The 57671-nt window shown below is 51.9% G+C and carries 49 protein-coding genes, 5 pseudogenes and 1 other annotated feature (2 of these 55 cut by a window edge); of the genes and pseudogenes, 14 read left to right on the forward strand and 40 right to left on the reverse strand.

What is annotated here, in order from left to right:
* Together ileS and ribF are read right to left on the reverse strand one after the other, a co-directional pair.
* On the reverse strand, positions 1 to 174 hold the 5' end (the start) of the coding sequence (gene ileS, locus EB241_RS04270; RefSeq protein WP_124231965.1) for an isoleucine--tRNA ligase. The gene continues 2643 nt to the left of window position 1, outside the view; 174 of the gene's 2817 nt are visible here — the first part of the coding sequence; its start codon is at positions 172 to 174; the stop codon falls past the left edge of the window.
* Positions 175 to 204: 30 nt separating this feature from the next.
* The gene (ribF, locus tag EB241_RS04275) at positions 205 to 1143 is read right to left on the reverse strand and encodes a bifunctional riboflavin kinase/FAD synthetase (protein WP_124231966.1); all 939 of its coding nucleotides are present in this window, start codon (positions 1141 to 1143) and stop codon (positions 205 to 207) included.
* A 311-nt stretch (positions 1144 to 1454) separates the two neighbouring features.
* Between ribF and rpsT the strand changes: the two genes are divergently transcribed.
* Entirely contained in the window at positions 1455 to 1718 is a 264-nt protein-coding gene (gene rpsT / locus EB241_RS04285) for a 30S ribosomal protein S20 (RefSeq protein WP_124231967.1), read from the forward strand.
* Between the two features lie 275 nt (positions 1719 to 1993).
* Here the strand turns inward: rpsT and nhaA are convergent, their stop codons facing one another.
* The 3 genes from nhaA to dnaK all read right to left on the reverse strand — a co-directional run bounded on the left by nhaA (position 1994) and on the right by dnaK (position 6520).
* Positions 1994 to 3154 carry a Na+/H+ antiporter NhaA gene (gene nhaA, locus EB241_RS04290; protein WP_124231968.1) on the reverse strand — a complete coding sequence of 387 codons (1161 nt, stop codon included), beginning with the start codon at positions 3152 to 3154 and terminating at the stop codon, positions 1994 to 1996.
* Between the two features lie 205 nt (positions 3155 to 3359).
* Positions 3360 to 4499: a molecular chaperone DnaJ gene (dnaJ, locus tag EB241_RS04295; protein WP_124231969.1), complete on the reverse strand. Its 1140-nt coding sequence runs from the start codon at positions 4497 to 4499 to the stop codon at positions 3360 to 3362.
* 104 nt (positions 4500 to 4603) lie between these two features.
* Complete coding sequence (dnaK, locus tag EB241_RS04300) at positions 4604 to 6520, reverse strand: molecular chaperone DnaK (RefSeq protein ID WP_124231970.1); 1917 nt, start codon at positions 6518 to 6520, stop codon at positions 4604 to 4606.
* 307 nt (positions 6521 to 6827) lie between these two features.
* Here dnaK and satP point away from each other — a divergent pair, with 307 nt between their 5' ends.
* Entirely contained in the window at positions 6828 to 7397 is a 570-nt protein-coding gene (gene satP / locus EB241_RS04305) for an acetate uptake transporter (RefSeq protein WP_124231971.1), read from the forward strand.
* Between the two features lie 269 nt (positions 7398 to 7666).
* Here satP and EB241_RS04310 read toward each other — a convergent pair whose 3' ends face one another.
* From EB241_RS04310 to tal, 3 genes are all read right to left on the reverse strand, one after another.
* Positions 7667 to 8962 carry an MFS transporter gene (locus EB241_RS04310; RefSeq protein ID WP_124231972.1) on the reverse strand — a complete coding sequence of 432 codons (1296 nt, stop codon included), beginning with the start codon at positions 8960 to 8962 and terminating at the stop codon, positions 7667 to 7669.
* A gap of 223 nt (positions 8963 to 9185) precedes the next feature.
* Entirely contained in the window at positions 9186 to 9773 is a 588-nt protein-coding gene (mog, locus tag EB241_RS04315) for a molybdopterin adenylyltransferase (RefSeq protein ID WP_124231973.1), read from the reverse strand.
* Positions 9774 to 9911: 138 nt separating this feature from the next.
* Entirely contained in the window at positions 9912 to 10865 is a 954-nt protein-coding gene (gene tal / locus EB241_RS04320; protein WP_124231974.1) for a transaldolase, read from the reverse strand.
* 253 nt (positions 10866 to 11118) lie between these two features.
* On the opposite strand from tal, the gene yaaA reads away from it, so the two are divergent.
* A complete protein-coding gene (gene yaaA / locus EB241_RS04325; RefSeq protein WP_124231975.1) occupies positions 11119 to 11895 on the forward strand; it encodes a peroxide stress protein YaaA in 777 nt (258 codons plus the stop codon).
* A gap of 27 nt (positions 11896 to 11922) precedes the next feature.
* Here yaaA and thrC read toward each other — a convergent pair whose 3' ends face one another.
* From thrC to thrL, 4 genes are all read right to left on the reverse strand, one after another.
* Entirely contained in the window at positions 11923 to 13209 is a 1287-nt protein-coding gene (gene thrC / locus EB241_RS04330; RefSeq protein WP_124231976.1) for a threonine synthase, read from the reverse strand.
* Positions 13210 to 13212: 3 nt separating this feature from the next.
* Entirely contained in the window at positions 13213 to 14142 is a 930-nt protein-coding gene (gene thrB / locus EB241_RS04335; protein WP_124231977.1) for a homoserine kinase, read from the reverse strand.
* A 2-nt stretch (positions 14143 to 14144) separates the two neighbouring features.
* Positions 14145 to 16607: a bifunctional aspartate kinase/homoserine dehydrogenase I gene (gene thrA, locus EB241_RS04340; protein ID WP_124231978.1), complete on the reverse strand. Its 2463-nt coding sequence runs from the start codon at positions 16605 to 16607 to the stop codon at positions 14145 to 14147.
* A gap of 25 nt (positions 16608 to 16632) precedes the next feature.
* Positions 16633 to 16747: a sequence feature (Thr leader region), on the reverse strand.
* A complete protein-coding gene (thrL, locus tag EB241_RS04345) occupies positions 16687 to 16758 on the reverse strand; it encodes a thr operon leader peptide (protein ID WP_124232041.1) in 72 nt (23 codons plus the stop codon). It overlaps the preceding feature by 61 nt.
* 1102 nt (positions 16759 to 17860) lie before the next feature.
* Here thrL and arcA point away from each other — a divergent pair.
* Positions 17861 to 18577, forward strand: a complete 717-nt coding sequence (gene arcA, locus EB241_RS04350) for a two-component system response regulator ArcA (RefSeq protein WP_124231979.1) — start codon at positions 17861 to 17863, stop codon at positions 18575 to 18577.
* Between the two features lie 42 nt (positions 18578 to 18619).
* Here the strand turns inward: arcA and creA are convergent, their stop codons facing one another.
* Positions 18620 to 19093, reverse strand: coding sequence for a protein CreA (creA, locus tag EB241_RS04355; RefSeq protein WP_124231980.1), 474 nt, complete (start codon positions 19091 to 19093; stop codon positions 18620 to 18622).
* A gap of 192 nt (positions 19094 to 19285) precedes the next feature.
* On the opposite strand from creA, the gene robA reads away from it, so the two are divergent.
* Entirely contained in the window at positions 19286 to 20176 is an 891-nt protein-coding gene (robA, locus tag EB241_RS04360; protein WP_124231981.1) for an MDR efflux pump AcrAB transcriptional activator RobA, read from the forward strand.
* A gap of 58 nt (positions 20177 to 20234) precedes the next feature.
* Here the strand turns inward: robA and gpmB are convergent, their stop codons facing one another.
* Positions 20235 to 20882: a 2,3-diphosphoglycerate-dependent phosphoglycerate mutase GpmB gene (gpmB, locus tag EB241_RS04365; RefSeq protein WP_124231982.1), complete on the reverse strand. Its 648-nt coding sequence runs from the start codon at positions 20880 to 20882 to the stop codon at positions 20235 to 20237.
* Between the two features lie 51 nt (positions 20883 to 20933).
* Here gpmB and yjjX point away from each other — a divergent pair, with 51 nt between their 5' ends.
* Positions 20934 to 21473, forward strand: a complete 540-nt coding sequence (yjjX, locus tag EB241_RS04370; protein WP_124231983.1) for an inosine/xanthosine triphosphatase — start codon at positions 20934 to 20936, stop codon at positions 21471 to 21473.
* Here yjjX and trpR read toward each other — a convergent pair.
* Together trpR and sltY are read right to left on the reverse strand one after the other, a co-directional pair.
* Positions 21466 to 21789 (reverse strand): trp operon repressor, encoded by a 324-nt coding sequence (gene trpR, locus EB241_RS04375; protein WP_124231984.1) that lies wholly within the window; start codon positions 21787 to 21789, stop codon positions 21466 to 21468. The genes yjjX and trpR overlap by 8 nt on opposite strands.
* A gap of 53 nt (positions 21790 to 21842) precedes the next feature.
* The gene (sltY, locus tag EB241_RS04380) at positions 21843 to 23765 is read right to left on the reverse strand and encodes a murein transglycosylase (RefSeq protein ID WP_124231985.1); all 1923 of its coding nucleotides are present in this window, start codon (positions 23763 to 23765) and stop codon (positions 21843 to 21845) included.
* A 260-nt stretch (positions 23766 to 24025) separates the two neighbouring features.
* Here sltY and EB241_RS04385 point away from each other — a divergent pair, with 260 nt between their 5' ends.
* Complete coding sequence (locus EB241_RS04385) at positions 24026 to 26725, forward strand: cation-transporting P-type ATPase (RefSeq protein WP_124231986.1); 2700 nt, start codon at positions 24026 to 24028, stop codon at positions 26723 to 26725.
* 348 nt (positions 26726 to 27073) lie between these two features.
* Here the strand turns inward: EB241_RS04385 and uxuA are convergent, their stop codons facing one another.
* Complete coding sequence (gene uxuA / locus EB241_RS04390; RefSeq protein ID WP_124231987.1) at positions 27074 to 28150, reverse strand: mannonate dehydratase; 1077 nt, start codon at positions 28148 to 28150, stop codon at positions 27074 to 27076.
* Positions 28151 to 28414: 264 nt separating this feature from the next.
* Between uxuA and deoR the strand changes: the two genes are divergently transcribed.
* Together deoR and ettA are read left to right on the forward strand one after the other, a co-directional pair.
* Positions 28415 to 29179 (forward strand): DNA-binding transcriptional repressor DeoR, encoded by a 765-nt coding sequence (gene deoR, locus EB241_RS04395; protein ID WP_124231988.1) that lies wholly within the window; start codon positions 28415 to 28417, stop codon positions 29177 to 29179.
* Positions 29180 to 29436: 257 nt separating this feature from the next.
* Positions 29437 to 31104, forward strand: coding sequence for an energy-dependent translational throttle protein EttA (gene ettA / locus EB241_RS04400; RefSeq protein ID WP_124231989.1), 1668 nt, complete (start codon positions 29437 to 29439; stop codon positions 31102 to 31104).
* A 55-nt stretch (positions 31105 to 31159) separates the two neighbouring features.
* On the opposite strand, the gene EB241_RS04405 is transcribed toward ettA, so the two are convergent.
* Together EB241_RS04405 and EB241_RS04410 are read right to left on the reverse strand one after the other, a co-directional pair.
* Complete coding sequence (locus EB241_RS04405; protein WP_124231990.1) at positions 31160 to 31555, reverse strand: type II restriction endonuclease; 396 nt, start codon at positions 31553 to 31555, stop codon at positions 31160 to 31162.
* Positions 31556 to 31855: 300 nt separating this feature from the next.
* The gene (locus tag EB241_RS04410) at positions 31856 to 32752 is read right to left on the reverse strand and encodes a LysR family transcriptional regulator (RefSeq protein ID WP_124231991.1); all 897 of its coding nucleotides are present in this window, start codon (positions 32750 to 32752) and stop codon (positions 31856 to 31858) included.
* Positions 32753 to 32849: 97 nt separating this feature from the next.
* Here EB241_RS04410 and EB241_RS04415 point away from each other — a divergent pair.
* Positions 32850 to 33827 (forward strand): annotated as a pseudogene (locus EB241_RS04415) (zinc-binding alcohol dehydrogenase family protein).
* Between the two features lie 22 nt (positions 33828 to 33849).
* On the opposite strand, the gene nadR reads toward EB241_RS04415, so the two are convergent.
* The 3 genes from nadR to serB form a co-directional block, all read right to left on the reverse strand.
* Positions 33850 to 35076 (reverse strand): multifunctional transcriptional regulator/nicotinamide-nucleotide adenylyltransferase/ribosylnicotinamide kinase NadR, encoded by a 1227-nt coding sequence (nadR, locus tag EB241_RS04420; RefSeq protein WP_124231992.1) that lies wholly within the window; start codon positions 35074 to 35076, stop codon positions 33850 to 33852.
* Between the two features lie 107 nt (positions 35077 to 35183).
* Entirely contained in the window at positions 35184 to 36566 is a 1383-nt protein-coding gene (gene radA, locus EB241_RS04425; protein ID WP_124231993.1) for a DNA repair protein RadA, read from the reverse strand.
* Positions 36567 to 36575: 9 nt separating this feature from the next.
* Positions 36576 to 37553 carry a phosphoserine phosphatase gene (gene serB / locus EB241_RS04430; protein WP_124231994.1) on the reverse strand — a complete coding sequence of 326 codons (978 nt, stop codon included), beginning with the start codon at positions 37551 to 37553 and terminating at the stop codon, positions 36576 to 36578.
* 116 nt (positions 37554 to 37669) lie between these two features.
* On the opposite strand from serB, the gene EB241_RS04435 reads away from it, so the two are divergent.
* On the forward strand, positions 37670 to 38326 hold the full coding sequence (locus EB241_RS04435) for a YtjB family periplasmic protein (RefSeq protein ID WP_124231995.1): 657 nt from the start codon (positions 37670 to 37672) through the stop codon (positions 38324 to 38326).
* A gap of 1 nt (position 38327) precedes the next feature.
* Here the strand turns inward: EB241_RS04435 and yjjJ are convergent, their stop codons facing one another.
* The 10 genes from yjjJ to EB241_RS04485 all read right to left on the reverse strand — a co-directional run bounded on the left by yjjJ (position 38328) and on the right by EB241_RS04485 (position 49204).
* Positions 38328 to 39659, reverse strand: a complete 1332-nt coding sequence (yjjJ, locus tag EB241_RS04440; protein WP_124232042.1) for a type II toxin-antitoxin system HipA family toxin YjjJ — start codon at positions 39657 to 39659, stop codon at positions 38328 to 38330.
* Positions 39660 to 39837: 178 nt separating this feature from the next.
* The gene (deoD, locus tag EB241_RS04445) at positions 39838 to 40557 is read right to left on the reverse strand and encodes a purine-nucleoside phosphorylase (protein ID WP_124231996.1); all 720 of its coding nucleotides are present in this window, start codon (positions 40555 to 40557) and stop codon (positions 39838 to 39840) included.
* A gap of 40 nt (positions 40558 to 40597) precedes the next feature.
* Positions 40598 to 41821: a phosphopentomutase gene (gene deoB / locus EB241_RS04450; RefSeq protein WP_124231997.1), complete on the reverse strand. Its 1224-nt coding sequence runs from the start codon at positions 41819 to 41821 to the stop codon at positions 40598 to 40600.
* A 62-nt stretch (positions 41822 to 41883) separates the two neighbouring features.
* Positions 41884 to 43206, reverse strand: a complete 1323-nt coding sequence (gene deoA, locus EB241_RS04455; RefSeq protein WP_124231998.1) for a thymidine phosphorylase — start codon at positions 43204 to 43206, stop codon at positions 41884 to 41886.
* 15 nt (positions 43207 to 43221) lie between these two features.
* Positions 43222 to 44001, reverse strand: coding sequence for a deoxyribose-phosphate aldolase (gene deoC / locus EB241_RS04460; RefSeq protein ID WP_124231999.1), 780 nt, complete (start codon positions 43999 to 44001; stop codon positions 43222 to 43224).
* Between the two features lie 286 nt (positions 44002 to 44287).
* Positions 44288 to 45064, reverse strand: coding sequence for a TatD family hydrolase (locus tag EB241_RS04465; RefSeq protein WP_124232000.1), 777 nt, complete (start codon positions 45062 to 45064; stop codon positions 44288 to 44290).
* 480 nt (positions 45065 to 45544) lie between these two features.
* A complete protein-coding gene (locus tag EB241_RS04470; RefSeq protein WP_071995045.1) occupies positions 45545 to 45706 on the reverse strand; it encodes a DUF1328 domain-containing protein in 162 nt (53 codons plus the stop codon).
* Positions 45707 to 45835: 129 nt separating this feature from the next.
* Positions 45836 to 46450 (reverse strand): molecular chaperone OsmY, encoded by a 615-nt coding sequence (gene osmY / locus EB241_RS04475; RefSeq protein WP_124232001.1) that lies wholly within the window; start codon positions 46448 to 46450, stop codon positions 45836 to 45838.
* A 279-nt stretch (positions 46451 to 46729) separates the two neighbouring features.
* Positions 46730 to 48319: a peptide chain release factor 3 gene (gene prfC / locus EB241_RS04480; RefSeq protein ID WP_124232002.1), complete on the reverse strand. Its 1590-nt coding sequence runs from the start codon at positions 48317 to 48319 to the stop codon at positions 46730 to 46732.
* Positions 48320 to 48571: 252 nt separating this feature from the next.
* Complete coding sequence (locus tag EB241_RS04485) at positions 48572 to 49204, reverse strand: DNA-3-methyladenine glycosylase I (RefSeq protein ID WP_124232003.1); 633 nt, start codon at positions 49202 to 49204, stop codon at positions 48572 to 48574.
* Between the two features lie 176 nt (positions 49205 to 49380).
* Here EB241_RS04485 and yghU point away from each other — a divergent pair.
* A pseudogene (yghU, locus tag EB241_RS04490) lies at positions 49381 to 50160 on the forward strand (glutathione-dependent disulfide-bond oxidoreductase); the annotation flags it as partial.
* A gap of 177 nt (positions 50161 to 50337) precedes the next feature.
* Here yghU and EB241_RS04495 read toward each other — a convergent pair.
* From EB241_RS04495 to EB241_RS21295, 5 genes are all read right to left on the reverse strand, one after another.
* Entirely contained in the window at positions 50338 to 51528 is a 1191-nt protein-coding gene (locus EB241_RS04495) for a phenylacetate--CoA ligase family protein (RefSeq protein WP_324129058.1), read from the reverse strand.
* Positions 51529 to 52404: 876 nt separating this feature from the next.
* The gene (locus EB241_RS04500; RefSeq protein WP_233592532.1) at positions 52405 to 53052 is read right to left on the reverse strand and encodes a PAS domain-containing protein; all 648 of its coding nucleotides are present in this window, start codon (positions 53050 to 53052) and stop codon (positions 52405 to 52407) included.
* A 2-nt stretch (positions 53053 to 53054) separates the two neighbouring features.
* A complete protein-coding gene (locus tag EB241_RS04505) occupies positions 53055 to 53738 on the reverse strand; it encodes a helix-turn-helix transcriptional regulator (RefSeq protein ID WP_124232005.1) in 684 nt (227 codons plus the stop codon).
* A gap of 218 nt (positions 53739 to 53956) precedes the next feature.
* Entirely contained in the window at positions 53957 to 54238 is a 282-nt protein-coding gene (locus EB241_RS04510) for a hypothetical protein (protein WP_124232006.1), read from the reverse strand.
* Positions 54235 to 54525, reverse strand: a complete 291-nt coding sequence (locus EB241_RS21295) for an RHS repeat-associated core domain-containing protein (protein ID WP_325050347.1) — start codon at positions 54523 to 54525, stop codon at positions 54235 to 54237. Before EB241_RS21295 ends, EB241_RS04510 begins: the two co-directional genes overlap by 4 nt.
* A 390-nt stretch (positions 54526 to 54915) precedes the next feature.
* Here EB241_RS21295 and EB241_RS21920 point away from each other — a divergent pair.
* A pseudogene (locus EB241_RS21920) lies at positions 54916 to 55107 on the forward strand (SymE family type I addiction module toxin); the annotation flags it as partial.
* Positions 55108 to 55267: 160 nt separating this feature from the next.
* On the opposite strand, the gene EB241_RS04520 reads toward EB241_RS21920, so the two are convergent.
* Entirely contained in the window at positions 55268 to 55714 is a 447-nt protein-coding gene (locus EB241_RS04520; protein ID WP_124232007.1) for a WapI family immunity protein, read from the reverse strand.
* 333 nt (positions 55715 to 56047) lie between these two features.
* Positions 56048 to 56338, reverse strand: a pseudogene (locus EB241_RS21925) (RHS repeat-associated core domain-containing protein); the annotation flags it as partial.
* 104 nt (positions 56339 to 56442) lie between these two features.
* On the opposite strand from EB241_RS21925, the pseudogene EB241_RS04530 reads away from it, so the two are divergent.
* Positions 56443 to 57272, forward strand: a pseudogene (locus tag EB241_RS04530) (IS5 family transposase).
* A gap of 222 nt (positions 57273 to 57494) precedes the next feature.
* Here the strand turns inward: EB241_RS04530 and EB241_RS04535 are convergent.
* Positions 57495 to 57671: the end of a hypothetical protein gene (locus tag EB241_RS04535; protein WP_124232009.1), read on the reverse strand. Its footprint extends 621 nt past the window's final position; 177 of the gene's 798 nt are visible here — the last part of the coding sequence; the start codon falls outside the window, past its right edge; the stop codon is at positions 57495 to 57497.

Raw genomic sequence — 57671 nt, forward strand, 5'->3', positions numbered from 1 at the left:
AGGAGGGCCATCGTGCAGGATAAAGGTTTTTTTCCCTTTTTTGGCTTCGCGGATGATGCCGTACAGATTGTCATCATACCAACGCTGCAACATCCCCGGTTCGCGTTTGGCCAGATCGCCACGCATCGGGAACCCCGTTTCCGGCAAATTCAGGGTAGATTTATAGTCACTCATCAGATTCTCGATTCCGTATTTCGCTTCTGTTTAAAGCGGTGTCTTCAGCCCAAAAAACGCTCTGGCAGTCACCACATCTTTCGCAATTTGCTCTTTCAGCGCATCCAGTGAGGAAAAACGCTGCTCGTTACGTATTTTTTTCCGCAGTACCACATCTATATGGCGACCGTACAGGTCCATTGCAACATCCAGCAGATGGACTTCAAGCTGTTGGCGCATGCCAGAAACCGTTGGGCGGCTACCAATATTGGCCACGCCAGGAATAGCGCGCTCGCCCAGACCGCGCACTTCAACGGCGTACACGCCTTTTACCGGCGAAACATAGCGCCTGAGCGGCAAATTAGCGGTAGGGAAACCAATGGTACGTCCCAGCGCATCGCCATGCACCACACGACCTGAAATGCTGAAAGGATGCCCCAGAAGTGTCGCCGCCAGCGGCAGATTATCTGCAGCCAGCGCCTGACGGACCGCCGTGCTGCTGATACGCTTGCCGTCATCACAGAAGGTTTGAGTGCTGATCACATCAAAGCCAAATGCTGCACCCGCTTCCTGTAATAACAGGAAATCACCCTCACGACCAGCGCCAAAACGGAAATCATCCCCCACCGCCAGAAATCTTACACCAAGCTTATCCACCAGCAGATCGGTGATGAAACTTTGCGCTGTCTGCGCGGCAAAATGCCGGTCAAAACCAACGCACAGTACCGCATCCACACCCGCTTCGCTAAGGTATCGCACTTTTTCACGCAGGCGCGTCAGCCGTGGCGGCGCTTTATCCGTTGCAAACAGCTCCAGCGGCTGTGGCTCAAACAGCATTACCACCACTGGCAGATTACGTTGACGCCCCTCGGCGCACAGTTGGGCAAGCAGTGCCTGATGGCCGCGATGTACACCATCAAAATTACCAATGGTCAGTACGCAGCCGCGATGCTGCTCCCTGAGATTATGTATGCCGCGGATAAACTTCATGGCTGGCTCAAATTTGTGGAAATCGGCGGATTATACCCTGTAGCGCGATGAAGGTTAACCCGCGAATGCGGCTTTAAGTTGCTCTGGATAGCTTTTTACAGTCTGAGCTCAATGAACTGACAATGGAGATTTTTATTGTGAATAAGCTGTATTCATCTGGATGAAGCTGGTAGAATCCTGCGCCATCAAACGTAACCAGGCGCCGCAGTCAAACGGCGCTTATTTGCACAAATCCATTGACAACCTCAGGCGAAAGAGGCATATTCCTCGGCCTTTGAATTGTCATCACAGAACTATTTGGGAGTTGGACCTTGGCTAATATCAAATCAGCTAAGAAACGCGCCGTAACGTCTGAGAAGCGTCGCAAACATAACGCTAGCCGTCGTTCAATGATGCGTACTTTTATCAAGAAAGTATACGCAGCTATCGCCATCGGCGACAAAGCAGCGGCACAGAATGCATTTAACGAAATGCAACCAATTGTGGACCGTCAGGCAGCTAAAGGCCTGATCCACAAAAACAAAGCGGCTCGCCATAAAGCGAACCTGACTGCTCAGATCAACAAACTGGCTTAACTGCCACGCTGTTAATCCCGCTTTGAGAAAGAAACCGCCTGTGGCGGTTTTTTTTTGCCCTGCGTTTATGGCCTTCTGCTCACTGAGCATTGAGAAGTAGCGGTTCAATTTCCCAGGCCAGCGCGGACAATGTACTCTGTGTATCATCTGTCAGCACTGTGCACTGGTGAAACCGTGCAGAGGGACCGGCGTACTGGATGCATCTGACTGAACGCGGTAGCCGCTATTGCTTTCGTCATCACATGGCCTGTCGCACCACGGCTACCGGACAGTCATTAACGCAGTTTTATCCTCAACAGCGTATAACCCACCACGGCAGAAACCACCGAACCGGTAAGAATACCCAGTTTAGCCAGCGTTATCGTCTCTGGATGCGCAGTGTCAAAAGCAAGCGAAGAGATAAATATCGACATGGTAAAGCCGATGCCGCACAGTACACCAATTGCTGCAATATCACGCATTTGTGTCCCTCGCGGCAGGACCGCAATATGCAGCTTCACCGCCAGCCAGCAAATTAACGTAATCCCCACCGGCTTGCCGATAAACAGGCCAAGAATGATGCCCAGCGGTACGGTGGAAAACACCCCGTCAAGCGAGACACCGCGTAAAGCAACACCTGCGTTGGCAAAGGCGAACAGTGGCAGGATAAGCCAACTGACCCACGGTGCCAGACTGTGAGACAGGTGGATTGCCGGAGAATGGCCATTCTGTTTCTCCAGCGGTACAAAGAAGCCAACAATCACCCCCGCCAGCGTGGCATGCACGCCCGATTTCAGTATAGCTATCCACAACACCATCCCCACCAGCATGTAGACAGCGATGTTACGTATGCCCAGCCTGTTCAGTAATGCCAGCATCACAACTGCCCCGGCAGCCACACCCAGTGAAACCGGTGAAAGTTGCTGGGTATAAAAGAAAGCAATAATCAGGATGGCACCAAGATCGTCAATGACCGCCAGCGCCATCAGAAATATCTTCAGGGCAGGCGGTACGCGGCTACCGAGCAGTGCCAGAATACCTAACGCAAAAGCGATATCCGTGGCCGTTGGGATCGCCCACCCGCGCACTGCCAGCGAGTCATGGTGATTGAGCAGCGCATAAATCACCCCCGGTGCCATCATTCCGCCAACTGCCGCGATCAGCGGGAATATCGCCCGCTCACGCGATGCAAGAGAGCCGGATACCAGCTCATGCTTTACCTCCAGCCCGATCATTAAGAAGAACAGCGCCATCAGCGCATCGTTGATCCATAACAGTAAATTTTTACTGATATCCAGCGGCCCAAAGCGGAATTCAACCGGCATGGCAAGAATGTCCTGATATGTCTGCTGGGTAGCAGCATTATTTGCCAGAAACATCGCTACCACCGCCGCGACAAGCAATACCACGCCGCCTGTGGCTTCGTTTTTCAGCAGCCGTTCAAGCGTTAATTTCATCAGAACCTTCCCTGCAAAGAGAAAAAATTAAGGTGAGCAAGCATACCCGCTTTCGCTGCCCTGAAAAATAGTTTATCGGCCGCTTTACTCCTGGCATGTTCGTCCCGTCAGGAGGGAAGGGAATAGCGAGAGCGTCCGGGCCCGCTGAGTGTAAAAAAACGGACAGCATCTCAGGCTGTCCGTTTTCACCATCAGAGCATCAGCTTTAACGGGTCAAATCATCAAAAAACTTCTTCACGCCGTCGAAGAAGCGCTTCGAGCGTGGGCTGTTTTTCTCGCCGCTGGGACCACCAAAGCTCTCTTCAAGCTCACGCAACAGCGCTTTTTGCTTGTCACTCAGGCTGACCGGCGTTTCCACTACCACGCGGCACAGCAAATCGCCCTGCACACCACCACGAACCGACTTAACGCCCTTGCCACGCATACGGAACAACTTGCCGGTCTGTGTCTCGGAAGGCACTTTCAGCTTCACGCGACCATCAAGAGTGGGGACTTCAATTTCACCACCCAGTGCGGCCATCGCAAAATTAATCGGCACTTCACAGTAAAGGTTACTCTCTTCACGTTCGAAGATAGGATGCTTGCGTACCGAAACCTGGACATAGAGATCGCCCGCAGGCGCACCGTGCTCACCGGCTTCGCCCTCGCCGCTCAGACGAATACGATCGCCGGTGTCAACACCCGCCGGAATTTTCACCGACAACGTTTTGGATTTCTCCACCCGGCCATGTCCATGACAGGACTGACAAGGATCTTTGATTATCGAGCCACGACCATGACAGGTTGGACAAGCCTGCTGTACGCTGAAGAAGCCCTGGCGCATCTGTACCTGGCCCTGACCGTGGCAGGTCGGACAACTCTGCGGCTGCGTACCGGGTTTCGATCCACTACCGTGACATTTATCACACTCTTCCAGCGCAGGAATACGGATCTCTTTGGACACGCCGCGCACGGCTTCTTCAAGCGTCAGTTCCATGTTATAGCGTAAATCGGCTCCGCGCGCGGCGCGCTGCTGACGGCGACCTCCGCCGAAAATGTCACCGAACACGTCGCCAAAGATATCGCTGAAATCAGCACCACCGCCGCCAAAACCGCCGCCGCCGCCGCCCATACCACCCTGTTCAAAAGCGGCATGACCGTACTGATCGTAAGCCGCACGCTTTTGCGCGTCGGTAAGGATCTCGTAGGCTTCTTTCACCTCTTTAAATTTAGCTTCGGATTCTTTATCGCCTGGATTGCGGTCAGGGTGAAATTTCATCGCCAGGCGTTTATAGGCCTTTTTGATTTCACGCTCTTCCGCTGACCTGGAAACGCCCAAAATCTCGTAATAGTCTTTCTTCGCCATTCTGGTGTCCTGCCCTTAACATACGTGCACGGGCGTGGAGAAACTCCTACGCCCGTGGGTTAAATCAGTGTTCTTTAGCGAACACCTTGCCCGATCAGGGGCGATTATTTTTTGTTGTCTTTTACTTCTTCAAATTCAGCGTCGACAACATCATCATCTTTTTTGGCAGAATCATCAGTCGCATCAGCCGTTGCACCGCCAGCAGCCTGCTGTTGAGCGAACTCCATCAGCTTGCCGGACACCTGCATCAACGCCTGCATTTTTGCTTCAATTTCCGCCTTATCTTCACCTTTCAGCGCCGTGTTCAGATCGGTCAGTGCAGCCTCAATGGGTGCTTTGTCATCGGCTGGCAGTTTGTCACCGGCTTCATCCAGTTGCTTGCGGGTGCTGTGCGACAAATGATCGGCCTGGTTACGGGTTTGCACCAGTTCTTCGAACTTACGGTCAGATTCGGCATTGGCTTCTGCTTCGCGGACCATTTTTTCGATTTCATCATCGTTCAGACCAGAAGATGCTTTGATGGTGATCTTCTGCTCTTTGCCGCTGTTCTTATCCTTCGCGGAAACATGCAAAATACCATCCGCATCAATATCAAAGGTCACTTCCACCTGTGGCATACCGCGAGGTGCCGGCTGGATACCGTCGAGGTTGAACTGGCCCAGGGATTTATTATCCGCCGCGCGTTTACGCTCACCCTGCACGACGTGAATGGTTACCGCAGACTGGTTATCTTCCGCAGTGGAGAACACCTGGCTGTGTTTGGTTGGGATAGTGGTGTTCTTGCTGATAAGCGAGGTCATCACGCCACCCATGGTTTCAATACCCAGGGAGAGTGGCGTCACATCCAGCAGCAGAACGTCTTTCACATCACCGGCCAGTACGCCACCCTGCACCGCAGCACCAACGGCAACCGCTTCATCCGGGTTAACGTCTTTACGTGGCTCTTTACCGAAGAACTCTGCCACTTTCGACTGCACCATTGGCATACGGGTCTGACCACCCACCAGGATCACATCATTGATGTCAGATACCGACAGGCCAGCATCCTGTAAAGCCACTTTCAACGGCTCAATAGAACGCGTCACCAGGTCTTCAACCAGAGATTCCAGTTTGGCACGGGTCACTTTAATATTCAGGTGTTTAGGACCTGTGGCATCTGCCGTAATATACGGCAGGTTAACATCGGTCTGCTGGGCAGAAGAAAGTTCGATTTTCGCCTTCTCAGCGGCTTCTTTCAGACGCTGCATCGCCAGCGGATCGTTGTGCAGATCGATGCCCTGATCCTTTTTGAATTCTGCCACCAGGTAGTTGATCATGCGGCTGTCAAAGTCTTCACCACCCAGGTGAGTATCACCGTTGGTCGCCAACACCTCGAAGGTTTTCTCGCCGTCAACTTCATCAATTTCGATAATAGAGATATCAAAAGTACCACCGCCCAGGTCATAAACCGCAATGGTGCGGTTACCCTGACCTTTGTCCATACCGTAAGCCAGTGCGGCCGCGGTAGGTTCGTTGATAATGCGCTTAACATCCAGACCGGCAATACGGCCAGCATCTTTGGTTGCCTGACGCTGTGCATCGTTGAAGTAGGCTGGCACAGTGATAACCGCTTCAGTTACCGTTTCACCCAGATAATCTTCCGCGGTTTTCTTCATTTTTTTCAGCACTTCGGCAGAAATCTGTGGCGGAGCCATTTTCTGGCCTTTCACATCCAGCCAGGCGTCACCATTGTCAGAACCGATAATCTGATAAGGCATGATTTTAATATCACGCTGGACTTCTTCATCCTGGAAGCGGCGACCAATCAGACGCTTGATTGCAAACAGGGTATTTTGCGGGTTAGTCACAGCCTGACGTTTAGCAGGCTGGCCGACCAGGGTTTCACCGTCCTGGGTGTAAGCAATGATGGACGGCGTGGTGCGGTCGCCCTCAGCATTCTCCAGAACACGAGCCTTGCCGCCATCCATAATAGCGACACAAGAGTTAGTTGTACCCAGGTCAATACCAATAATCTTACCCATCTAAACATCTCCCACTTAAATTCATTATAAATCAGGTTATGCACACTTAATGCGGTCTGTTTTCATCATTTCAACTCCAGACGCCGCGCTTTTTTCCGGGCACATATCCTCGGATGCCAATTAAGATGGGGCCATCCTCAACCGCATCAAGGGGCAGAATAAAAAAATTTTTCAATTTATCGTTATCCAGATCAACATCCTCTCTGCAGTAGCTTATTATCATCCCGCGCGCGCTGGCAAAGCAGGCCTGAGCCAGCGTGAAGTAATCTTAACTATTTCAACTTATCTGTGATTTCACGGGGCATTTATGCAGACCAATACGCTGGCAAATCCCGGTCCTTTAGGGCTGATGGGTTTTGGCATGACCACCATTTTACTGAATCTGCATAATGCAGGTTTTTTCCCGTTAACCTCGACCATCATCAGCATGGGGATTTTCGTTGGTGGTCTGGCACAGATTATTGCCGGGCTGCTGGAATATAAGAAGGGCAATACATTTGGCCTGACGGCATTTATCTCCTATGGTTTTTTCTGGCTGAGTCTGGTTGGCATCATCGTGCTGCCTAAGATGGCGCTGGCTGAACCAACTGACGCCACCATGCTGGGTGTTTACCTGGCGCTGTGGGGCATTTTTACCCTGTTTATGTTCTGCGGTACGTTGAAAGCGAATCGTGCATTACAGTTTGTCTTTGCCAGCCTGACCCTGCTCTTTTTCCTGCTGGCCTGGGGTAATATTGCAGGCAATCACGGCGTGTTGGTCTTCGCAGGTTATGTCGGCATCATCTGTGGAGCCAGCGCGGTTTATCTGGCGATGGCGGAAGTGATCAACGAGCAGCTGGGATGTCGCGTATTACCGATCGGTGAACGTGCCAGTTAAGGGTTTGCGAGAGTTTTGCGTCTTTAACTCCGCACCTCCCTCACGCACCGGGTGCAAGCTTTAAACCCGCCGGGATGCTTTTCAAACTAAAGCCACGCTGCCAGGCGTGGCTTTAGTTGTTTTGGTAGCGCGATCCAACGCCTACACACTGGCGACGGCCTTATTGCCAGAGGTTTCCCCACTTTTCCGGCAAAGTGGCTTTTTATCAACTGGACAAGCAGGCTTTCCTGAGATGGCTGAAAAGCGCTGAATGCGCGTCAGGCACCCGTTTACGTTGACGCACTGCTGTCACGATAGCTGAAATCACGCTTCAGATAAATCCCCAGCAGCAGGCCGAGCGCAGCAAGCGTGAGGACATAATAAGCCGGTGCCATCGGCGTTACAGTCATCATCAGCGTGACCAGAATCGGTGTTAAACCGCCAAAAATGGCATAAGCCACGTTGTAGGAGAACGAAATGCCGGTAAAGCGCACCTCTGCGGGGAAAGCCCGAACCATCACATAAGGCACCGCACCTACCACGCCAACGCTGAACCCCACCGCACCATAACAGGCCAGCAACCTCTCAGGATGCTCGCCAACCGTCTGGTAAAATATCCAGCTGCAGATCGCCAGCAGCAGACTGCCTGAAATAAACGTTTTACTGGCACCAAAACGATCGGCTGACAACCCGGCACAGAGGCACCCGGCAATCAAGGTGACGGTCGCCAGACTGTTGGCCTGCAAGGCTTGCGCCATGGCGATACCATATACTTTATGCAGCCAGGTTGGTGTCATCAGGATCACCACCACAATACCTGCGGAGAGTAGCCAGGTCAGTAACATGCCAACGGCAACAGCGCTTTTGTGGTTAACGATCACCGCCTTTAACGGCAGTTCCGTGGCCAGGGCTTTACGGGCCTCAAGTTCTGTAAATACCGGGGTTTCCCGTAACCAGCGCCGTAAATAGAGTGCCAACAGACCGAAGCCACCACCGATCAAAAAGGGAATACGCCATGCCCCCGCCGCGACTCCCGCCGCATCAAAGGTTTTATTAATCACCGTTGCCATCACCGAACCCAGCAAAATGCCCACGGTCAGTCCCGCCGTCAGCGTACCGCAAGCAAAGCCAACGCGCTTTTCTGGCACATGTTCGGCAACAAAGACCCAGGCCCCCGGCACCTCCCCTCCCACGGCGGCTCCCTGCAACATGCGCAGCAGCAATAATAAAATCGGTGCCGCCACACCCAGCGTGGCGTAACCGGGCAGTAATCCCATTGCCAGCGTAGGCAGCGCCATCAGCAGGATGCTGAGACTGAACATTTTCTTGCGCCCCTGACTGTCACCAAAATGCGCCATGACGATACCGCCCAGCGGACGAGCCAGATACCCGGCGGCAAAAATAGCGAAGGTTTGTAACTGACGCAGCCAGTCTGGAATATCCGCAGGGAAAAAGAGATCGCCAATCACCGCCGCGAAAAAGACAAAAATAATAAAATCGTAGAACTCCAGTGCGCCACCCAGCGCTGCCAGAGAGAGTGTTTTATAATCCTGCCGGGTTAAACGGCGCACAGGGTTTGAAAGCATAATGTTGCCAACCGATTCGTAAATGAAAGGTGAAAAATATCATAAGAAAATGTTAAGCGTTATCAGCAAACCCTGTATTTTCCAGCCGACAGGCGACTGTATCCCGGCTTATTTTTCGGTAATCAGGTGGACAACAGCATATCCAACCTGAATTATCAGAGAAGACAGTATTTAACCTGCCGCCGCAGCGAAGAAGACGGAGGTTATGTCTGAGGCAGGTATGTTAGCTGTCTGTCCTGTATCTGGCGCTTTTAGGACGAAATGCAGCAATAACCTCGTCGTGCGTTTCCACGTAAGGGCCGTCCAGTAGCTGAATACAGTAAGGCACGCTGGCAAAAATACCCGGCACCTTCACCTGCCCCGCGTCATCCTTTAACCCTTCCAGCGTCTCTTTAATTGACTTTGGTTGACCAGGCAGATTAATAATCAGCGATTGTTTGCGGATCACCCCGACCTGGCGGGAGAGGATCGCCGTAGGCACAAAGTTAAGGCCGATCTGGCGCATCTGCTCACCAAAACCCGGCATTTCACGGTCGGCAACAGCCAGCGTGGCATCCGGGGTGACGTCGCGTCGGGCTGGCCCGGTTCCTCCGGTGGTGAATACCAGATGACAAAACAGCTCATCCACCAGCTCACAAATCGCATCTTCAATCATCGGTTGTTCATCCGGCACCAGGCGTTTTTCAATCACCCACGGCGACGCCAGCGCCTGCGACAGCCAGGCTTCCAGTGCAGGCAGTCCTTCATCCTGGTAAATACCATTGGCAGCGCGATCGGAAACAGAAATTAATCCTATACGTAATATGCTCATCGTTTCATCACCGTAATAGCGGCCTTTGCAGGCGTGAGGGCGCGGGGATCCTGGCGGGATAAAAGAAGCATAAACAGAGAAAAGCGGGATGTACAGCGCAGGAAAAGACGTGGCCGGAAAAACCGGCCACCCCAGGGGTTACAGCAGATCGGCAATCATTTTGTCCAGTTTACCCTGGTCAATAGCGAAATTACGGATCCCCTGAGCCAGTTTGTCTACCGCCATTGGGTCCTGATTGTGCTGCCAAAAGAATTCAGACTCGGTCATTTTTGCCGGACGCGCTTTCACTTCGCCACTCCAGGAGAGTTTACGCTCCAGTGCGCCTTCGCTCTCTGCCAGCTCTTTCAGTAGTCCCGGAGAGATGGTCAGGCGGTCACAGCCAGCCAGCTCGATAATTTCACCCACGTTGCGGAAGCTGGCACCCATGACCACCGTCTCGTAACCGTGCTGCTTGTAGTATTTGTAGATTTCTGAGACAGAAACCACGCCCGGATCTTCCTGTGGTGCATACTCTTTCTTGTCCGTATTGGCTTTGTACCAGTCAAGAATACGGCCAACAAATGGAGAGATCAGGTAAACGCCCGCTTCGGCACAGGCGCGGGCCTGAGCGAAGGAAAACAGCAGGGTCAGATTACAGTTAATGCCTTCTTTTTCCAGCTGCTCCGCCGCACGGATCCCCTGCCAGGTGGAAGCCAGTTTAATCAGAATACGGTCATTGCTGATGCCAGCATCATTATAGAGTTTGATCAGCGCACGCGCTTTGTTAACACTGCCTTCGGTGTCGTAAGAAAGGCGAGCATCAACCTCAGTCGAAATGCGACCAGGCACCAGCTTGAGAATTTCCAGACCAATGTTCACCGCCAGTTTGTCTGCAGCATACTGGATCTGCTCCTCTTTCTTGCTGCTCTGATCGCGGGCCCAGGTTACCGCCTCATCAATCAGCTTACGGTATTCGGGGATCTGTGCCGCGCTGAGGATTAAAGAAGGGTTGGTGGTGGCATCCTGAGGCTGATACAGCTTCATCGCGGCAATGTCGCCGGTATCGGCAACAACGGTGGTGAGTTGACGCAGGGAAGTCAGTTTATCCGTCATGGTTGGCATTCTCATCAGCTAAAGTTATCGGGTTCTGAAAAATCACTGTCCTGGATAATATCACGCGACATCAGCCATGCAAGGTAAGCTTGCCCTGAGGCCACTGAGTGCTAAATTGCGCGACACCAGCTGCATTTATGGCAGGAATAAGTCCCGGCAATGGCAGCAATTACTCTTTTCCGCGTGCTTTTTTGCTACAGTATCCGCGCAGGCCATGTCAGCCTTGTCCGTCGTCGTTACTCAGGAGCCTTTCATGTTGATCGTTATCTCTCCAGCCAAAACCCTGGATTTCGAAAGTGAGCTGGCCACCAGCCGTTTTACCCAGCCGGCCCTGCTGGATGACGCCAGAAAACTTATCGACGTCGCAGCTAAACTGACGCCGGTGCAGATCGGCAAGCTGATGAGTATCAGCGACAAGCTGGCCGATTTAAATGCCGGACGTTTTCAGAACTGGCAAACACCGTTCACGCCAGACAATGCGCGCCAGGCGATCCTTGCGTTTAAGGGCGATGTTTATACCGGATTACAGGCTGAAACCTTTAAAGAGAAAGATTTTGACTTTGCCCAGCAGCACCTGAGGATGCTCTCCGGCCTTTATGGCCTGCTACGTCCACTGGATCTGATGCAACCCTACCGACTGGAGATGGGCATCAAACTGGAAAATCCAGCCGGGAAAGATCTTTACAGTTTCTGGGGGGAGAAGCTAACCGACGCGCTGAACGCAGCGCTGGCCGACCAGGGCGATGACATACTGATCAATCTGGCGTCTGATGAATATTTCAAAGCGGTGAAACCGAAGAAGCTGCATGGACGTATTATCAAACCGGTGTTTCTGGACGAGAAAAACGGCACATTCAAGGTTATCAGTTTCTACGCCAAAAAGGCGCGTGGATTGATGAGCCGTTACATTATTGAGCACCAACTGAGCAAACCCGCAGATCTGAAAAAGTTTGCGGTGGAAGGGTATTTCTTTGCCGCCGATGAAAGCAGCGAGGATGAACTGGTCTTTAAACGCCGGGAAATGCAATAAGCCCTGACCGACGTCAGGGCATGATATTTATTTCTGCAGCAGGAACGCCCGTAGTTCTGCAAAATCTGCCGCCATGTTATGCGACAACAGCGGCAGTTCAGCCCGCTCTGCCAATGCCTCTGGCAAAGGCAGTTTCCGTTGCAGAATCTCTTCCACGCTCTCTTTGAACTTCGCCGGATGTGCCGTGCCGAGGAACAAACCAAATTCCCCTTCCTGCAACTGATCGCGTAACAACCGGTAAGCAATCGCCGCGTGAGGCTCAGAGATATATCCCAGGTCTGCCAGCTCGCGCATGGTCGCCCGCGTGGTTTGATCATCAACGGCACCATAGCCAAGGTCGCTCAGACGCCAGGTTTTACGACGGAAGATCTCTTCCACCCGTGGCCAGTTGTTCGGCTGGCTGACATCCATCGCATTTGACAGCGTGGCAACCGTGGCAGACGGTTGCCATTGCCCTCCGGCCAGAAAGCGCGGAACCGTATCGTTAGCATTGGTTGCCGCGATAAAACGTTTCACTGGCAGACCCAGCGTTTTTGCCAGTAACCCTGCGGTCAGATCGCCAAAGTTACCGCTGGGCACAGAAATCACCAGCTGATTGCGTTTTTCCTGTGGCAGTTGCGCCACGGCTTCAAAGTAGTAACAAACCTGCGCTAACAGACGGCTGATATTTATGGAGTTGGCCGAGTTCAGGCCGATGGCCTTTTTCAGCACTTCATCATCAAAAGCCTGCTTAACCAGCGCCTGACAGGCATCAAAATCGCCATCAACCGCGATGGTCTGGATATTGCCGCCCAGCGTACAGAACAGCTTCTCCTGCAGAGGACTGATTTTGCCTTGCGGATAGAGGATCACCACCTGCACGTTATCCATGCCGTAGAACGCATGTGCAACGGCGGCGCCCGTATCACCGGAAGTGGCGGTCAGGATAGTGATTTTTTCATCGGCACCGCTGACATACGACAGCATCTGCGCCATAAAACGACCGCCGAAATCTTTAAAAGCCAGCGTTGGGCCATGAAAGAGCTCCAGCGAGGAGATATCATCGGTCACTTTCACCACTGGCGCCGGGAAAGTAAACGCCGTTTTCAGGCGCTCGTGCAGCTGATGTGGCGCGATTTCATCGCCGATAAAAGCCGAGAGGATTTTGCTGCTGCGACTGACGAAATCCATGTCGAGCATCTCATCAATATCGGTCAGTTCAAATTCCGGCAGTTCAAGCGGGAAAAACAACCCCTGTTGTTTGCCCAGGCCCTGCTTGACCGCCTGCGAGAAGCTGACCTGCTCGTTGTGATCCTTAAGATTATAGAGTTTCATGCGTTATCCCAGTTTACGTGCGCCTGCCGTATCAATGCGGCAGATATGAACGAAGCCTTCTTCGTTTTGCAGATAGTGCTGACGTAGCCAGTCAGCCATACGTTGAGCGGTATCCGTGTTATCACAAACGGCAAACAGCGTTGGACCAGAACCAGAGATACCGCAAGCCAGCGCACCGATGTCATGCGCGGCATGGCGGGCATCGGCAAAGCCGGGTAAAAGCTTAGTACGATATGGCTCCGCGATGACATCCCGCATCAGCTTGGCCGCCAGTTCAGGCTGCTGAGTGTGGCTGGCATGGATAAATCCACCCAGATAGCGGCCATGCTTAATAATGTCTTCTTTACGGTATTGTGCAGGCAGAATAGCCCTCGCTTGTGCCGTTGACACCTTGATACCCGGATAGGCCATTACCCACAGCCACTGTTCAAAAACCGGCACGGGCTGACAGATGATGCCAGATTCCTCCAGCATCAGTTGAATACCACCGAGGAAACACGGAGCCACGTTGTCGTAATGCACGCTGCCAGAAACCCGTCCTTCCAACTCGCCCATCAGCATTAACAGGCTGTCATTATCCAACGGCCTGCCGCAATGCTCATTCATCGCCATCAGCCCCGCGACCACTGAACAGGCGCTGGAACCCAGACCGGAGCCGATGGGCATATTTTTTTCCAGCGTCATTGCCACCGGGATACGCTTGCCGATAGCCTCGCAAAAGCGATCCCAGCACTGCCAGACAATGTTGTCCTGTGGGCTGGAAGGTAGCTTACTGACAAAACGCCCCTCGTTGTGCAGGCTGAACTCGCTGGCATTCTCAACGGTTACGCAGTCGCCCAGCAGTGTACCGTCAACCGGCGATACCGTTGCACCCAGTACATCAAAGCCCACGCTGACATTACCGATTGAGGCAGGGGCATAAATCTTGACCATCGTTAAACTCCCAACTTCCATGACAAAGTACGCAGCAGATCGGCAAACACTCCGGCGGCGGTGACATCATTGCCGGCACCGTAACCGCGTAACACCAGCGGAATGGGCTGATAATAGCGGCTGTAAAAGGCCAGCGCGTTTTCGCCGTTTTTTACTTTATACAACGGATCATTGCCGTCGACGGCAGTAATTTTAACCTGACAGTGCCCCCCCTCTGCAATCGCACCGACAAAACGCAGCACTTTGCCTTGCTCTTCGGCCTTAGCAACGCGGGCAGCAAACGCATCATCCAGTTCCGGCAGGCGCTGCATAAATACTTCCACATCATCAATTGCCGTAAAGGCTTCGGGAAGGAGCGCCTCTATCTCAATATCGCTCAGCTCCAGCTGATAACCCGCCTCACGCGCCAGAATTAACAGCTTACGCGCCACATCCATGCCGGAAAGATCGTCGCGTGGGTCCGGCTCAGTGAATCCCATTTCACGTGCCATCCTGGTTGCTTCTGACAGCGAAACGCCCTCATCCAGCTTGCCAAAAATAAACGAGAGTGAGCCGGACAGAATACCGGAAAAATGCAGCAGTTCATCACCGGCATTAAGCAGGTTTTGCAGGTTTTCGATAACCGGTAAGCCAGCGCCCACGTTGGTATCGTACAGAAACTTGCGACGCGATTTCACCGCCGCCGCTCGCATCTGCTGGTAGTAATTGTAAGACGAGGTGTTGGCCTTTTTGTTTGGCGTAACCACATGGAAACCGTCGGCCAGGAAATCAGCATACTGGTCGGCAAGCACCTGGCTGGACGTGCAATCCACAATCACCGGGTTGAGCAAGTGATACTCTTTAACCAGACGGTTCAGACGTTGCAAATTAAACGGCTCTTTAGCTTCTTTCAGCGCCTCTTTCCAGTTATCCAGCGCAATACCATGCACGTTGGTCAGCAACGCCTGCGAATTGGCAATGCCGCAGACCCGTAAATCAATATGCCGGTGCTTTAGCCAGGCCTGCTGGCGGTGCAGTTGATCGATAAGCGCAGCACCAACGCCACCCACACCAATCACAAACACTTCTATCACCTGATCGGTGGCAAACAGCATCTGGTGGACCACCCGAACGCCGGTGGTGGCATCTTCATTATTCACTACCACGGAGATGGAACGTTCCGATGAGCCCTGAGCAATTGCCACGATGTTAATATTGGCACGCGCCAGCGCCGAGAAAAATTTCGCGGAGATCCCTCGCAGGGTTCGCATTCCGTCCCCAACCACCGAGATCACCGCCAGGTCTTCCATCACGTCCAGCGGCTCCAGCAGGCCATCTTTCAGTTCGAGGTAGAATTCATCTTCCAGTACACGTCGCGCCCGCAGGAGGTCGCTTTGTGGGACGCAGAAGCTGATGCTGTATTCCGAAGAGGACTGGGTGATCAGCACCACAGAAATACCGCTACGCGACATCGCCGCAAACACGCGAGCCGCCATGCCTACCATGCCTTTCATCCCCGGCCCGGAAACATTAAACATCGCCATGTTATTAAGATTGGTGATGCCCTTAACCGGATTATCGTCATCGGAACTGTCGCCGCCAATCAGGGTGCCTGGAGCCTGAGGGTTGGCGGTATTTTTAATCAGACAGGGGATCTGAAACTGAGCAATTGGCGAGATAGTCCGCGGATGCAGCACCTTCGCGCCAAAGTAAGACAGCTCCATGGCTTCCTGGTAGGACATTGACTTGAGCAGCCTGGCGTCAGGCACCTGGCGTGGATCGCAGGTGTAAACCCCGTCGACATCAGTCCATATTTCACAGCAGTCGGCACGCAGACAGGCAGCTAAAACCGCAGCGGAATAGTCGGAACCATTACGTCCCAGCACGACCAGTTCGCCTTTGTCGTTACCGGCGGTGAAACCAGCCATCAGTATCATGTTCTCCGCCGGGATCTTGCTGGCAGCAATACGGCGAGTGGATTCCGCAATATCTACGGTAGATTCAAGATAATGGCCTACGGCCAGCAATTTCTCGACCGGGTTGATGACGCTGACGCCGTGACCACGCGCCTGTAGCAACCCTTCCATGATGGCAATAGAGAGCTTTTCACCCCGGCATATTATCGCGGCGTTTACGCTGTCCGGGCATTGGCCAAGCAGGCTGATGCCGTGCAAAACCTGCTTTAGCCCGGCAAACTCCCGGTCCACCACCGCCTTTAACCGATCGTGGTTAAAGCCTGGCTGAACATCCCGCAACCCTTGCAACAGAGAAGCAAAAATCTGCTCTGCATCGCTGATATTTGCTCCGGCATCCTGACCACTGATGGTCTTTTCAATCATCGCCACCAGATGGTTGGTTATTTTTGCTGGCGCGGACAAAACGGTAGCAACCTGTCCCTGCTTCGCATTATTTTCCAAAATATCAGCCACACGCAGAAACCGTTCTGCGTTGGCAACTGAGGTTCCACCGAATTTCAGCACTCGCATTTTCAAACTCTCCTGAATTTTTGCCGAAAAAAAAGCCCGCACTGTTCAGGTGCGGGCTTTTTTGTGTTCTCTGTATGCGTCAGCCCGCACCGTTACCTGTGGTAATGGTGGTGGTAATAATGATGGTTGTCATCAGGCTGTATGTGCGCATTTAAGATTCATCATCTGTCAGTCAATTATCCCAGGGTTCAGAAGTAAAGCAAACGTCAGGATAAGTCAATTTTTTTATCGTTGTGGAAACATTCACCTGCCCCATGCGATGAGGTCGTTTATGTCAAATACAGATCTTATCGATTGAAGGTTTGACCTGATATCAGTGTTCCCGTTCGAAAATGAGGAGTAAATCAGACTTTTTGTCTGTGATTTTTTCTTAACCCATCTTCTTGTGCGAAGAACGAAGATCGTTTAGGGATGTTGAGACGGGTAATACCCCGGACGTGTCACAGAAGGTGAAATGATCGGCTGGTCCTCATAGTGAAGGAACAACTTGCTTACGCTAACTTCCCCGCCTGCAGATTTATCAATATGAAATCGCCTTCAGTGATCCTGTCAATACATGACAATTTTTCGGATAGCAATTCCAGTTATTGCGAGCTAATTCACCACTATGTAAACGGTGGTTATACACTTATAAAATAATCTTTTGAAAGTAAATAACTATTATTGAATCATCAAACATATTCAGGATTATAGATGGCACTGTAAGTGTAAAAGAAAAGATAAAATGATTTAACACAAAAAAAACACATCAAAAATATTAATGCTAAAATATTAAAAAGATATGATCTTTTTCTATTAAGTCAGAAGTAAAAACATTTTTCTCTCTATAATTTGTTTCACTTCAACAAATTAACGAATGTTAAATTGAGATCTATTCCTTATAATTTCAGTACCAACCTTTAGGCGGCAGATAATCATCTTTGAGAGCTAACCACGGATTTTGATAAGGGTTTTTCATACCGATGTTAACGTGCTACAATTGATTTGATATAAGTCAATTAAGCTTTATTTATTGCCTGTTACACCAAGCTTGTGCTGTTATGTTGCTGTTAATAACGTTAGGATGGATGTCTTTTTTCATCCAGACGTGACGGGCGGGCTTTAATTGATTTATCGCGCCACCCGATCTTTGATAGCTCTGGAACATATTCTGTACAGCTGTAGCAAGACGTTGATGACATGCCTTTTTTGCATCAGGAAGTTAGCAGCTGTATGCCCCATATCGTTTTGTTAGAAATTTAGGTAGCGATCACATGCAGACCCCGCACATACTTATCGTTGAAGACGAATTAGTTACTCGTAATACTCTCAAAAGTATTTTTGAGGCCGAAGGCTACATGGTTTATGAAGCTACGGATGGCGCAGAAATGCACCAGGTCCTGACGGAGAACGACGTTAATCTGGTAATAATGGATATTAACCTGCCTGGAAAAAATGGCCTTCTACTGGCGCGTGAGTTGCGTGAACAGGCAAACGTAGCGCTGATGTTTCTGACCGGCCGTGATAATGAAGTCGATAAGATTCTGGGACTGGAGATTGGTGCTGACGATTACATCACTAAGCCTTTCAATCCACGCGAGCTAACGATTCGTGCCCGCAACCTGCTATCCCGAACAATGAATCTTCCCCCCCATAGTGAAGATCGCAAACTGGTTGAAAGCTACCGCTTCAATGGGTGGGAACTGGACATCAACAGCCGCTCCCTTGTCAGTCCGCAGGGGGAGCAATACAAACTGCCGCGCAGCGAGTTCCGTGCCATGCTGCACTTTTGTGAAAATCCGGGGAAAATTCAGACCCGTGCAGATCTGCTAAAAAAAATGACCGGACGTGAACTCAAACCCCACGATCGCACGGTGGATGTCACTATCCGCCGAATTCGGAAGCATTTTGAATCAATGCCAGACACGCCGGAAATCATCGCCACTATTCACGGTGAGGGTTACCGCTTCTGTGGCGACCTGCAGGAGTGAGTTTGGATCAAATCTAAGGGCTGGCAACAGCCCTTTTTTTGTTCATTTATTCCACGGCATAATGGGCACCGCGCTCAGCGCATTTTTAGGCGATCCATCCACAACTTTATCGGAATAACTGAGATAAATTAGCGCATTTCGTTTTTTATCGTAAAATCGTACTACCTGCAGCTTTTTAAAAACCAGTGAGGTCCGTTTACGAAATACCACTTCACCTTCTGCTTTGCCCCCGGCAATCTTATCGCTAAGCTCCACCGGGCCAATCTGCTGACAGGAGATCGCTGCGTCTGAAGTGTCTTCAGCCAGCCCCAGCCCACCTTTGATGCCACCGGTTTTAGCACGACTGATGTAACAGGTTACATTCTTTACCTCCGGGTCATCGAACGCTTCGACAACAATTTTATGATCAGGGCCAAATACCTTGAATACCGTATCTACCGAGCCGACTACCTCTGCACGGGCGCAAAGAGAAACAAAAATTACTGACGTGACTATTAACAATTTTTTCATTGTCATGGGATTACCATTGCTAAGAAAATAGATGACATTGTAAGTTATTGAACTTGCCTCTCCACTGAGTCGAAAACAGATACTTCAGATCTGAGACATAATTTTATAGCACGGTTCCCCGATAATATGGATTGCATGGTTCATGCTCAGTGTAGAATGGTTTCCCTGGCCCCAATTTAAGTAGGATGAGGACAATTTATGGATCAAGCCGGTATCATTCGCGACTTGCTGGCCTGGCTGGAAAGCCACCTTGACCAGCCACTTTCACTGGACAACGTGGCAACCAAGGCTGGCTATTCAAAATGGCACTTACAGAGGATGTTTAAGGAAGTCACCGGTCATGCCATTGGTGCATATATTCGCTCCCGTCGCCTGTCCAAAGCAGCCGTGGCGCTTCGGCTAACCAGCCGTCCGATTCTGGATATCGCTTTGCAGTATCGTTTTGACTCACAGCAGACATTCACCCGTGCGTTTAAAAAGCAGTTTAATCTGACCCCGGCTTACTACCGTCGCGCCTCAGACTGGAACGCTTTCGGACTGCGCCCACCGGTCCGGTTAGGCGATTTCACCATGCCCGAACCCACCTTTGTCACTCTGCCAGAAACCGTGCTGATCGGGCAAACACAGAGCTATACCTGCACTCTGGAACAAATTTCAAGTTTTCGTGATGAGATGCGCCTGCATTTCTGGCGTCAATTTCTCACTGAAACTGACACCATTCCTCCAGTGTTGTACGGCCTTCACCGGTCAAGTCCCAGCCAGGAAAAAGACGACGAGCAGGAGATCTTCTATACCACTGCGGTTCCTTCAGAGAATCTTTCCTACGCCATACCAGCGACGCAGACTGTGGTGCTTGAAGGCGGCGATTACGTGCAGTTCACCTACAAGGGGCTACGCACTGATTTGCAGGAGTTTATCCTGCTGATTTACGGGACATTTATGCCGACGTGGCAGCTGACGCGCCGCCACGGCCAGGATATCGAACGTTTTTATACCAACGGCGGTAAGAAACGCGCCGAACCACCGATGGAAATTCGCTGTGAATATCTGATCCCCATACGCCCTCCTGTTGCGCCGGAAAACACATAGTCAGGCCGACCGCCCTGCGGGTTAATCCCACAGCCTTTCGCTGACCTGCTTCGACAGGTCAGCGTTGCAATTCATCGAGCGCGGGTAAATCCAGATGTGATATATCGCCGGCCGTTTCCACCACCCAGCCAGAGGCAAGCCAGCCACTGTGCTGATGATCAACGCGGGATAGGGAACAGTTCCGCAACCGTAAACGACGTTCTGCATGGGCAGGCAGCCCCAGCAGTGTGCCGACCAGCACCCCCAGCGCCATACCGTGGCTGACCAGTAATGGGCGGCTACCTGCGGGCAGATTGAGACAATCGTTGAGCGCTTCATGCATACGCGCCGCCATTTCGGTCATCGACTCTCCCTCAGGAATACGACCATTTTCTGTGCCATCCACCAGGGTCTTGCGCCAGCTCTCTTCCTCTGGGGTCAGGGAATCCAGCGCTCGCTGTTCCAGCACACCCATATTCAGCTCACGCAGGCGCGGGTCCAGTCTGACGTCACAACCACAGGCATCTGCGATAATGCTGGCAGTACGCCTGGTGCGCCCCAAATCGCTGGAAATAATATGCGTGATACCGAGGTGTTTCATGCGCTCAGCCACCTGATGCGCCTGCTGCTCTCCTTTTTCCGTTAACGCGCTGTCTGACTGTCCCTGAAGACGATGTGCGACATTCCAGACCGTCTCTCCGTGGCGAACAAGATAAACCTGTAACATAAATTTTTTCCGTTATACTGCGAGAAATTTGCGTAGAGGGTTAAAACCATTATGTACCATGTTGTCGCTGCAACCATCAATCCTGCCAAAATTAAGGCAATATCTCAGGCATTCAGCGATATTTTCGGTGCAGAAAGCTGTCATATCGAAGGTGTCGTGGTTGACAGCGGTGTCGCCCTCCAACCCATGACTGACTCAGAAACCAGAACCGGCGCACGTCAACGGGTGATGAATGCCCGCAAGGTCCGCCCGGAAGCGGATTTCTGGGTTGCGGTTGAAGCCGGTATTGAAGACGACGTCGCTTTCGCCTGGATGGTGGTGGAAAATCACCAACAGCGTGGAGAGTCACGCTCTGCCAGCTTTACTTTACCTTCCAGGGTGATTAAAGGTATCCGTGCAGGGCGGGAGTTGGGTGAAGAAATGGCGCGTCTTACTGGTATTGAAAACCTTAAACATCAGGGCGGGGCCATTGGCGTGTTTACTGCCGGAACACTGACACGCACCAGCGTTTACCATCAGGCGCTCATTCTGGCACTCTGTCCGTTTCACAATCCAATCTATCGGAGCGATACCACGTCAGATGTTATTTGATCTCCCTTAACAGCTGCGCTTCAAGCCAGGCTTTCAGCACTGGCGGCGCGCTTTTCAGGCTGTTCGAGCCACGGGTGATGGTGGCGATGCCAACGCCCAGGTCATTTTTCAACTCACGCTGACTGAGTTCACCGCGCATCAACTCTTCGATGATCCGCAGTCGGGTGCCAAAGGCTTCACGTTCATCAGGCGTCATCATTAGCTGTAGCAGCGGCAGATGCAGCTCGCTTTGATAAGCGTGCTGTAGCAGCGTCACAAAACGCTGCCACTCTTCATTATGCGATTCCACGGTAACGGGGACAGAAGATTCAGTCATGGGCAACCCATACTCGTTAACCAGTACAGCAGCTTAACACAGTATCAGCCAAATCAGTAGCGGCGCTGCCACTCGCTGTCGGACAGGATTTTATCCGGCTTATTCAAAAAATGCCGATAGTAGGCGTCATAGGCCAGTACATTTTTAACATAGCCGCGCGTTTCCGAAAACGGAATGGTTTCAATAAAGGCCACCGAATCCAGCCGCCCTGCGCTGTTACCCAGCCAGGTTCTGACCCGCGATGGTCCGGCATTGTAAGCCGCCGATGAGAAAATACGGTTCTGGCCAAACTGCTGATAAACCGACTCCAGATACTGCGTACCAATCTGGATATTAGTTTCTGGATCAAGCAGTTGGCTACTGTTGCTGTATCCAGGCAGACGGTAAACTTTCACCGTATGTTGTGCAGTGGCAGGCATTACCTGCATCAGACCAGCAGCGCCTACCGGCGAGCGGGCTTTTGGATTCCATGCACTCTCCTGGCGCGCGATCGCCATCGCATAACTGACCGGGATCGCTTTCCCGGCAATATTGCGATTAAACTGCTCCTGCCATGCCAGCGGGAAACGCTCCTGCAAACTATTCCACAATTTGCCGGTAATAGTCGCCTGTACGCTCAGATCCCACCAATTTTGCTGACGGGCATAGCGCGCCAGCTGCTGCTGCTGACTGGTGCTTTTGCTGCCAACCAGATAGCTCCACTCCGTGCGGGCGAGATTATCCATGCCCCAATACATCAGCTCACGCACCCTGGCAATTTCTGTTCCCTGGATAAGAGCGTTATCGGGTTCCGCCGCTTTATCCACCTGCATACTGTAATCCACACCAAGACGCTGTGCAGCTACCATCGGATAGAAGCCGCGCTCCTGCATCAGATTACGCAGAATTCTTTCTGCCTCCTCGTTGCGTCCCTGCGTCATCAGCAGATCGGCCTGCCAGTATTGCCATTCGTCTTTCTGTTTAGCCTCAACAGGCAGACGGGCAATCCATGTATTCAGCCCATGACGATCGTTATTGCCCAGTGACATCCTCACCCGCCGCTCAATCAGCGAAACTGAATCACTGCGCATCACCACGTTGTCCCGCCAGCGGGCCTGTTCAGAGGTAACATTATTGTCCATCAGTCGCCAGGCGACGATTTCATTCAGCGCCTGTTCATCCTGCTCGCTCATTTTTTGCAGGCGAACCAGCTCCGGGATCATTGCCAGCGCATTTTCTGCATCGTCCCGCGCGGTTTTGGCAAAAGCTATCGTCGTCGCCTGACGGGTAAAATCCGTCGCACCCACGTTACGGGCAAAGGACACAACATTTTGAGGATTGTTCTGCACATCAATCACCGCATCCGCAATCGTCTGATAATCCGCAGGCAGTTGTTTGGCAAGCGCATTGACCAGGCCAGTATTACCTTCTTTCATCGCCAGACGGATACGCTCAAGGGTAGTGACAGGCGTCTGCTGACCTGCCGCCTGCCAGACACTGAACAGCTGGTCACAGGCCGCGGGGGTTGCAGTCCCGCGAAGCCATATTGATTTTGCGCCGTCCAGGGCAACCTGCTGCTGACCCGTCGCCCATTTGGCGTAATACCAGTTACAACGAGCAGCTACCGGTTTCGGTGCCTCAGGGCTGAACACCAGCAGGCCACGCCAGTCCTGACGACGGGCCAGCTCATTAACAAAACGAGCGGAGAGAGAACGCACCGGCGGCAGCGTCGGATATTTATTAATGAAGTCGTTAACCACAAACCCGCTTTCCTGATCGAGATCCTCAGTAAGCAGGCGGTATTCAAGGTAGGGATAAAGGGGGTAATCACGCAGTGTGGGCATGAGTTGCGCCACTGTCTCCATCTGATTGTTGTCCCAGGCCTGCTTAATCTGCATATAACGGCTACGCTGGGCATCCAGCGAGCCCGCCTGAGCCATACCGGCTGCAACGGTTAAACTTACCCCGGCTACCCACAACTGCCACTTGTTCACCATGACTTTCCCCACATTAACGCCCCATTTTATTCTGTCTCACCATACTACACGGTTCATGCCAATCAGACTTTGTTATCCCTGTTATGTTTCACACCATTTTTACGTACTGGCCTCCCGCTAAACGGTCAGTAAACCAACGGCAGATTGTATGATGTTTCTTAATGATTTCCGATAACGATCAATAACCCTCTTTTGCGTCTCCTTCAGCATAGTGCTCATCCCTGAATATTGAGTCAAACTCTCCCTCTGAAGGAATCTCTATGTCGCAATTGCCTCCAACTGATGCAAAGCAGACCGCCTGGTATCGCTACAGCCATGCTGCCGTTTTGAAAAAGTTAAACAGCACTCCCTCAGGACTTTCAGCCACCCAGGCGCAGGAACGTCTCGCTTCCCTGGGGCCAAACCAGTTGCCACAACGCCCGGGGAAAAACGCGCTGATACGCTTTCTCGCCCATTTTAACGATGTGCTGATCTACGTGCTACTGGCTGCCGCCGTGCTGACCGGCATAATGGGGCACTGGGTAGACACCGCCGTGATCCTCGGCGTGGCGCTTATCAATTCGCTGATTGGCTTCATACAGGAAAACAATGCCGAAAAGTCGCTAAAAAGCATAGGAAATATGCTGCCCACGCAGTCTCTGGCAATGCGAGATAAGCAAATTCACACGCTTGATGCCCGCGAACTGGTGCCAGGCGATATCGTTATGCTACGTGCAGGCGATCGCATCCCGGCTGATTTGCGTTTGATTGAAGCTCATAATCTTCAGGTGGAAGAGGCGATCCTCACCGGAGAATCCACCGCAATCATCAAACAGACGGCGGCCATTGACAGCGAAGTGATGCTTGGTGACCGCAATAATCTGGTCTTTTCTGGCACCACCGTCAGTGCGGGCAGTGCCAGTGGCGTGGTCATTGCCACCGGCGGCGATACCGAACTTGGCCAAATCAACCATATCATGACCGATATCAACCCCATGCGAACGCCACTGCTGGTGCAGATGGATAAACTCGGTCACGTCATTTTCCTCAGTATCCTGGCGATGATGGGCGTCCTGTTTATCTTCTCACTGCTGCAGGGCAGCATGCCGATGGATCAGCTACTGCTTTCGCTGATCGGGCTGGCAGTCGCGGCAGTACCAGAGGGTTTACCTGCCATCATCTCGATCATTCTCTCGCTGGGTGTGCAGGCAATGGTTCGTAAACGGGCAATTATTCGCAAGCTGCCCACTGTTGAAACCCTTGGCGCAATGACGGTCGTGTGCAGTGACAAAACCGGCACGCTAACCATGAACGAAATGACGGTTAAAGCCGTATTACTGGCCGGCGGCAACCTGCGGGTGGAGGGAAACAGTTACCGTCCTGAGGGCCGTTTTCTGACCGAAGATGGGCTGAGGGCCGTTGAACCTGCATCTCAGCCGCTTCTCTGGCAGTTCCTGCGCGTTGCCGATCTCTGCAATGACAGCACGCTTGTGCAAGATGAACAGGGACACTGGAACATCACCGGCGGACCGACCGCAGGCGCACTGAAAGTGCTGGCGGTAAAAGGCCAGCTCCCGGCGCAAACGGTTCAGCTGAAGGATAAACTGCCCTTCGACTCGGCCTGGAAATATATGGCAACGCATCACCGGATTGCCGGGGAAGAGCAAATTTTAATGACTGGCGCCCCGGACGTGCTGTTGACACTGTGCCAGTTACAGCTGACCGGGCAAGGCAATGCCCCGCTCGACCGCCAGTACTGGGAGGAACAGATTGCCCGCTATGCCCGCGAAGGTCTGCGCATGGTAGCCTGTGCCTTTAAATACGTTGATGAGACGCAACCGCCGCTGGACCATCACGCCCTGCAACAGGGTATGATCTTCTGCGGTATCGCCGCAATGATGGACCCACCACGGCCGGAGGCGGTGCAGGCAATTGCGGAGTGCCACCAGGCGGGGATCAGGGTGAAAATGATCACCGGCGATCATCAGGAAACCGCGATGGCGATCGGCAAGATGTTGGGAATTGGTGATGGTCGCAATGCAGTAACAGGTTATCAACTGGAGCACATGACCGACGGCGAACTGGCAAACGCTGCCCTACGTTACGACATTTTTGCCCGCACCAGCCCGCAACATAAGCTGCGTCTGGTGAAAGCGCTGCAGGATAAAGGGGAAGTGGTGGGCATGACCGGCGACGGCGTAAACGATGCTCCCGCCCTTAAACAGGCTGATGTGGGCATTGCCATGGGCATTAAAGGCACCGAGGTAACAAAAGAAGCGGCTGACATGATACTGACGGATGACAACTTCGCCACCATCGCTAATGCGGTGAAGGAAGGACGTCGCGTCTGGGATAACCTGAAAAAAACCATCCTGTTCATTATGCCAACCAATCTGGCACAGGGTTTGTTGATTGTCATCGCCATGCTGATGGGCAACCTGCTACCGCTGACACCGGTACAGATTTTATGGATGAACATGGCCACTTCAGCCACTCTCTCCTTTGGCATCGCCTTTGAAAAAGCGGATAAAAATGTGATGCGCCGCGCCCCGCGTGATGCCAAACGGCACGTCATGGATCGCTATGCACTCTGGCGAGTAGGTTTTGTTGGCTTTCTGATTGCGATCAGCGCCTTTATGTTGGAAGCCTGGCTGCAACCGCGTGGCTACAGCGCAGAATTTATTCGCACTGTCCTGCTGCAAACGCTGGTGACCGCACAATGGGTTTATATGCTGAACTGCCGTGAAACCGAGCGCTTTTCGCTCAACCGTGGCCTGCTGCGAAACCGCGGCATCTGGGTGGTTACCCTTGTGCTTATCCTGCTGCAACTGGCGATCATCTGTCTGCCATTGATGAACACGCTGTTTGGCACCGTGCCACTGCCGCTGTCCTGGTGGCTAATCTCGCTGGCTGTGGGTACCGTACTGTTCCTGATTGTGGAGCTGGAAAAGCAGCTTACCCGCAGCTGGCGCAAAGCGTAATGGCACCGGCCGCGCTTATTCTGCTGAAAACCATGCCAATACGCTGTCATTAACGGTTGGCAGAGCGAGGCAACTTGCCGGACAGCCCCGGCGATATCAGGGCAGCAACGGGGCAATCGGCCTCATCGCTGCCGGGTTATCGTGAGCGCACGAGGTCAGTTTTCGCACTTACGTCATTTACAGTATGAAAAAATCCCCTGAGTACACCAACCGGATCAGGCCAGTGCGTTTGGCCAACGACGTGACCTGCACCTGGGGATAAGCAGGCCATTTCCCTGCTGAAAGCGCAACAGCAGGGGTTATGGCACCCTCTCAACCTGGGTGGCAAACGATGAAAAACGGTGTTTGTCACTCACCCGGCGACTGTTTTTGCAGCGCTTCCCACAGCCCCTGTAAATAGGTAACGCCCAGCGCGCGGTCATAAAGCCCGTACCCCGGACGCCCGGTTTCGCCCCAGATAAAACGGCCATGATCCGGGCGAATATAGCCATCAAAGCCATTGTCATGCAGCGCCTTCATCACCAGGTACATATCCAGAGAGCCATATTGTGTTGGATGCGCAGATTCATAAAAATCCTTGTCCTGAATCAGTTTGATATTGCGAACATGGGCAAAATGAATGCGATTGCGACGGGTAAACTCAGCCAGAATCGCGTAAACATCATTATCAGGATCCTCAGCAATCGAACCGGTACACAGCGTAATGCCGTTAGCCTCTGAATCCACCGCGCGGCATATCCAGTCCAGATCCTCACGATTTTTCACAATACGCGGCAAACCGAAAATGGAATAAGGCGGATCGTCAGGATGGATCGCCATCTTGATCCCCACGTCCTCGCAAACCGGGATAACCGCACGCAGAAAGTAAGCCAGATTGTCACGCAGTTTGTTTTCGTCCACGTCCTGATAACGGGCAAACAACGCCTGAACTTGCGCCAGTCGCTCCGGCTCCCAGCCGGGCAGGGCAAAACCGTTCGAGTTATCCAGCACCTCTTTCACCACGTCTTCCAGACGCTTATCGATGCCCTTTTTCTGAAAAGCCATAGTCAATGAACCATCGGCCAGCACATAGTTCATATCGGTCTTCATCCAGTCAAATACTGGCATAAAGTTGTAACAGATAACGTTGATACCCTGCTGCGCCAGGTGGCGAATAGTCTGTTGATAGTTGGCGATGTAGCGATCGCGCGAGGGGGCACCCGTTTTGATATCATCATGAATGTTGACGCTCTCGATCACCTCCATCTTCAGACCGGCCTGATGGCTGAGGCCAACCATTTTTTTAATTTTATCTTCCGGCCAGACTTCACCTGGTGCGACATCGTATAACGCCCCTACTACTCCCCCAATGCCAGGGATCTGACGAATATGCTTCAGAGGGATACTGTCCTCCTCTGGCCCAAACCAACGCATGGTAAATTGCATAGAAATAACCGTAAGTAAAAAAGGAATCACCAAGCTACCATACTAGTATTTAAAAAATCGATGAATAAACCACTGCAGAGTGGATCTCTGTCACAATCAGCGCCCTTGCCGGTGTTCAATGAGATGGGGTAACGCCGTCAACATATCCCTGTACGGGATTCACCCATTACGGTTAAGATGAACGGCTCAGCCAGAAATGCGCGACACCTTAGATTACGGCTTTTTTATCGCAGCACAGACACCAGACTTATCAGGAAAGAGGAAATGGAAACACGCCGCGATGAGCGCATAAAAAAGCTGGCGTACGCATTGCAGCAAACCGACAAGATCCACCTCAAAGAGGCGGCACAGCTGCTGGGTGTTTCGGAGATGACGGTCCGCCGCGATCTCAGTGAACCCTGTCTTGCCGTGCAGTTGCTTGGCGGTTATATCGTGAGCGATCCCAAAAACAGCCATGCGCGCTATTTTATCTCCGATCAGCAGACGCACAATGCCGGGCAGAAGCAACGCCTCGGGCAGCTGGCAGCCACACTGATACAAAAGCATGACACGGTATTTTTTGACTGTGGCACCACTATTCCCTGGATTATCAAAGCCATCGACCATCAGCTGGAATTCACCGCCATCTGCTGTGCGATGAATACCTTCCTGGCGCTACAGGAAAAAGCTGCCTGCCGGGTTTTTCTGAATGGCGGAGAATTTCACAGCGATAACGCCATCTTCACGCCACAGGGACCAGGTTCAGTGATGGACAATCTTTGCCCGGACAAAGCGTTTATTTCTGCGGCGGGTATTGATGCAGTGCAGGGGGCAACCTGCTACAACCTCAATGAGCTGCCGATCAAACATCTGGCCTTGCTGCGCGCCCGTCAGAAAATTCTGGTGGCTGACAGCAGTAAATTTGGCAAAGTGCTTTCCGCCCGGATTGGCGATCTTGACCTTTTTAATCGCTTAATCACCAACGAAGCCGCACCCAACGCACTTGCGCAACGGCTACAGCAGTCTGGTGTGGTTCACCAGCACCTCTGAGTATCTGACGCTCCGCTGACGGTACTACACAATCCCAACCCCAGAGGCATACGCGCTGAACAGCTCACGACAATTGCTGAGGTAAAATCCAAAAACAGATAAATTTGAAATATGTGGTCCGAACAGGTTTCTGACCGCCATAAAACGCCGGCTACGGCTGGGATTAGCCGCCGAAAACAGCTAAACTTCTTCCCCTGAGCGGGTAACCCGTGCCCCGGTTTCCACCTTAATTTCAGACAGCAAGAGGCTTATCCTACGTGGCTCAATTCGTCTACAGCATGCATCGCGTCGGCAAGGTAGTTCCGCCGAAACGCCATATACTGAAAAATATATCCCTGAGCTTTTTTCCCGGTGCCAAAATCGGCGTACTGGGTCTGAATGGTGCAGGTAAATCCACCCTGCTGCGCATTATGGCCGGTATCGACAAAGATATTGAAGGGGAAGCGCGTCCACAGCCAGGCATCAAGATAGGCTATTTGCCCCAGGAGCCGCAGCTTAATCTGGAACACAGCGTGCGCGAGTCAGTGGAAGAAGCACTGGCAGAAGTTGTGGGTGCACTCAAGCGTTTGGATGAAGTGTACGCACTTTACGCCGAAGAAGACGCCGATTTTGACAAACTGGCCGCCGAACAGGGCAAGCTGGAAGAGATTATCCAGGCTCATGACGGCCATAATCTTAACACACAGCTGGAACGTGCTGCCGACGCGCTGCGCCTGCCGGACTGGGAGGCAAAAATTGCCAACCTCTCCGGTGGTGAGCGTCGCCGCGTGGCGCTGTGCCGACTGCTGCTGGAAAAACCCGATATGCTGTTGCTGGACGAACCGACCAACCACCTGGATGCAGAATCCGTGGCGTGGCTGGAGCGATTCCTGCATGACTTTGAAGGTACGGTGGTGGCGATTACCCATGACCGCTACTTCCTTGATAACGTGGCAGGCTGGATCCTGGAGCTGGACCGTGGTGAAGGCATTCCATGGGAAGGCAACTACTCCTCCTGGCTGGAACAGAAAGATGCCCGTCTGGCACAGGAAGCCTCCAGCGAAGCGGCTCGCCGCAAATCCATTGAGAAAGAGCTGGAATGGGTACGTCAGGGGACCAAAGGCCGTCAGTCCAAAGGTAAAGCCCGCCTGGCACGCTTTGAAGAACTGAACAACACTGAATACCAGAAACGTAACGAAACCAATGAGTTGTTTATTCCACCGGGTGCCCGTCTGGGCGATAAAGTGCTGGAAGTCAGCAATCTCCGTAAATCTTACGGCGACCGCGTGCTGATTGACGATCTTTCCTTCTCCGTCCCTAAAGGCGCGATTGTCGGTATTATTGGTCCTAACGGTGCGGGGAAATCCACACTGTTCCGTATGATGTCCGGCCAGGAGCAGCCTGATTCCGGCACTATCGTACTGGGGGATACGGTTAAGCTGGCTTCGGTCGATCAGTTTCGCGACAGCATGGATAATGCAAAAACCGTCTGGGAAGAGGTTTCCGGTGGCCAGGACATCATGCGCATTGGCAATACTGAAATGCCAAGCCGTGCCTATGTTGGACGTTTTAACTTTAAAGGCGTTGACCAGGGCAAACGCGTCGGTGAACTGTCCGGTGGTGAGCGTGGCCGCCTGCATCTGGCCAAACTGTTGCAGGTTGGCGGCAACATGTTACTGCTTGATGAACCCACCAACGATCTGGATATCGAAACCCTGCGTGCGCTGGAAAACGCCCTGCTGGAGTTCCCTGGCTGTGCCATGGTCATCTCCCATGACCGCTGGTTCCTTGACCGTATCGCCACGCATATTCTCGACTATCAGGATGAAGGCAAAATCGAATTCTTCGAAGGCAATTTTACCGAATACGAAGAGTATAAAAAGCGCACGCTGGGCGCTGATGCGCTGGAGCCAAAGCGCATTAAATATAAGCGGATGATCAAGTAAAATAAGCAGGCGAGAGATTATCTCTCGCCTTCTAAACCGCTAGATTGCCTGAACCTCATATTGGTTTCCATTTATTGATACCGGAAACATAACTGCTGCTTTTCCGGGGAATTAATATGCAGTTTAATAGATTGTCATTATCAAATCCGATATAAATATTATCGCCCTCGCAAGCCCGATCCATCACCCTGTTATCCTGAAAATATAAACGATATTCAGAACGCGTTTTATGTCTTTCTCTTGCTTCGTACCATGTTACTTTTGCTCTGCTGGACAGCGCTTCACCCTCGATCATAAACGTTGCCATAACTTCTCTTTTCTGATCGCCAAAAAGACTTTTTAAGCTCGCCACGCCGTTAAACTCATGCTGATTAGATGCATTTCTGTCAGCCTCAACTTTCGTCAGCCTTTTAATACATCCCTTATTTCTGGTCTCTCTTTTATTATTCATGGGCCATGCTCCATGTTAAAAAAAACGATACCAAATATAATCATTTCAGTTATCTTTTCTTCTGGCTGAATCGATTTTCAGACCGTTAATATCGGGAGTCAGCTTAAAATATTCGCGCGGCTTACAGCCAGCCCATCAGGGCTGGTTTACTTGCCGTTCTGTCCGACATCCTCACCGACGGCGTGGACGCGCCGGTGCTCCGATGTTGGCGGGCGCTTAAGGGCGTTCAAATACAAACCGTTGTCTCCGCACTGTCAGTGTCCAGACTGCCTGCGACAATGACATCGGTGGAACAGGCTCTTATTGATAAAAAGCCCGGAATATCTGCGACTGTAACGCATAATTAATAAAGCTGATTAGCGCTGGCGAATTCAGTTTACACCCCGGATAAACCAGCCATAGCTCATTGCCTGATAATTGCCATTCCGGCAATACGGCCACCAGCGTATCTGCTGACAGCATCTCTTCCACCAGAAAACGAGGTAGCAGGCTGATCCCCCCGCCTCTCAATGCACACTCACGGGCATAGACCAGATTATCCGTCATATGGAGTGGCGGAGGCACACAGCGATAATACTCATCGTCTCTTTTTAATAACCACTCGTTCCATGCCTGATGGACAATACAACGATGCGCCGACAGTTGCTGTGGATGCACGATCTCCTGGTGCTGTGCCAGATAGTCTTTTGAGGCCACAAGCAGTTGCTCACAGCAACCAATACGCCGTCCTGTCAGCGATGAATCCTGCGGTTCGCCGGTACGCATGGCAATGTCGAATCCTTCCTTCACCAAATCACAGATGCCATCAGAAACCGATACCTCCAACGTGACATCCGGGTAAGCCTGCAGGAAAGCGGTATTTAATTTTGCCAATAGCGTTGCTGCAATGCCTGCCGGCGAGGTAATACGCAACCGGCCGCTGGGATTATCCCGCAGACGCTCAATGGCCATTCCTGCTCTTTCACTGGCCTGTAACAGCTCCTGACAATGCACCAGATAGCGTTCCCCGGCAAACGTCAGGTTGAGCTGACGGGTGGTCCGGTTAAGCAACCGTATCCCCAGCGTCTGTTCAAGCAGACTGATACGCTGACTGACACTGGACTTGGGTAAACCTGCACGCCTGGCGGCGGCGGTAAAACTACCACACTCAACCACCAGGGCAAAAAGCGCCATATCCTGAAGCTGTTTAAACATTATTGTTCACCTGAAACGAACACTCCATAAGCCATTGTACGTATTATAATTACCCTGCTAAGGCCTTACACTGAATATCACACCTCAACGGAGATACGCTATGACAATTAAAGCAATTGCTGTTAATCCAGAAAAACCGGAGCAATTTTTTGAATTTCAACCAGAAAAACGTACTTCAGGTGAATATGAGCTACTGGTTTAAGTCCGGCGGTTTAGGTCAATCCGGTGGACACAACAGTACACGCAAGCGCACAAAAAAATGGCCTGCAACAGCCGCGTATTCTCGGTTGGGATGCCAGCGGAGTGGTGCTGGAAGTGGGCAGCAAAGCCACGGAATTCAGGCCCGGTGATGAAGTCTGGTATACCGGAGATATCACCCGCGGCGGCAGTAACAGCAGCCAGCAATTAATTGATGCCCGTATCGCCAGCCATAAACCCTCCTCACTGGACCGGGCAGCGTCGGCAGCCATACCGCTGACCGCACTGACCGCCTGAGAAGGTTTATTCGACCGTCTGCATATTGACCAGGCCGCAGAAGGGAAAACCTTATTGCTTGTCGGTGGCGCTGGCGATCCCGTTTGCAAAATTGTATAGCAAGGCCGCCATTATCGCGATGGCATCACGTCCTGAGTCAGCACAGTGGTGCAGGGATGGCGCGGCCAATCTGGTGATTGATTACAGGAATATGCCGGGAGAACTGGAGAAACACGGGCTGAAACAGGTAGATTATATTTTCTGCCTGAACGATACCGACGGCCACTGGGCAGCAATGACGCTGTTGATTGCGCCACAGGGCCACCATCGTGGAAAATGAAACGACCGCTCGACACGGAGCAGCTGAAGCTGAAAAGCGCCTCGCTGCATTTTGAATTTATGTTCACCCGCAGCATGTTCACCCCGCCGGATATTTCCCGCCGGGGTGAAATTTTGCAGCAGACGGCAACGCTGCCCGACGAGGGAAAAATCACCACTTTCCTTAGTAAAACACTGCACGGACTGATGTGTGGAAAATCTGCGCGAAGCCCATCGTCTGGTGCAGGAAGGAGATATGCGCGGAAAGGTGGTCATCACCTGTTAATCAGTGCTGATGCTGGCAAGGCTCAGGCCCCCAGCATCTCTTTTACCAGCTCCACACAGCGCAAAAAGCGCTGATCGTAATTATCCTGCTCAATATGCTGATAGGCGATGTTGTTAGCCTCCAGCATCGATGCCAGCAGCGCCTGAAATTCTTTTCTGTCAACCGAGCTGCCGAGGCTACGCAGGCCGTCAGCCACCCACGGCACATTGTTCTCCACCAGGATAACCAGATCGAAACGGTACTCGTCAATTAATGCCTGCACGAAGGGGTGCTCCCGGCCTTCATATTTCTTGCAGAATGCCTGAGTGGTGACGAAATCGGTATCAATGAAGGCCACTTTATTGGCGTACTTTACAGCAAAATCAATATATTGCGCCTGGCCAAGGGCAATTTTGTCATAGTCAGAATATTGCAATGCCATTTCATCGCCGCCAAGGTGCGAAAAGACATAATCGCGGCCATACTCCCATGCACTGGTGGTATTAAAAATATTGGCCAGTTTGTTGACCAGCGTCGACTTACCGCTCGATTCTCCTCCCAGGATCGCCACCGTGCGCACGAAGAACGGCTTCACCTCGGTGGGGATATATTCCCAGTAACGGAAAGGGTCCTGACGGATCTGCGTGCCGCTGATGTTCATAAACGAGCGTTTTGGATCGATCAGCACCGTATCAATCCCCAGATGCTGCTGATACTGCGGCACATCCGGTTCTTCACTGGTATAAACGCGATTCGGCACAATACCATGATTCGCCATAAAATCATTAATGCCACGGCTCCAGACATCCCAACCGTGCGGATACGGCTCCATCCCTTCTTCGTTAAAGGAATGAATGCGAATATTCTTCTGATATTTAAAGGTTTGCAGCAGCCAGCGCAGACGATCGCTAACGGTCGGCTGCTGCGACATGGCACTGTCTTCGAACAGCTTACGATCACGTGGCTCATCGTGGCCCATGATGATATGCAATTCATCCACCTGGCTACAGGCGCGCTGGATCAGGTAAATATGGCCGGTATGCAGTGGATAAAACTTACCAAAAACCACGCCAACGGTTTTTTCCCGGCGGGGAAATTCCAGTCCCAGAAAACGATGGAGCGCTTCCAGCTTTTTGGCGCTGGGGCTGTTGATTTTGGCATTCAACAGCTGGCTGAGATAGCCTTTGGTCATGCCGCTGGCATCAGCCACCTGCTGCAAAGTGCAACCCTTCTGACGGATCGCGGTTTTCAGATACTCAAAAGACGACATCAAATGTCTCCTGCATCACGGGCGTAATAAATTTTAGTTATGTGATGATGGGTGGCGTTTACATCAAAGGGCGAAGCAAATCGCCACATAAATTACCACTTAAAACGTCAGAGTTCATCAAGGATTGCCAGCGCATCAGCCAGCTTTTTCACCCCGTAGACCTTCATATTTTCCGGCATTTTCTTCGGCACATTGGCAGCAGGTACAATCGCCCGGCGAAAACCGTGTTTCGCCGCTTCTGAAATACGCTCCTGCCCGCTTGGCACCGGGCGAATTTCCCCCGCCAGCCCCACCTCACCAAAAACCACCAGGTCCTGAGGTAAAGGGCGGTCACGCAGGCTGGACACCATCGACAGCATCAGCGCCAGGTCGGCGCTGGTTTCACTGACCTTCACGCCGCCAACCACATTGACAAAAACGTCCTGATCGGCCATTTGCAGACCGCCATGACGATGCAACACCGCCAGAAGGATCGCCAGGCGGTTCTGCTCCAGCCCTACGGCCACACGTCTTGGATTACCCATCATTGAGTGGTCAACCAGCGCCTGAATTTCCACCAGCAAAGGTCGCGTACCTTCCCACAGCACCATCACCGAGCTACCGGAAGTCACCTCCTCGCCCCGACTGAGAAAAATAGCGGAAGGGTTGCTGACTTCACGCAGTCCGTGTTCGGTCATGGCAAACACGCCCAGCTCATTCACCGCCCCGAAACGGTTTTTATGACTACGCAAGGTACGAAAACGGGAATCGGCATCGCCATCCAGTAACACTGAACAGTCGATACAGTGTTCCAGCACCTTTGGCCCGGCCAGTGAACCATCTTTGGTGACGTGCCCCACCATCACGATGGCCACGCCACGCGTCTTGGCAAAGCGGGTCAGATAAGCGGCGGTTTCACGCACCTGTGCCACGCTGCCAGGGGATGACTGGATATCGGCCATGTGCATCACCTGAATGGAGTCGATCACCATCAGTCTGGGCTGTTCCTGTTCGGCAATCAGGCAGATCTGCTCAATGCTGGTTTCCGACAGCATATTCAGATTTTCCGTTGGCAGGCCCAGCCGGTGTGCCCGCATCGCCACCTGCTGTAATGACTCTTCGCCGGTGACGTAAAGGGTTTTCATCCCTTCAGCCAGTTTGCACAGGGTTTGCAACAGCAGGGTACTTTTTCCCGCGCCGGGATTACCGCCGATCAGAATCGCACTGCCCGGCACCACGCCACCACCCAGCACGCGGTCAAACTCTTTAAAACCGGTAGAAAAACGGGGTAACGCTTCAAGGCTGACTTCTGACAGCTTCTGCACCCGGCTGGTTCCGGCACTGCCGGCATAGCCAGACAGCCGCTCGTTACGTGCTGCGGCAGGCGATGCTGCCAGACGCACCTCGGTGATGGTATTCCAGGCATGGCAGGCGCTGCACTGCCCCTGCCAGCGCGGATAATCTGCACCGCATTCGTTACAGACAAAAGCACGTTTTACCGCTTTGGCCAAATTTACCCCTTAACGTTCTTCATGGATCAGGCTGCCACTAAGGATACACAGCACCCCGATCAAATCGGCATGACGGATGGTGACCTCGGTTTTTTCATTTACCTTAGGCTTGGCATGATAGGCGATACCCAGCGCCGACGCCTGGATCATCAGCAGATCGTTGGCTCCGTCGCCAATAGCAACGGTTTGCTCCGGGGCGATCTCAAAACGCTTAGCCAGCCGCAGCAGGGTATCAGCTTTATACTGCGCATCGACGATATCGCCCAACAGCTCGCCGGTCAGTTTGCCATCGCAAATTTCCAGCTCGTTGGCGACAATAGCAGACAAATGCAGGGTGTCGCGCAAATATTCAGCAAAAAAGGTAAAGCCGCCCGACGCAATCGCCACCTGCCAGCCCAGCGCATGGAGTTTTTGCACCAGTGAAACCAGGCCAGGCATCAGCGGCAACCGGTCACGGACCTGCTTCAGAATACCGGCATCAGCATTTTTCAGCGTCGCCACACGCTGACGCAAACTGGCAGTAAAATCGAGTTCGCCACGCATTGCACGCTCGGTGACCTCTGCCACCTGTTCGCCGCTGCCAGCCAGCCGGGCGATTTCGTCAATGCATTCAATTTCAATGGCGGTGGAATCCATATCCATCACCAGCAGTCCTGGGGTTTTAAGCGAGGGAATCCGCCCCAACGGTGCCACGTCGAGGCCCACATCGTGCGCCAGTCGGGTGGCCTGCGGCGTCAGCGAACCGGCCAGCCGGACCACATGATAATCCTCCACCTGCCAGGCACTGACGATCACCAGCGCGGCGCCCAGATGCTGCTGCAATGCGGTCAGACGCGCTTTATCCAGACTGCGCCCGTACAAAAGCCAGCCAGTGTGACCAGCGCGGTAATCCAGCGGCATCACTTCATCACCGCTGAGAGAGAGAGGCAAAACCGGCCAGAGTGATATATCGGCAGGCAGATCGCACCAGGTCATACTAATAGGCATTACAGCTCCAGTAAGGACAGATTAACCACGCAAGAGGCTACCCTGTCAGGCCTGCTTCTGGCAACATAAAGCATCGAAACAGGCGGCGGTTTATGCATAATTTGTGAAGGATAAAGATGGCCAGAACCACACTAAAATTTCGGCTGCACCGCACGGTGATCGTTTTGATTTGTCTCACTTTGTTGGTGGTGCTGATGCAGGGGGCATCCTGGTTCAGTATCAGCCATCAGATGACGCGTTCCGCGCAGATGGAAGAACTGGCCCGCACGCTGACCCGGCAGGTGGCGTTCAGTCTGACGCCATTGATGGCGAACAGCGATGATAACCGCCAGAAAATTGAAGATATTCTGGCACAGCTTACCCACGACAGCCGTATTCTTGATGCCACCGTTTATGATGACAGCGGTGCCCTTGTGGCGCACCGTGGCGAAACCATCGGTGTTCGTGACAGGCTGGCACTGGAGGGACAGCGTGCGGGTAGCTACTTCAATCAACAGATGGTGCAGCCGCTGGACAGTCCTGATGGTCCCCGTGGTTTTCTGCGTATAACCCTGGATACCCACGTTCTGGTGACAGAATCCCGTCAGGTGGATAACACCACCAACATTCTGCGCCTGATGATGTTGCTGGCACTGGCTATCGGTATCATCCTGAGCCGCACGCTGCTGCGTAACCGCCGCAGCCGCTGGCAACAGTCACCTTTCCTGCTAACGGCCAACAGGCCGGTGCAGGAAGACAGTGCCGAAAACAGCGACACACCAGCAAAACCTTAACTTATGCCATACGGCCAATTTGCACCGCCAGCGTTTTCAGTGCCCGTTGCATCTCCTCCGCCAGCTGCCGGAAGCCCTCACTCCACGCCTCAGAACTGGCGATGATTTGCCAGTATTGTTGTGCCAGCATCAATGCCTGTTGCCATATCCCGCCCGGAACAGTGGTATCAAGCTCAATGACCGGTATGGTATCGCGCATATAGCCTGCGCTGTTCGGAGCCAGACTCATTGGCAACATATCATAAGCGGGCGTCAGGGTAAGCCGTTGTGATGTATGAAAAAATGCCAGGTTGCCGCTGTGCATATCACCGTTGGCAATCAGACGACCAAACGCCCACTGTAACGTCCCGCGCTTTGCATCTTCCGGCGTGATTTTTTTCTGTGCCAGCAGGTCCTGCAATGCCTGTGGCCAGCGCTGCTGCGTTCCGTTGAACTCAGCCTGCACCGTTTCAAGTGATACCAGACTGCGTCTGCCCTGCTCACCAACGCGATCAAAACGCACCACGTCGAGAAATACCTGTCCATTTTCAGCCGTAATAATGCTGGCCTCTGCCGCTGCAATGCCGTTTTCGGCAAGCAGTTGCAACGCCAGTGCCTCCGCTCTCAGCAAATCACCCCAGCGCTGGCTGTTATCGTTACGCTGTGCAGGCGTGAATTTCACCAGCAGATGCGCTTTTTCATCCTCCTGCCATTGTGCATAACAGGTAAACTTAGGCTGCTCTCCCCCGGCGGATGACCCTGTATCCTCACCCGTCAGCACGCGTTGTGCCAGTAAAGGGTAAGCATATTTTTTCTCCTGCCGGGCAACCGGTTCCGGCACGGACTGTTGCAGCCACTGCTGATAGCTGTGTTGCCCAACCAGCCAGTTGCCTGGAAGATCGCTACCACAGGAGGCCAGCGCAATCAGCAGATGATCTTCATTCCAGTGGCGAATGTCTTCCGGCAGGCCGAGTTGCCGCGCACATCCACAACCCCATGTCCGCCCCAGAAAGCCCTGTGGCCGCATGTCGCCCAGATACCATGGCAGACCGTCAAAATAGTGCCAGTTGCGATGATGGTCCTCCACCAGGCAACTCCCCACGGGCCAGATACAGTAAAGCTGCCCGGCTTTATTTGCCGTGCCCCGATCGTCGATTTGCCACAGCGGAAAACGGTGCGATTCGCGGACAGGGCGTAGCAACGCATAGCGAGTGGCCCTTGCACGGCCGTATTTCAGCACCTGCGGCTGGGCGGCAATCAGACGGGACAGCGAAGCCTGGCTGATCTCAAGCCGGGTCATTAACGTGGCAGCATCCAGCGGCCCCTGTAACAACAATTGGGTAACATCCGTCATAATGAATGGATTCATGAATAGATAACTGAATAGATACTAAATAATTAATATAGTGAAAATAAAGAAAAAAACAAAAAAAAAGCATCTATCCGTGAATAGATACCTGAAAGTATTTTTGATAATGGCAGAGACAGCACTGGCCGGAGAATACCGGCCAGGTGAACGATTAACCCTCAGTTCAGGCTTTATCGCCCAGCAGTACGGACTCCAGCGCGATTTCGATCATCTCGCTGAAGGTGGTCTGGCGCTCTGCCGCCGTGGTCTGCTCGCCGCTACGGATATGATCAGAAACGGTACAGATAGCCAGCGCTTTTGCACCGAACTCTGCCGCCACACCATAGATCCCGGCCGCTTCCATTTCCACTCCCAGAATGCCGTACTTTTCCATTACGTCAAACATCTGTGGATCGGGTGAGTAGAACAGGTCAGCCGAGAAGAGATTGCCAACGCGGGTATTCACGCCCAGCGCCTTTGCCGCATCTACCGCGTTACGTACCATGTCAAAATCGGCAATGGCGGAAAAATCGTGATTTTTGAAACGCATCCGGTTCACTTTTGAATCGGTGGATGCGCCCATGCCGATCACCACATCACGCAGTTTCACATCGGCACGTACCGCGCCACAGGAGCCAACACGGATAATCTTCTTCACGCCAAATTCGGTGATCAGCTCTTTTGCATAGATTGAGCAGGAAGGAATACCCATACCGTGGCCCATCACCGAGATTTTACGACCTTTGTAAGTCCCGGTATAACCCAACATGCCGCGTACATTATTCACTTCCACCGCGTCCTGCAAAAAAGTTTCAGCAATATACTTAGCGCGAAGCGGATCGCCCGGCATCAGCACCACGTCAGCAAAGTCACCCATTTCAGCGTTAATATGAGGCGTAGCCATGTTCTGTCCTTTTGTTCTTTGATCAAAAAAATTGCGTTGATTACAGCATACTTTTGCCGTATTCCATCGGACTGAGGCCGAAATAGTTCGCCACCGTCTGGCCTATATCAGCAAAGGTGTCGCGGTAGCCCAGCGAACCCGGCTTAATTCCCGGACCATAGATCAACACCGGAATATGCTCGCGGGTGTGCTCGGTTCCCGGCCAGGTGGGATCGCAACCGTGATCGGCGGTAAGGATCAGCATGTCACCTTCTTTCACCAGCGCCATCAGCTCCGGCAGGCGGCGGTCAAACAGTTCCAGCCCGCCCGCGTAACCGGCAACGTCGCGGCGATGTCCCCAGGTGGAGTCAAAATCAACGAAGTTGGTAAAAACGATGCTGTTATCTGCGGCCGTCTTCATTTCTGCAATCGTGGCGTCAAACAACGCATCCAGTCCGGTGGCCTTCACTTTCTTCGTAATGCCAACGTTGGCGTAGATATCCGCAATCTTGCCGATGGAGATGACGTCCCCCTGTTGCTCATCCACCAGTTTTTTCAGTATGGTTGGCGAAGGAGGCTCAACGGCCAGATCGTGACGATTGCCCGTGCGTTCAAAGTGTCCGGCGCTGTCACCAATAAAGGGGCGCGCAATAACGCGACCGATATTATAGCCGCCTTCCGTCAGGGCCTCGCGGGCAATCTCACACAGTCGGTAAAGGCGATCAAGGCCAAAGGTCTCTTCATGGCAGGCAATCTGGAACACCGAATCCGCCGAGGTGTAAAAAATGGGCTTGCCGGTTTTCATATGTTCTTCACCAAGCTGGTCGAGGATCACCGTACCGGAAGAGTGGCAGTTACCCAGATAGCCGGGTAAATCGGCCTTTTCCACCAGCTCGTCCAGCAGCGCCTGCGGAAAACTGTGCGCTTTATCGGTGAAATAGCCCCAGTCGAACAGCACCGGCACACCGGCAATTTCCCAGTGACCTGACGGGGTGTCTTTGCCGGATGACAGCTCGCTGGCGTACGCATACGCACCAATAATCTCCGCGTTGTTGTCAAGTCCTGGTGGGAATGTGCCGCTGGCGGCTTCGGCCGCTTTGCCTAATCCCAGCGCCGTCAGATTGGGCAGACGCAGTGGCCCTGTGCGCCCGTGGTCGGCGTCGCCATTGAAGCACGCCTGCGCAATATGTCCCAGGGTATCAGCCCCCGCATCACCGAACTTATCGGCATCTTTGCTGGAGCCGATCCCGAAAGAATCAAGCACCATAAGGAATACACGTTTCATTCTCGTCTCCTGCGTAGTAAACGCGATGAGCATAAATTTTATCGATCGGAACAGTATGACGGTTATCCGACAATTCTGCGACAGATAATCGGTGTGGCGGGTGGCGCATGTTCACTGAGTATCATCGCCTTTTTCACCGTGGCGGCGGCCTCTTCCCAGCCTGATTCCGTTACCGCATGGATAACCGCCAGCGGTCGCTGGCGATCGGCGTAGTCACCAAGCTGTATCATCTCACTGAAGCCCACGCTGTAGTCGATAACATCGCTGACATTGCGGCGTCCCCCGCCCATTGCCACCACGGCCATGCCCAGCAAACGGGTATCCATCGCGCTGACAAAACCGGCTTGATCCGCATAGACCGCTTTACTGAGCATGGCGGCGGGCAGGTAGTTATCAATCCTGTCGACAAAGTCTGCCGGGCCTTTTTGTGCTTTCACCATCCGCGAGAACACCTCTGCGGCACGTCCATTAGCCAGTACCGCCTGCAGCTGTGATAACGCCCCGGCGCTGTCTGCCGCCAGGCCAGCGGACACCAGCATTTCCACACCCAGCGCCAGCGTCACCTCCAGCAGACGAGGATTTCGGTACTCGCCGGTGAGAAAGCGAACCGCTTCACGCACTTCCAGCGCATTACCCGCACTGGAAGCCAGCACCTGGTTCATATCCGTCAGCAGCGCCGTCGTTTTACAGCCGGCGCCATTCGCCACGGTGACAATCGCCTGCGCCAGCTGCGCCGACTGTTCGAAAGTCGGCATTAACGCGCCGGAACCGACTTTGACATCCATCACCAGCGCATCCAGCCCTTCTGCCAGCTTTTTGGCGAGAATGGAAGCGGTGATCAGCGGAATCGAATCAACGGTGGCGGTAATATCGCGGGTGGCATAAAAACGCTTATCCGCGGGAGCCAGCGAACGGGTCTGGCCAATAATGGCAATTCCCACTTCACTGATGATACGGCGAAAAACGTCATTATCCGGGAAAATATCAAAACCAGGGATCGCCTCCAGTTTGTCCAGCGTCCCGCCGGTATGACCAAGGCCCCGCCCGGAAATCATCGGCACATAGCCACCACAGGCCGCCACCATCGGCCCCAGCATCAGCGAGGTCACATCCCCCACGCCGCCGGTAGAGTGCTTATCCACCACCGGGCCATCAAGCCCCCATTCCCGCCAGTCCAGCACGCTACCGGAATCGCGCATGGCCATGGTCAGCGCCACGCGTTCAGATAGCGTCATGTCGTGGAAATAAATGGCCATTGCCAGCGCCGCAATCTGTCCTTCAGACACCGAATTATCACAAACTCCGTTGATAAAAAAACGGATTTCTTCTTCAGTCAGCGCATGACCATCTCTTTTTTTACGGATAATTTCTTGCGGCAGGAACACGTTTCCTCCTCGCTTTTAATAGGCTGAATCACGCTTCGCGCCGGCAAAACCCGCCGTACTGAGCAGGCTGGACAGCAGGCTGGATGCACCGAAGCGGAAATGACGCGCATCCGCCCAGTCGCTGCCAAGGATAGCGTCCGCCAGCGCCAGATAGTATGCGGCGTCTTCGGTGGTTTTCACGCCGCCCGCCGGCTTGAAGCCCACCTGATGCCTGACGCCTTTATCCGCAATCACCTGTAGCATCATCTTCGCCGCGTCCGGCGTGGCGTTGACCGGCACTTTACCGGTGGAGGTTTTGATAAAGTCAGCACCCGCTTCAATTGCCAGCTCAGCAGCTCTGCGGATCAGCTCAGCGGTTTTCAGCTCGCCGGTTTCGATAATCACCTTCAGCAGAACCCCCTCACTGGCACAGGCCTCTTTACAGGCACTGACCAGCTGATAACCCACCTCTTCGTCACCGGCCATCAACGCCCGATAGGGAAACACCACGTCCACTTCATCAGCACCATAAGCAATTGCCGCATGGGTTTCCGCCAGCGCGATATCGATATCATCATTACCGTGGGGGAAATTGGTCACGGTAGCGATACGGATATCTGGTGTGCCCTGTTCATGCAGCGTTTTACGGGCGATGGGAATAAAACGGGGATAGATACAGATAGCGGCGGTGTTGCCCGCCGGAGATTTCGCCTGATGGCACAGCGCGATTACTTTTTCATCGGTGTCATCATCGTTGAGCGTGGTCAGGTCCATCAGTTGCAGCGCCCTGATGGCAGTTGCAGTTAAGTCAGTCATCATCATCTCCACAAAAGAATGTTAAAATAATAACAGCCCGCCGAAATGGCCATCCGTGATTAATTTCACACTCACAATAATACAGTTGCATGAATTGTACAGTAGCAGTGATTTGCATCACAGGGACCAGCCCGGACAGGATGTTAACGCTCGCAGGTAAATGTAAGTGGCAGGCCGCCAAATGTTATAATTTTCACAAAAACCTCCCCCACTGGTACCGGGCAGCACAGCGTACACCGACCATCATCCTTTGTGTTACCACGCGAAGATTTTAAGAATCTGCCCGTCAGATGCAAAACAGACGATAGGTGTTTTCACGGAGGGTTTCCGCGATCTCCTGTGGGGATTCATCGCGGATTTCGCACAGACTTTGCCAGATCATTCGCAGCCTTTCCGGGCGATTAGGTTGCCCCTGGAAACCCTGCATCGGCATATCCGGGGCGTCCGTTTCCAGTAACAGCGTATCCAGCGGCAGTCGGGCGATGGCCCGGCGGGTTTTGCTGGCGCGTTGGTAAGTGATGGTACCGCCTACGCCGATGGCATAGCCCGCACGAACAAAGGCCAGCGCCTGTTGTTCACTGCCGGCGAAACCATGTATCACCCCGCGCCGGGGAAGGTTGAACTTGCGAAGCTGCATCGCCAGCTTATCGTGGGTTCGCCGTGAGTGCAGGATCACCGGCAGACAGTAATCCCGTGCCAGCCGCAGCTGTGCCGCCAGCACCGCCTGTTGCCTGTCAAACTGAGGGTTGTCGATTAACAGATCCAGCCCGATTTCACCAATCGCCACCAGCTTTTCCGGGCGCCGCTTCAGATAATCTTCCAGCTGTTGCAGATGGCTGTCATCATGATCCGCCACCGCCATCGGGTGAATACCCAACGCCGCGTAAAGTGGCTGCCAGCGTTCAGCCAGCGCCATCACCCCGGCAAAACGACTGGCCGCCACACTCACCACAATAATTTTTTCCACGCCTGCATCGGCCGCATGACGCAGGCTTTTGGCTTCATCACCGCTAAACGGCGCAAAATCAAAGTGGCAATGTGTATCGACAAAACGTGGATCCATGCCAGCACTCCTGCATTATTGCTGTTATCAGTATCGTTGTTCGCCTGCGGCCCCGTCTCAGGGCACCAGACCCGTCGGTCACAGATATCTGCCAATGATGCAGAACCGCGTCAGCTGAACGGGCCGCAAGGATGTTAACGGCAGCGGTTCAGTATTGCCAAACGTTACCGCGATAATTTGGGACAAAATCAGTTTGTTATGGCAGCGATGGAGGAGTGAAAAACCTGCGCTGGCAGGACCGCCTGATGCCTACTGAGGATAACAGTGCCGTTGCGGCGTAAAAGAATGCGGGGCCTTAAGCGCGGAGCGGCGGCAGGCCGCATGGGTGAAAACCCGACCGCCGTTTGAAGGAACAGTCATCACCGCAGCAGAAAAATAAAACGGGAGCAAAAGCTCCCGTTGGCTGACGGTACTTCGGTTGAGCGTTGCAAAACGGCACGGGCCGCGTCGCACTCAGTTACCTGTCCGTGGCAATGTGCGCTATAACTTCTTCCTGCCGGTAAAGAGGCTGATCAGGAAGATAATGATACCAACGACAAAGACCACTTTAGCAGCCCATGCAGCCGTACCGGCCAGACCACCAAAACCTAACGCGGCTGCTATCAGCGCGATGATCAGAAATATGATACCCCAACGAAACATAAGCCTCTCCTCACCACTCGTAAAAACCGACCTGTATGTAGTATTAACGCAGGCCCGTAAGAGCCTGGTCTTATCATGTTTTATGCTATCGGCAGAGCCGATTCATCACTGAACCGGCTCATGGATAAATTACGATTTCACTGTGATATCGTTTTTAACGCTTTTCACGCCTTCAATGGCTTTAGCAATACCTTCAGCACGCTCAGACTGCGCCTGCGTTTTCACCGTACCAGAGAGCTGAACCACGCCGTTGGTGGTTTCCACTTTCACATTACGTGACGGTACGATGTCATCTGCTAACAGTTTAGCCTTAATTTTTCCGGTGGTTGCTGAATCACCCGCGTAACCACTCACGCTGGCTTTGGTACTGTCTTTTACATGAAGTTTGTCACTGACGGATTTAACGCCTTCCACTTTTTTGGCGGCGGCAACCGCCAGTTCAGCCTGATCCTGAGAAGGAACGAATCCGCTCAGCGTCACCACACCATCATGGGTTTTAACGGAGATATCGCTGCTTTTAATCGCATCGTTATCCACCAGGGCAGCCTTGACTTTGGCAGTCACGCCGCTGTCATCCATGTAGCCACCGACTTTTTTCATTGAACTGTCAATTTTGGCGCCTGCACTGTCGGCGGTGCTTTGCACCGAGGACGTTGCAGACTCATCTGCCACCGCATAACCGCCCAGCAGAGCAGAACCGATCAATACAGCCGTAAGCGTTTTTGCAATGTTAGTCTTATTCATGGCACTTCCTTCTTCATGTTATTACACTCACAACTGTGAGCTTTCAGCCACAAACGGCGTGGCTGTAGTGGGAAGACGTTGTAGCAACCAATGCCACATATTTTGCGTCCTGTAGAAGTAAAGATAGACGCTAATTGGCATTTCACCGTTTTTTCTGGTTGAAATGATGGAGAAATAAACGGTATGAAGATTTTTTAAGAGGAGTCTGCAATCAGCAAATGAGGCAAAAAAAAGCGATGCACATGGCATCGCTCTGAAAGTGTAGTCTAAATCCGGCTGTCAGTGTTCGCGGGTTTTGCGGAACACCACGTCAGGATAACGCTCCTGAGTAATATTCAGATTGACCATGGTTGGCGCAATGTAGGTCAGGCTGTCACCGCCATCCAGTGCCAGGTTAATTTCATTTTTACGCTGGAATTCGTCAAACTTCTTCACGTCGCTGCACTCCACCCAACGCGCGGTAGAGACGTTGATGGCTTCATAGATAGCTTCAACGTTGTACTCGCTTTTCAGACGCGCCACCACCACGTCAAACTGCAACACCCCCACCGCGCCAACGATCAGATCGTTGTTATGTACCGGACGGAACACCTGTACGGCACCCTCCTCAGAGAGCTGAACCAGGCCTTTCAGCAACTGCTTCTGCTTCAGCGGATCGCGCAGGCGGATCCGTCGGAAAAGCTCCGGCGCAAAGTTGGGAATACCGGTGAACTTCATGTTCTCACCCTGGGTAAAGGTATCCCCGATCTGAATAGTACCGTGGTTATGCAACCCAATGATGTCACCGGGATAAGCTTCTTCAACATGAGAACGGTCGCCCGCCATAAAGGTCAGCGCGTCGCTTATCACCACATCCTTGCCCAAACGGACCTGCCGCAGCTTCATGCCTTTTTCATACTTGCCGGAAACCACCCGCATAAACGCCACGCGGTCACGGTGTTTCGGGTCCATATTTGCCTGAATTTTGAAGACAAACCCGGTAAATTTCTCATCGGCGGCGGTCACGGTGCGGAGATCGGTCTGACGCGGCATCGGTGACGGCGCCCACTTCACCAGACCATCCAGCATATGATCGACGCCAAAGTTACCCAGCGCGGTGCCGAAGAACACCGGGGTCAGCTGCCCGGCCAGAAATTGTTCTTTATCGAACTCATGGGATGCGCCCTGTACCAGCTCAAGTTCTTCCCGAAGCTGAGACGCCAGATCCTCACCCACGGCGTTATCCAGCTCCGGGTTGTTCAGCCCTTTCACCACCCGCACCTGCTGGATAGTGTGGCCCATACCGGACTGATACAGGTAGGTTTCGTCTTTATAAAGGTGATAAACCCCCCTGAACTGTTTGCCACAGCCAATTGGCCAGGTCACGGGCGCACAGGCAATTTTCAGCTCGCTCTCCACTTCATCCAGCACTTCCATTGGGTCGCGGATATCGCGGTCAAGCTTATTCATAAAGGTCAGAATAGGCGTATCGCGCAGGCGGGTAACTTCCATCAACTTGCGGGTACGATCTTCAACACCTTTCGCCGCATCAATCACCATCAGGCAGCAGTCAACCGCCGTCAGCGTGCGGTAAGTATCTTCAGAGAAATCTTCGTGGCCTGGGGTATCCAGCAGATTCACCAGGCATTCGCGGTATGGGAACTGCATGACGGACGTGGTGATAGAGATCCCACGCTGTTTTTCCATCTCCATCCAGTCAGATTTAGCGTGCTGACTGGAGCCACGGCCTTTTACCGTACCGGCGGTCTGGATCGCCTGCCCGAACAGTAACACTTTTTCGGTGATGGTGGTTTTACCGGCGTCCGGGTGGGAAATGATAGCGAAGGTACGGCGACGGGCCACTTCCTGCATAAAGGGTGCATTTGACATGAACAAACTCTATTTGCTGTTGTGCCACCAGTTATGCGCCGCATAAATGGCAATCACAGGGAATTAATCATTAATGGTCGGCATTTTCACCGATCCGGTCACTATAAACAATCCGCAAGGCGTCGGAATATGCAGAAAGCAAAAACAGCCCGTAAAACGCATTAGCCTGCCCGTTGCATTTACAGCGGCTTGCGAGCGGTTTTCCGTTTTCATCCAGGATGCCCCTGATAGCAAATCCGTTGTCCGTAGGATTCAGACCGGGCGGAAAAGCGTTGCGCGTTCGGCTTCACAGGCTTCCCGGCAATGACAGCCGGTGAGATGATCGTTAACCAGTCCCAGCGCCTGCATCAGCGAATAACAGGTTACCGGCCCCACCCACGTCCAGCCGCGCTTTTTCAGCGCCGTTGACATTCTTATGGCAGCGGACGAGGTTTTGGTCGTTTGCCACCAGGCGAGATCCACCGTCGCTGGGCGCTCCTGCTTTGCTGGTTCAAACTGCCAGAACCAGGCAGCCAGAGAACCCGCTTCAGCAACCAGCTCAATGGCCCGCTGTGCATTGTTGATTACCGATCGGATCTTCGCACGGTTGCGCACAATGGTTTTATCTGCCATCAAACGCGCAACGTCTTCACCGGTGAACCGGGCCACGGTATAAAAATCGAATTCACAGAAAGCGCGTCGAAAACGTTCCCGTTTATGGTAAATCAGCTGCCATGACATGCCGGAATGAAAGCCCTCAAGGCACACTTTCTCAAACAGTCGCCGGTCATCCACTACCGGCCTGCCCCACTCATGATCATGATAGCCCGGCATGGCGGATCGCCAGTCGCAGCAGGGCAGGCCCTCCTCACTGATAATAAGCCCGGCAATATTCAGCCCGTCCATTCGGTTGTTCCTTATCAAGGCGGCATGATTGCTCTCAAGAATAAACGCAGTGCGGCGACTGACGCTATATCTGACATGTAATGTAACAACCGCATTTGGTTTTTCGCAGCAATCGACACTATTTTTAGTTAAACCCCTGCGCAATGTGCAAAAACCGAAAAAGGAAGATGTCGAGCATGAGCAATAGCGACTACCAGCCCGCAACAGTCTGGACAGAAAACAAAGGCCACGGTGGCACCTGGGGCAGTATTAACCGCCCGACCGCTGGCGCGCGTCATGAAAGCACGCTGCCGGTTGGCACGCATCCTTTACAACTCTATTCACTGGGCACGCCAAACGGTCAGAAGGTCACCATTCTGCTTGAAGAGTTGCTGACGCTGAATGTCCATGGAGCACAATACGATGCCCATCTTATCCGCATCGGTGAAGGTGAGCAGTTTGGTTCCGGCTTTGTCGATGTGAATCCCAATGCCAAAATTCCGGCGCTGCTTGATGTGTCCACCACGCCCGCCACCCGCGTTTTCGAATCCGGGGCGATTTTGCTCTACCTGGCAGAAAAATACGGTCACTTCCTGGCAAAAGATATCGCAGCCCGAACCGAAACGCTGAACTGGTTATTCTGGTTGCAGGGCTCAGCGCCTTACCTCGGCGGTGGCTTTGGTCATTTTTATCACTATGCGCCGGTGAAAATTGAATACGCCATCGACCGCTTCACGATGGAAGCCAAACGCCAGCTTGATGTACTGGATCGCCAGCTGGCGGAGCACCGCTATATTGCCGGCGAAACGTACACCATTGCCGATATCGCCATCTGGCCCTGGTATGGGGCACTGGTGCAGGGGCAGCTGTATAATGCGGCAGAATTTCTGGATGTCGGATCGTACAAACATGTGCAGCGCTGGGCTTCAGAGATTGCCCAACGCCCCGCCGTTCAGCGTGGCCGCGCGGTGAATCGTCTCTGAGACAAGGTTTTTTCTAAGGTGTCAATTGGCTATCAACACAGAAAGGGGAGATAAATCACCCCTTCCTGATGATGAAATGAGGCGGCGACAGAAAGGCAAATGGAGCGGCATATTTTAAAAATAACCGTTCCATTAATACCTATCAGTACCTGAAATGGCAGGCTTCGTTATTTAATTTCTACGATCGATGATGAAAAGCATTTTGCCTCGTTCGGAAACCGCATAATCCCTGGCTTCTTTACGAAGGACGGCGACGCTTCCCTGCGATTTTTGGTAAGCTTCGTTAATATCAGGGATATCAGCAATCGCAGTTTCAATCCTCGCGCGTTCATCTTCGTCAATTTCATTCGCCGGAACGAAAACGGTCACCAGCTCTTTATTTACTTCAGAAACGGACAGATGAATCTGTATCTCCAGGGAACGACCCAGCGTCTCTTTTATTGCCTGCTGAATAATGCCCATGCTGACAAGATTGCCCATGAAATTAAAGCTCATGTCCTCTCTCTGAATCCCCCGCAGAAACAGTTTGCCCTCTTTCTGTAGAAGGGTTGCGGTGTCACCCAGTCGGTATCTCAGCAGCGGGGTGAAATTCTCACGCGTCAGAGAGGTGATCAGAATGCTGTCACCTTCCTTTTCAATAAAAAATTTATTGGAAAGAAATTCATATTCTGTATGACAGGTGCTGTTGGTAAAGCCAAGAATACCGCCTTCAGAACTGCCATAAATACCAACGATAGAAACCTGTTCACCGAAGGCTTCCCTGATGATTTTTTTCTGAAATTCTTTCAAACCTTCGCCATTAAAAACAACCTTTTCAATGGCGATATGTACACCATGTTGTTGCATGGCATCAATAAATTGCAGGATAGTGGAAGGGACACCAAGCAGTACGTTGAGTTTGATTGAATTCAGCGCGTCAAAATGACTTTTGGTGAGCAGCTTAATATCCCCGACAGACACCACATTCGCCCCACAGTTACCGGCCATCATGGTAGTGATATTATTCAGGGCAGAGAACAGATTGATGGTAAACAGATTGGCGCAGCAATCACCGGGCTGGATAAAACCATTGCTGCGAAATACGTTAGAGCGAGAGCTGTCCTCATCCACTTCACAATCGTAGTAGTAATAGCAGCGTTTCAGGTTGCCGCTCGTACCGCTGGTGAATCCGATCAGGCAATTTCGTTCGTTGCTCTCCAGATAGCGCTCGGTCTGAGCCGCGAAGCCATCTTTATCCATGATCGGTACAAGACTTCTGAAGTCCTGATAACTGTAGTATTTAAAATCGGCATTTTGGTGCGTTTTAGCGACAGCATTAGCAATCCTGCACCATTCTTTTTCAACATCGTAGATTGTCATCATGGTTACTCTTAAGCTATTTTTTTGATTTCGTGTACGACCTTACCGTTAACCAGAGGTAATCGGCCGTGAGATCGCGAACTATGAGTAACCAATCAAAATAACCGGTTCCTTATTACATAAATTTTATTAATTAAATAATTGGTAATAACGCTTATGAACTGTAAAGGAATTAGTCTGATTTATATGTATTTTTTGCGGTTCTTACCGTCGGGCTGATAGCGGATCGTGCAAACGTTTACCGCACGATTCGTCAATCAGAAGCGCGTGTGCGTGTTAAAACCTCCCCGCAAACAGTAGAAAGCTGATGAAACGCTGGGAGGATCTCAATGGGTTCTTCGCCTGTCCGTCTGATAAGCGTAAAGCCATCAGCATGACGAATGCTGCTGAATGACTGAACAGCATTTTTTCGCGCCACGGTGATAAAGAAAGGCAAGCGGTTGACAATGGATAACTCAGTGAGAAAGGTGATTTATCAGGGGATCAGGTCAGCGTTTGAAATGGAATATGCTGACCCGGTACGGCTGGCAGGCGATGTATTGCGTCCGGTGACCGACTGAGCGAGCACCTTTAATACGGTGGCAGTTACATCCAGTTCCCCCTGAATGTAGTCTTACTGCTTACTAAAGTCCCCTGATTAAAATACAACCAATGGAGGCTCATGATGAAGAAAAATGTAGACACCTCTTCGCCGCAAGTTGATACAAAATGCGGGATCATATCTGACCATTGATTTTTTAATAACTAAAACAATAAATTACATATTTAATGCAGCTTTTTAAACGATTGCCCCTCAAGCTCCGAGTCTGACTGCCCACATAACCTGATGTGGGCTATCGACTTATGATGTTAATAAATAGTTACAGTCAGACGCGCAGATTATGACAGCATAACGTGACCTTTTTTCAGGAAGAACGGAGGTATGTAGTTATCCCATCCGTTCTGCTGACAGTACCTGATAAACAACGTAGTGCTCGTCACACCGGACTTGTCAAAACATCGCGCCAGCCTGTTGCGAAGAGATGATCCCCCGATGCCGAGTATTTGCGTCATCGTGCTGCTTTTGAGTCCGCAAAAAAGCAGCAAAATCACTTCCCACTCCCTGTCGGTAAACCGATCCGTGGGGCGGGTAAAAACCAACGGCTTTCTGCCTTGCTGGTTGAGGAACGTGGACAGGTAGATATTGGATATTTGCATGTAGGTGCATGCAATGCCGTACTGCCCATCGGCCAGACGCCAGCGGCGTTTTTCAACCACAAATGACGTCAGGTTGTCCTGTTGGCCGTACCTGAACGTTTTAAGTACCACGCTCATTTCTCCGGTGGACAGAATTTTTGCATCGTCACTCAAAATGTAACGGTAATCATCCCCGATATCGGGCGTCAGGTCTGTGTCCAGATGACCGGGAAGCTTTGATGCATCAACGTTAAAATATCCGCAGGCTCGCGGGTTGGCATACACATACCGTGACGCGCCGTCTTTTATCGCCCAGGCAAAGAGGGAATGGCCAAAATAATAGTGCATCATATTCATCCCCTGATAATGATATGTCCCTTGTTCAGAAAAAATTTGGGTATATAGTTATCAACATTATTATCCCGGCAATACTCCGTCAGCGCTGACAGTGAATTGAGGCCCGTTTTTCTGTAGCAGCTTCGTAACCGACCATTTACCGCATCGCTGGTGATACCAAGAACGCCGCTTATTTCCTTTATTTTCAGTCCACAAATCGTCAGGTACAATATTTCCCATTCTTTTTCCGTAAAAAAATCAGAGGGGGATTCGAACACCGCATGCTGGCTGATTTTACCGTTGAGCAGGGAGAGGGGGGTAATGATATTAATGTGTCTGACGCTGATGATGGTACCCGTGCAATTATTGTTTTCATCATACAAAGGTTCCTGCACGTTGTATGCAGGCTGCATGATTTTCTCCCGGCCCTGTATGTGTGTGGTGATGGCTCTGACCGATCTACCCGTGCGTTCTATCTCCCGTTCCTGCTGGTCGAAAACATCGGCGAATTCGGCTACGGGCACAGGGATATCGCGGATGTTCAGTCCCTCATAATCATAGCGGGTTGATATTGTCTGCCATACTTTGAACGTTTTATTGACGTAAACAAATTCAGAATTATTATTTTTTACCGCCCATCCTACAACGCCGTCATTTTCAAACATTTCAAGTAATTCTGGTGGTAATGTAATACTGTCCATAAATACACTCCCTACAAGTTATTTACCCTACATAAAAATTACCGTACCGAAAACCGGTCTTTTTATTTTCCCGTTGAAAAAGAATAATCAAGTCATGGGCCAACGCCCAGGGAAATTGCATTACCTTAACGAAAAATAATTAAAACCCTCCCCCACAGCCGCAAGGCGGTGGGTTTTTTATTCGACCGGAAAAAAACAGCTGGTTCGCACAGCCGGGTTTACCTTACCAGATAAGAACGTCGCTTCGCCTCATCATTAATCTGTGCGCCGGTGTTCCATAGCGTGGTGAACAGCATCTGGCTATAAAGATCACGCCAGAAGTGGTGCAAGGAGCTCACCTCCGGTGCCAACAGGTCTGTCGGACAGTTGCACTGATGCGCGGCCATCTTGCGCTGCGCCAGCGCCGCCGGGTAATCGACAGGCACGGGCAGCGGCGCTGACAACGGTTCAGGTGGAGAGCTACGGGAACGCTCATGGGTGCCAGCTTCTTTCAACGTCATTTCTTCTGAACACAATGATGGTCTGACCCCATAGTATCCATATAATCCTGACTTATCGAAAATCCCTTTTTAGGATCATATTTAGGGTTACTCTTAAACCCAGCTTTAGCATGCACGTGATGTCCACCAACATCTTTATACTCACCCGTCCCACACTTAATAAGACCCAGCGGGTCACCCGCATACGCATAGGTATTAATCCCACCTGCCAGCCCTGACGGGTCCGGCTGCATATACCTCCCCGCGACCGGCCGCCAATGCTGTCGACCCGCGCCAGCGGCTCCCATCCTCCCTCGCTGTACAGATACTGACTGCTGCGTTCCGGCGTCCCGCTGCTGAGCTCTCCCCCCCTCCGCAGCCCGCTCCACTGAAACCTGACCGTATCCACCTCACCACCATGCCGGTGCAGCAGTTTGCGGGTACGACGGCCCAGCGCATCGTAACGGTATTCCACCCGGCTGAACTCAGGATGCCCTGCAAAATCCACCGCCGTTATCCGGTGCTCATCGTCATAGCTGAAACGCTGCGCCACCGCTCCCGCGCCGCTTTTGCGCCACGCCATCCGGCCAAAGCCGTCGAACGACCAGCGCGCCCCCTTCAGCCGTTGCAGCAGGTTATGCCACACCACCTCGCCAGCACTCCCGGTCTGATTGCCTGCCGCATCCCAGCTGAAGTAGCTGGCAGAGGCAGGGCTTGCGGTGGGAACCGGCGTCAACCTGAAGGTGCTGGACAGCTGCCTGATGCTGATCCCTGACAGTCGCGAGGAAACGCAGTGACACCAGGGAGCAGGCGCACCCTGAAAGCAGAAGCGAGAGTTCGAGCAAACACGGCAGCAGGCGCTGGCGTTGCTGGCTCCGTTCAGCAGCTAAAAGTAAAAAGCCGAAAGGATCCTGGGGATCACTTCCAACTTATTTTATTATTTCTTCTTGCTAAACGGATTTAGCACCGGCCTGCCGCTCAAGCTGCGCGTGATGCCGGGCTGCATCGTCAAAATCTCTTTCGGACTTTAGTGATGATGAGTTAAAAAATTCAATGAAATTTTCTTTCAGGAAATCTCTTTATTAACCCATCAATCTCAATTATTACCCTTTTTAATTTTCCATCATCTAAAAGGAAATTTAAAACCACTTCACTGTCATTGTTAAGATCATAGCTTTCCCAATTGGGATGAAATGCATAATTAAGCGCAATACTTACACTCCCATTTTCCTCACGCATAAAACGCAACTCATTTTCCATGAAACTCAATTCAGCAGAGGTCGTTTTTTTATCCAAGACAGACGAAAACCATTCCTTTAATTCAACAAGTTCCATCGTTCTTAAGCCAGGGTCCACTGAAGACCAAGATTCTCCATCAGTATTCTCAACAAAAATTTCAACAATCAACCAATTAGAATCATCTTTATCCGTTGAGTTTTCATACTCATATCCAATGATATTTATCTTTAGTTTAGCATCACCGTTAAAATATATCATGATTCAAAACCTACTTTTAGCCGGACGGAAAGTAACAATCCTATTTGCATTTGGATTAACAATCGCTTCTAATCCATTATGACTAAAACCGATGTCTCCTCGACCCGTATTAAAAACATTTCCTTTATTGAAAATGCTGGCTATATCATTTGGCGTTTCAAACCCCGGTTTTTTTGTCCTGACATCCTTTAATCGGGCAATTGCATGATTAGATAATTCAATATCAGAACCCTTGAATGTTTGCACTATCTCAGCATGAGTTAACTCCATTAGTGGTCTATTTTGAGCCAGTCCTCTTGGTTTAACTTCCCCTATAACACCGCATCCAGTTTTAGCTAAACCGAATGGATCGATCCAAGACAAGGGATTAGGCGCATACGCATAGGTACTCAACCCACCCGCCAGCCCTGGCGGGTCCGGCTGCGTATACCTCCCCGCGAGCGGGTCGTAGTAGCGAAAAAGATTGTAATGAAGCCCCGTCTCCCTGTCCAGGTACTGCCCCTGAAAACGCAGGTTCTGCGGCACCGACTGAAAACAGTTCACGGTTTCGCGCTCCGTTTTACCCCACGTCGGGAAACGTCCCCGCCACACCACCTCGCCACGCTCATCCGTCAGACGCTCCGGTGCCACCTGACCCAGGGTAGCCCAGCCATAACGACACCAGGGTGTGTGCCTTAACTATTTTTTGTACAATCCGGGGCATGGTTTAACGACAAAAGTCCTTTAATTTGGCCCGCTACGATTTCCCTGATGATGCATGGGCGCTGATTTCCCCTGTGCTGCCATCTGAAAGAGACTCTTCCAAAGGTGGACACCCTTATTTTGCACACAGACACGTCATGAAAGACATCCTCTGGATACTTTGCTCTGGTGCGCCCTGGAGAGATTGACCCGGGCGCGATGGTCACTGGAAAACGATTTATAATGGTTTTAACCGATGGTCTGAAATTGAAGTAATGAATAATATTTTCAATAAATCACTCCAGTTCCTCGATCAAAAAGGGTTCGTTGACTGGGATATTATTGCGCGCGATGGCAGTAATATCCGTGCCCTGAAAGCCGCCGCAGGAACGAAAAAAACATCCCGATGAACTCAACGATCATGGGTTGGGTCGCTCATGCGGCGGCTTTGGCACCAAAATCCATCGGGTAACAGATGGCACAGGATTACCGTTTCGTTTCTGTCTGAGGGGCGAGCAGGCTCACGAAAGTCAATATGCGAAAGCCTAACTCAGTCGGGTCGGCATTATTCATGAAAGTGGGTGCCTGAACGTACTGGCGGATAAGGGATATTCAGGTGGTAACCTGCGTACCGATTTGAAAATGAGGGGAATAAAAGCAGTAATCCCTTTCAGATTGAATGAAAAGGCCAGTCAGAATGGTCGTCGGAAATTCGACTTTCAACTGTACAAAAAAACGCAATGTCGTGGAACATTGTTTTGCGATCTTAAAAGAAAATCGTCGTGTTGCTACGTGCTCAGATAAAACAGCAGGAAACTATCTGAACATACTAAAACTGGGTGCGATCAGGTTGTTTTTGAAGCGATTATTAAGTTAAGGGACATACCCTAAAAAGATTATGGGCAGATTACTGGCAAAAAAGGAATTTGCGGCGTGGTAAATATAATGATGTTATCAGGCGTTTAGCCCTAAAAATATATGAGGAGACGCTGGCAGAAAGGCCGGAAATGCAGCAAATCTGCCAGAAGATAATGGTATTACTGACCCAAATCAGCAAATAAAAATAAGCTGTAAGGATCATTAAAATCTCTTTCGTTTCCTATGGAATTTTTCTCGGGGCAATTTTAGTTGGTGAATTTTTCCATGAGATTAAAACACCACAATCACCTAAATATTTATTCACTGAGTCGATAATGCTACTTTCAATTTTCCATAACCATGCACCATTACTTAATTTCTCTAATGTACCATGGTTTTTATCCTCCAAGATCCACTC

Origin of the sequence: Erwinia psidii (genome assembly GCF_003846135.1) — a bacterium.
Taxonomy (GTDB): domain Bacteria; phylum Pseudomonadota; class Gammaproteobacteria; order Enterobacterales; family Enterobacteriaceae; genus Erwinia; species Erwinia psidii.

Excerpts from the sequence above, each read along its gene's own strand:
- EB241_RS04435 (WP_124231995.1), top strand. The coding sequence starts at position 37,670 with ATGGCCAGAACCACACTAAAATTTCGGCTGCACCGCACGGTGATCGTT.
- mog (WP_124231973.1), bottom strand. The coding sequence starts at position 9,773 with ATGAGCATATTACGTATAGGATTAATTTCTGTTTCCGATCGCGCTGCC.
- gpmB (WP_124231982.1), bottom strand. The coding sequence starts at position 20,882 with ATGTTACAGGTTTATCTTGTTCGCCACGGAGAGACGGTCTGGAATGTC.
- tal (WP_124231974.1), bottom strand. The coding sequence starts at position 10,865 with ATGACGGATAAACTGACTTCCCTGCGTCAACTCACCACCGTTGTTGCC.
- deoD (WP_124231996.1), bottom strand. The coding sequence starts at position 40,557 with ATGGCTACGCCTCATATTAACGCTGAAATGGGTGACTTTGCTGACGTG.
- yaaA (WP_124231975.1), top strand. The coding sequence starts at position 11,119 with ATGTTGATCGTTATCTCTCCAGCCAAAACCCTGGATTTCGAAAGTGAG.
- deoC (WP_124231999.1), bottom strand. The coding sequence starts at position 44,001 with ATGACTGACTTAACTGCAACTGCCATCAGGGCGCTGCAACTGATGGAC.
- EB241_RS04500 (WP_233592532.1), bottom strand. The coding sequence starts at position 53,052 with ATGATGCACTATTATTTTGGCCATTCCCTCTTTGCCTGGGCGATAAAA.
- nhaA (WP_124231968.1), bottom strand. The coding sequence starts at position 3,154 with ATGAAATTAACGCTTGAACGGCTGCTGAAAAACGAAGCCACAGGCGGC.
- yjjJ (WP_124232042.1), bottom strand. The coding sequence starts at position 39,659 with ATGACGGATGTTACCCAATTGTTGTTACAGGGGCCGCTGGATGCTGCC.
- trpR (WP_124231984.1), bottom strand. The coding sequence starts at position 21,789 with ATGACTGAATCTTCTGTCCCCGTTACCGTGGAATCGCATAATGAAGAG.
- dnaK (WP_124231970.1), bottom strand. The coding sequence starts at position 6,520 with ATGGGTAAGATTATTGGTATTGACCTGGGTACAACTAACTCTTGTGTC.
- EB241_RS04510 (WP_124232006.1), bottom strand. The coding sequence starts at position 54,238 with ATGACGTTGAAAGAAGCTGGCACCCATGAGCGTTCCCGTAGCTCTCCA.
- osmY (WP_124232001.1), bottom strand. The coding sequence starts at position 46,450 with ATGAATAAGACTAACATTGCAAAAACGCTTACGGCTGTATTGATCGGT.
- EB241_RS04385 (WP_124231986.1), top strand. The coding sequence starts at position 24,026 with ATGTCGCAATTGCCTCCAACTGATGCAAAGCAGACCGCCTGGTATCGC.
- ribF (WP_124231966.1), bottom strand. The coding sequence starts at position 1,143 with ATGAAGTTTATCCGCGGCATACATAATCTCAGGGAGCAGCATCGCGGC.
- EB241_RS04470 (WP_071995045.1), bottom strand. The coding sequence starts at position 45,706 with ATGTTTCGTTGGGGTATCATATTTCTGATCATCGCGCTGATAGCAGCC.
- EB241_RS04485 (WP_124232003.1), bottom strand. The coding sequence starts at position 49,204 with ATGGACGGGCTGAATATTGCCGGGCTTATTATCAGTGAGGAGGGCCTG.
- serB (WP_124231994.1), bottom strand. The coding sequence starts at position 37,553 with ATGCCTATTAGTATGACCTGGTGCGATCTGCCTGCCGATATATCACTC.
- robA (WP_124231981.1), top strand. The coding sequence starts at position 19,286 with ATGGATCAAGCCGGTATCATTCGCGACTTGCTGGCCTGGCTGGAAAGC.
- EB241_RS04505 (WP_124232005.1), bottom strand. The coding sequence starts at position 53,738 with ATGGACAGTATTACATTACCACCAGAATTACTTGAAATGTTTGAAAAT.
- thrB (WP_124231977.1), bottom strand. The coding sequence starts at position 14,142 with ATGGTCAAGATTTATGCCCCTGCCTCAATCGGTAATGTCAGCGTGGGC.
- yjjX (WP_124231983.1), top strand. The coding sequence starts at position 20,934 with ATGTACCATGTTGTCGCTGCAACCATCAATCCTGCCAAAATTAAGGCA.
- EB241_RS04405 (WP_124231990.1), bottom strand. The coding sequence starts at position 31,555 with ATGAATAATAAAAGAGAGACCAGAAATAAGGGATGTATTAAAAGGCTG.
- creA (WP_124231980.1), bottom strand. The coding sequence starts at position 19,093 with ATGACAATGAAAAAATTGTTAATAGTCACGTCAGTAATTTTTGTTTCT.
- deoB (WP_124231997.1), bottom strand. The coding sequence starts at position 41,821 with ATGAAACGTGTATTCCTTATGGTGCTTGATTCTTTCGGGATCGGCTCC.
- EB241_RS04465 (WP_124232000.1), bottom strand. The coding sequence starts at position 45,064 with ATGGATCCACGTTTTGTCGATACACATTGCCACTTTGATTTTGCGCCG.
- EB241_RS04495 (WP_324129058.1), bottom strand. The coding sequence starts at position 51,528 with ATGATGACAATCTACGATGTTGAAAAAGAATGGTGCAGGATTGCTAAT.
- prfC (WP_124232002.1), bottom strand. The coding sequence starts at position 48,319 with ATGTCAAATGCACCCTTTATGCAGGAAGTGGCCCGTCGCCGTACCTTC.
- nadR (WP_124231992.1), bottom strand. The coding sequence starts at position 35,076 with ATGTCGTCTTTTGAGTATCTGAAAACCGCGATCCGTCAGAAGGGTTGC.
- deoR (WP_124231988.1), top strand. The coding sequence starts at position 28,415 with ATGGAAACACGCCGCGATGAGCGCATAAAAAAGCTGGCGTACGCATTG.
- dnaJ (WP_124231969.1), bottom strand. The coding sequence starts at position 4,499 with ATGGCGAAGAAAGACTATTACGAGATTTTGGGCGTTTCCAGGTCAGCG.
- thrC (WP_124231976.1), bottom strand. The coding sequence starts at position 13,209 with ATGAAACTCTATAATCTTAAGGATCACAACGAGCAGGTCAGCTTCTCG.
- EB241_RS04520 (WP_124232007.1), bottom strand. The coding sequence starts at position 55,714 with ATGATATATTTTAACGGTGATGCTAAACTAAAGATAAATATCATTGGA.
- EB241_RS04310 (WP_124231972.1), bottom strand. The coding sequence starts at position 8,962 with ATGCTTTCAAACCCTGTGCGCCGTTTAACCCGGCAGGATTATAAAACA.
- thrA (WP_124231978.1), bottom strand. The coding sequence starts at position 16,607 with ATGCGAGTGCTGAAATTCGGTGGAACCTCAGTTGCCAACGCAGAACGG.
- sltY (WP_124231985.1), bottom strand. The coding sequence starts at position 23,765 with ATGGTGAACAAGTGGCAGTTGTGGGTAGCCGGGGTAAGTTTAACCGTT.
- uxuA (WP_124231987.1), bottom strand. The coding sequence starts at position 28,150 with ATGCAATTTACCATGCGTTGGTTTGGGCCAGAGGAGGACAGTATCCCT.
- satP (WP_124231971.1), top strand. The coding sequence starts at position 6,828 with ATGCAGACCAATACGCTGGCAAATCCCGGTCCTTTAGGGCTGATGGGT.
- EB241_RS21295 (WP_325050347.1), bottom strand. The coding sequence starts at position 54,525 with ATGGGAGCCGCTGGCGCGGGTCGACAGCATTGGCGGCCGGTCGCGGGG.
- arcA (WP_124231979.1), top strand. The coding sequence starts at position 17,861 with ATGCAGACCCCGCACATACTTATCGTTGAAGACGAATTAGTTACTCGT.